Source organism: Bdellovibrio bacteriovorus (assembly GCF_001592735.1).
GTDB classification, from domain to species: Bacteria; Bdellovibrionota; Bdellovibrionia; order Bdellovibrionales; family Bdellovibrionaceae; genus Bdellovibrio; species Bdellovibrio bacteriovorus_D.
Map to the genome: position 1 here is coordinate 1,151,018 of NZ_LUKE01000001.1, position 57,671 is coordinate 1,208,688.

Here is a 57,671-nt window from a genome sequence, read left to right on the forward strand (position 1 = left end):
GTACTGAAACCCTACTCTTAGCCTCAATCATTTAAAGTGTTTGAGCTTAGGATTAATAGTGATATACGAGGCACGTATTTATTAAATTGGGTTACACTTACGCTAATGAGAACCCGAGGTGATGACGATGAGTTATGATATTGCGGCTGATATTCAGCGGTTGAAAAGAGAAAAAGATGCGGTGATCTTGGCTCACTATTATGAAGATGGTGATATTCAGGATATTGCTGATCATGTGGGTGATAGTTTCTTTTTGGCTAAAATGGGGCAAAAGGTAGAACAAAAAGTGATTTTGTTGGCGGGTGTGGTTTTCATGGCTGAAAGCGTGAAGATTCTTAATCCAACAAAAACAGTTCTGGTTCCTGATCTTGAAGCTTCTTGTTCCTTGGTGAAGGGTGCTCCTTACGAGCGTTATCTTGATTGGCGTCGCAAGCACCGCGATGGTATTGCGGTGACGTACATCAATTCAAGTGCGGAAGTGAAATCTATTTCAGACGTAATTATCACTTCTTCTAATGCCGAACAAATCGTTGGCGCTATTCCTAAAGATCGCAAAATTCTTTTTGGGCCTGATCAGCATTTAGGCCGTTGGCTTTCTAAAAAAATGCCAGATCGTCAGTTTGAATTTTGGCCAGGGGCTTGCGAAGTTCACGTGCTTTTCAACGCCAAAAGATTGTATGAACTGATATTGCAACATCCCGATGCTGTGGTGATTGCGCATCCCGAGTGTGACGATTCGGTTTTGCAACACGCGTCTGTGATTGGCTCGACTTCGCGATTATTAGAAGAAGTGCAAAAAAATCCAGCCAAAAAGTTCATCGTTGCCACTGAAACCGGCATCTTTCATCAAATGCAGAAACTGCGTCCTGATGTTGAATTGATTCAAGCTCCGGTTTTGGATGCGGGTTGTTCGTGCAACAACTGCCCGTACATGAAAATGAACAACATGGAAAAAATCAAACACGCCCTTGAAACCCTGCAACCACAAGTCGGCTTAGAGGAAGCTTTGCGCGTAAAAGCGCAAGTGTCTTTGGACCGCATGATGGATATCACCAGTGGCAAAGCGGTTCAGTGGCCTCAAGAGTTCAGTTTATAAAGCGGATGGATTTCAAAAATGAATGATCTAAACTCGTTTTTGGAATCCGCTAAAAAAATCCTTCAAGATGATTCGTTAAGCTTTATCGCTAAAGACATTTGGGGCAGTCAAAACTCCTCACATCGCGAACTGCTTCATAACGAAGTAGCTAAGATTAAAAATCTCAACCCCGGACTGCATACATCTATTTCACACAGTGAGGGCATGGGCGTGTTGGTTTATTCAAAACAGCCTGTCGGTGTCGATGTCGAGCTAACATCGAGAGTGCTTGAACGAATCGCAGCCCGCGTGTCCTCCAAAGAAGATGTCACTAACGCCCCTTCGCCCGCTTCTTTGTGGACGGCAAAAGAGGCCTGCTTTAAGGCGCTTAAAACCTTTAATCAGCCGTCGGTGATTTCACAGATTTCTATAGGGGATTGGGAAAAAATTGATTCTCAAACTGAGACGTGCCGTCTGATGAACCCTCAAAGCTTCGATTCTCCCTCTGAAAACCGGGGAGTTGTCATTCATACTAAACATCATACTTGTTCCTTTTTTATCTTTCGTACTTAACTTTGGTCGGGTCCTGCCGATCAGTTAAGTAACGACGTAGAACCTTGAAGAAGGTAGGTAAGAAATGGGAAGTTCAAAATACAATCGCAGAGTGGCTCCACGGAAAGAGGTCTCTCCCATCCATATCACGCATCTAACTTCATTGGATGATTTCGCTAAGATCGCGAAAAATTGCGAAATCATCGAGGCCTCCTCAACGGGCCTATTGTTACAAGTAAAGCGTGACGATTTGATCCCCACGGCGTTAAGAAAAAATCTTTCTTTAGATGTTTTAGTTGGCGATCGCGTTTTTATGCATCTTGAAGAAATGAATTTGGAAATTTCCGGCGTGATTACTCGCACGACTTTAAGTGGTAAAAAGGGTTTCCAAATCGCTGTCGACTATAGCGATGAGGCTCCGGAATACTGGCGCGAATGTTTAATGGATTTGCTGCCTCAACCAGGCGAGCTAGATTAAGGCAAAAGGGGCCAAATCAAGGTCCCTTTTTTATTTCTGCTTTATTTGCTTTCGAATTCAAAAACACCGTCCCAGCTTTGCGGCGGCTTTCTATTAAACGCGACACAACGATCCCTAAGAACCTGACAAGGACCGTCCTCGGGGCTTAACCTTAATGCCTGGTCAAACCCTTCCGCAGCGGCTTGGAAGCTTCCCGTGCGATACAATTCAAACGCCCTTTTATAGATCTCAAAGAAGTCGCCCGGCATATCACTCCGGACCTCATACACCGTATAAAGCTCGGTGACTTTTTCTCGGCCTTTGACCTTCACCCGATCAATCAAACGAAAATCTTTGATTTTTTCGGGGTCGCGGGAATCCTTGATGGGCTGCTGAATCAGCGACCTTGTCGAGCCAGAGATCATGCAATCCGTCCTATAATACTGATTTAGTCCCTCTAGGCGTGATGCTAAATTGATTTCATCACCCATGACCGTGTAGGAAAACCGATCTTTAGATCCAATATTTCCCACAATAGCGACCCCGGTATTTACCCCTACGCGCGTGCGGGTCCCCCCAGCCAAAAGCGGCATGGTCACTGATTTTTTTTGTAAAAATGTTTTTGAAAACTCCGCCATTTCTGCCGCACACTCCGCACAAAGTTTGGCGTGATCTCGAGTTTCGATAGGGGCATTCCAAAATGCCATCACCGCATCGCCGATAAATTTATCAATCGTGCCCCCGTAGCGGAAGATAATTTCGCTCACGCCGGTGAAGTATTCATTCATAAACTGCACTAATTGATCTGGATCCGTCTTTTCTGCAATGCCCGTAAAACCTTCAAGATCCGAAAACAAAATAGATATTTCCCGCTTCTCTCCTTGCAAGCCCAGCTTTTGCGGATGAGCGGCAATAGATTCTACGAGTTGAGGTGATACGTAGTGCTTAAAGGCGTTTAGCAAATATTCTCTCTGGTTTTTTTCAACCACGGCCTCAAAAAAGATCAAGCCCACAGCACTCCACAGAAATGAATTCGACAAAGCCGCTAAGGGCAAAGCCAAACCGAGCTGATGCAAACCGAAAACAGTCAGCATGCAAGAAAACCAGCTTAGCAAACTTCTTTCAATGGCTTTTCTTAATGGAAATTTAGAAAAAAGAGAAAAGTTAACATATCCCGCGAACAAGGAAAGGGGCAAAGACCACCAAAAAGATTCCGCCGATAAAGCGATATCCCATTGCTGTAAAAATCCGACCTTTTCAGTCGCAAAAAGCCCCAGCAGCGAACCAACCAGGGCGATAAAAAACCTTCTTGTACGGCTGCTCATCTAGCGAGAAAATTTAAACTCTTCAGCACCTTCCCGAGTTTGGTAGTCATAGTAACCACCTACGAGTTGGTTTTCATGGTTTTTTATTTTAAGAACATAGTTACTAATACAAGCTGTATGCTCATTAATCGGCGCTCCTAGTAATACGATCTGGCCCCCGGGTCTGAACAAACCTTTCAATTTTCCCTTACATGCGCCAACGGAGTGCTGATACAGCATTTCGCCTACGACCTGACCACCCTCTTCATGCAAAGTGATTTTCGCGGGAACATTATTAGCAAATTTGCCCTTCCAAGTACCCATTAAACCTTCATACGCACTTGGATTTATACGCTCCACACGCGATTTCCATTTAACCCCTGCATCATCTTCAGCACCCGCGCGGATGGTGCCATTGGCGTCGACGGTAAGAACAACTTTTCTAACATACCTTAGAACATCCGTAGAATTGTAATCATTGAACGCCTTAGACTTATCGGTTTCTTCTAAGTTCAAAGTGATCACCCCGTCTTGGACAATCGGGTCCGCTTTAAATACCGTGACCACATACAAGTTTTCCAAGTTCATAAAGACAACTTGAGCTTTCCACTTTCCAGGATCAATCGAGTCTGGTGCGGTTTTCCAAAAGCGGATGTCCATCGTATAATGATATTCTTGCGCATTGGCCTCGGCCATGACTTCACCACTTATGATGGCATTATCGGTTAACAACTTTTCATCTGTGACTGCTGGCGCCTGATGCGGCACCGTTTCGCCAACAAGGGCCGCGCTTTCAGAACGTTTTTCCTCGATTAACTTTTCCGCCTCTTGTTTTTTTAAAACCGCCGCAATTTCGGGGCGCGCGCGATAGGCCGCGGCCCTGGAAGACTCAAACGTCCCCAGCCAGGCAAAGCAATTTACAGCAACAGCGATAATTCCAAGAATTTTATGCATTCGAACTCTCCGCAACTTGAGTTGATCCGTCTAAAAATAAGTATTGTATTTGATTACTATAAACCATAAGTGCCACCACTTGACTGGGAAGCCCCGGAATCAAGCTTCGCGCCTTTTGGAATCCTTCAGGCACTTCTTCATTGGGTCGAAAATGCCTCATGATCTCTAAGCTTTCATTAAGCATGTGGCAGTCATTTCCCGATATCCAGCACTTTGAAATGATGCCGTAAAATCGGACTTCTGCCGCTTTTAAATCCGCGACCAGCTCTTTTGCTCTTTCGGTCTGCGCCGGGGTTAAAGCCTTGCCGCTAGATTCTGCACGCTTAATTTGAAAAAACATCCCCGCCAATTCTTTCATCGATTCATCAACGGATTTTGCAGGCTGACTGCGCGTACCCGCGGAAGATGATACCGACGACGATGAACTTCCAGTGGAAGTGCTCGTCTTTTTATCCTGACTGTGTTCAGGCGCCTTGGCTTTTTGTAAATCTTTTTTTGCGTCCATCTTAAACTACGTCAACATCTTCAAATAATCTTTGGCTTCATTGCTTGTAACACTGACCATCTCGCCTTTTTTAGAGGCCTGACGTTTGAAGTAATCATGATATTTTTGCAGCATGCGCACTCCTCCACCTGAATCAAGAGCTTGCTGTACTAAGATCAGCATGCCTTCGTCGTCATATTTAACAACGGCTTGATCGCGGTTTAGGAAATGTTGTCCCGCCGTTAATAAAGATTCCAAACTCCAGCTTGGCAGCTGCCAGTCAGCGAAATCTAAACGTGATGTCAGTTCTGTTCCGAGAACTTGTGAAAGCTCTTTTTCATTCAGACGGTTTTTTCCGCGAAGATCATGGAAAGTTCCCGCAAAGATCCAAAAGATAGGTTTATTTTGAAAGTTAGTAACAATCGATGTACGTAGTTTTTTCGCTTGTGATTCATCGACAATTCCAGACTTGGGATTAAAAAACTTATCGATTTCATCCAAGATAATAATACTTTTTGCTTGTGCTTCATTAGCTTCTTTAGCGATGTCGATTTGACCATCACAACAAGCGATGTATTTCACTTCCACTCCATCCAAGTTTAAACCAGGAATATTGAAGTCTTGTTTTAAACCCGCTAGGCGTTGGGCAAATTCAGTCTTACCGACCGAAGCATCGCCCCACACGACAACCCCTTTACTTTCACCTGGTTGTTTTCTTAAGAAATCGCCAATTTCATGCGACAGGTTCTGAATAAAGTTATCAAAGCCAACCAGACCTTCCAGGCTCATCGCGATCTGGGTTTCGATTTGATCATTCGTGATATTCATCGTTTTAGAAGAATTGAGGCTCGCACTGACCTTCGGTTTTGCCGAAGAGTTTTTTGCTGAACCCGAAGACTGCGACGATAAATATTGATTGATCTTATTTACCAAGCTTTGGTTTCCGACTTGCTTTGCATAATCTAAAGCCGTCTTATTGTGGCGATCTTTCCTAGTCCAATCATAGTCATCCATTAAAGCATCAACGTATTTAACCACACCCAACTCACAAGCTAGCATGACATGGTCTTTTTCGCGGTCGTTGGCTCTTAAATCATGGTTGCGTGAATAAAAGAACAGCGCCAAATCCGCATCTTTGAAAAGAACTGCAAGCATTGACGGAGAAAAACCTTGGGCCTCAACCACGTCCGCGCCTTCATTGCGAATAGCGAGATGGCAAATTGCGTTCGGATTTGCGCCTAAGTTTACTAACAATTCGATAATTTCAGAGTTGCGAGTTCCTAAAACGGCCAAATGCAACGGAGTCACACCATTTAAGATGGCCTGATTCACATTGGCTCTGGTCGCCAGCTGTTTCACTTTTTCTGTTTTTCCTTCATAAGCCGCAAAAAATAGCTCTGAAATACCCATAGAGTGAGCAATCTGACTGACTTGGGCGTCAGTTAATTTTTTTCTGATCAACTCATACGTCAGGTTGGAAGCTGAAAAAGCTGCTTCTGCCAGCGGAGAATTTCCCGTGGTCGTAAGCGCCATGACATCAGCACCCTGTTCCATTAAAAACTGCACCATCTTTGAGTTGCCATGATAAGCCGCCGCGCCTAACAAGGAATTGCCATTCGAAAAAAGAGTTTTTATGATCGCCTTGTCGGCCAAAACCGCTTTTTTAAATCCTTCGAAATCGTTCCTTTTTAGGGCAATGACTGCCTTATGGTTCATGGCCATATCCATTATTCGTTGAGAAACAACGTTTTCTTTAAACAAGGCAAAAGCAGAAGCACCCAGAACCACAAACTGAATCAGATGCAAAAGCGTCATCACGCCAGGCATTTGCACTTGATAAATATCCACCCAAGCTAATCCCCATACCAGGGCCGCCATTGCAAAGTTTGTAATCCAAAGTCCCTTTTTCCAATTTGCTTCTAACCAAATCGCATTAATCATCATCAGCCTCTACATGTTGTCTTCTTTAATTTTTTTAACTAAATCCGCCGTTACGATGAAAGCCCCTTTTTCAATATCCTTACTGAAAATCGCTTCATCTTTGATCATTCCTAGTAGACTCGGAATGATGCGCATGCCATAGCGGGGATCCTGCGCGGCTTGTGATAAAAAAAGGATCGCTTCGTCTTCGAAATCCACTGGATCAAATCCTTCTAATTTCATTTCGTCCATGAAGGTAATCAGTGATGGATGCTTGACCACCCGTTTGACAACATCTTCCACTGAAGGAATGTCGGTACTTGTATCGCGGGTGATACGTCCTAAAAGTTCGTTTTTAAAACCATATTTAAGAAGGTCGTTTTTTACCATCTTTGGAGGAATCTGTTTCATTTCATCCGAATAAGCGAAAGCCCCAAGGAATATCCAAAGGGAATTACGGGTATCAATCGCTCCCTCCTTTTTTCCTTGTACGTTTGTCAGAAGCTCGCCTTGGATGGAATGACTTTTATGGGTGTCACCGCCATTAGCTTTTTCAGAAATCTTATCAAATTCATCCATCACGATGATCGCCCGATCAGAGGCGCCCATATTGGTGGAATAGAATTCTGTAAGTGATTTAGTAAGCGTATTGCCCTCATAACCTGAAGGCACAAGCGAACTAGAATCAATGACTACATAAGGAAGCCCGAAGTCAGGCAAGGTTTGTTCTAAAAGATATGTTTTACCCGTGCCCGAAGGACCAAATACCAATAGATGATTTCTTTGCTTGGCTTCGCTGAGGTAACTAGAAAGACAACTTGCTAATACTTTTTTGTATCGCTCATTGCCAATGATTGCTTGATCCAGCCTTTCAAAAATTGCTGTCGCAGTCCACGTTTTCTTCTGATCTTGCTTAGATGCGCTGGCAAGGGCAGCGATCTTTTTGATTCGGCTTTCGTCAAAAACCACTTAATAACCTCCTGAACATCACTTAAAGCTAAGAATGATTCAGGAGGTGAGCAATTTAAAAAAAGTCGAGGCCAGCCATCAATTAAGATGCGCGCGACATGCCTTCAAGTTTTGAAGGCGCAGATGAATCTTCAAGAAATTCAGTTTTTATGGCCGATAAAGGTTTCTTAACCACGGTAGTTTTGAACCAGTTGTCATGCTTAAACAACGCTCCACTTTTGAAAATGGCGGTTGCACTTCCGACTGCCGCCGCCGTTGCTACTGCTCTTTGCGCGTCTTCAATTCTTTCCTCGGTACGGTTGCGTGCGGTCGAGGGTTGAAAGATCGCCATCAATAAAAGACCAAAATAAGCTACGTACATCCAGGCCATTGAAACCACCACAAAGTCGCGGAAGAACATCTTACCAAGACCAACGGGTTTTCCCGTTTCGGCGCTTACTACTTGCAACCCAAACAATGCTTTTGAAATGGATGTTCCCATTTTCCCGAAGTGATAATAACCATATACCAAGCCCGCCCCCATCGCCGCAAAGATAAAACCTTGGAAGGGTTGATGGCGCATGCTTGCGATTCCAGAGATTAGAATCATAACATTCACCCAAGGGTTGTCGGTAACAAAACCGACCAAACGTGCAAAAGATCTTTGTGTTTTCGAAGCTAACTCTACGGGGTGGGACACACCATTCTCCTTTATTATATTTTTAAACCAGTGACCTATGTTTATTTATTTTCGACAATCGTCCAATTCATCTGAAGTGAATTATGTTACGAATAAAATTAAATTTTTATTTCTCTTTAACTTGCTCAAGCGATGTTCAAATTGTTCAAGAAGATTTCTTAAGCGCATGGCTTAACAGTTCGTTCACCTGATCTTGTGAAAGTAGTGATTGCGAAAGATCTTTATTTGATACAAAAAAATCTTCGCGATGTTTGATTTGGTTCGGTGTCTTTTGTTTTAGCTTTAAATCCCATTCTTTCATTTTCTGCTGGTACTGCGCTTTGAAAACCGAAGACAAACTTTCGGGATTTTTTAGACCAACCATGGCTTTGAATTCCTCTTGGCGGGACATATTATAAACACTTTCACAAAGTAAAAGTTTTAGATGCGGTTCATGCTCGCCGATTTCCATCACTGATTTTTCAAATTCGACCTGGAGTTTAGATGGATCAACCGAAACAATGCTGACACTTTTTTCCATATAAAAATACGGCACCGTCATTATTTCTCGCGATGCCTCGTCTTGTTTCAAAACTCTCACTGTCCCTTCATGCCATTTCGACGGCCCGCCACTCTCACAAAGGAAAGGGGCCGACTTATTTTTTATCCAAAAAGTGGTTGGCAATGAGGGAAGAGACACGCCAGAAAAAACAAGCACTTTCACAATTCCGGATTTCCCATCGGCTGATGGTTCAATGCAGACATTCACAGCATCCACCTGATCATCATCGGTAGATCCCATTTTATGCTTCATAAAAGGTCGTAACCATTTCGTTAAATCAGAGCGAGTTTCTGAACCTAAAGTCAGTGGCTTTTCATCGGCTTTTTTTACATCAGCCTTATGGTCTCGCAACATTTCATCAAATTCGGCGATAAGATCTTTTTCGCTTTTCTTCCCACTGGACATAAACACCTCTGTAAGGACATTTATCGGAGAAAATGGAGCGCGAGTTGAAAACTCAGGATTCTCAAACCCCGAGTATCATTTTGATCTGAAAAACTGTTTTATAAATCTGAAAACTCTGGAAGACCGATTTCAGATACCAACAGCAACGAATAATGTGGTGGTAAGAACCAACTGATCGCTTCTGCAATGCCCTGATGCTCTTTGGTCGGCGGATTTCCCAGGGACTCTAAAGAGAATGCTAAATCGTAATTCTTACGATCTTGGCTCATCACCAAAATACGGGGACGCATAACATTTTGATCTAAGAAGAATTGCTTTAAGATATTGCGCACGTATTGTGGAAGATAATGGGGTGCCGGTGGACCCGCGTGCAGGCCTTGGCCTCTTTCAAGCTCCATTGTGCCTACCGGCGCTTCATCAGCCGTGCGATAAAACAATCCTGTTTCTTTGAAATGCCAAAGCATGCCGTAAGTAAAAACATAATCTGGATAGTCCTTGCGCGGGTTCACGGCTAGGCCCACACCTTTCATCGCCAACCATTGCATGATCTTATTTGCTGGTTCTGTGGCTTCAGCCGAAGTTTCGGCTAACAGGTAAGGCCAACCATCCGGGCCTTTTTGAGGAGCTTCATGAATCAGGTTTAAGTTTGATTGAGTGATCGCCATAAAGAAGTCGATCTCCCACTTGTGGTCACGTTGTTCGTCAGGAACTTTAACGAGTTCAAGTAAATTCATGGAGGACTCCTTTAATCTAAGGAGTCCGTTTTATTAGGATTTTGCCTTCCCGGTCAAGAGCTGGTTCAACTCAGAAACCAGATCCTGCATGCCGCCAGAAAGCTGGGCCATTTTATCGCTGTTATGAGCGACCTCTTGCGCCACTTGGGCATTCAATTGTGACGACTGGTCCACATTATTCATAGCCTGATTGATCTGCGAAATTCCTTGGGACTGTTCTTGGCTGGCTTGAGAGATATTCGAGTTGATTTCATCCACGGCGCTAGCGGCCGCTAAGAAACCTTCGATGATTTTTCCGCTTTCATGCGCAATCTGACCGCCTTCATTAATGCGTTCGACGCTTTCCTTGATCATGACCGAAATGTCTTTGGCTGAATCAGCACTTCGTTGCGCTAAAGTTCTGACAGCTTCAGCAACGACGGCAAAACCTTTTCCCATTTCTCCGGCACGCGCTGCTTCGACCGAAGCATTAAGCGCTAAAAGATTTGTCTGAAAAGCAATGTCGTCGATGACTTGGATAACTTCTTCCATTTTTTTTGAAGAATCCTTTAAGGCATTCATCGAAGCTGTGAGTTTTTTAGCAGACTCAGCCCCTTTGCGCGAGTTTTCCAAACTGTCTTTTGAAAGCGTCGAGGCTTTGTGTGCATTTTCTGAATTCAATTTCACCATGCTAGAAAGTTCTTCTAAAGAAGCGACAGTCTCTTCAAGTGAGGCTGCGGATTCCGTCGCCCCAGAAGCCAGACTTTGACTTGCGGCACTTAACTGCCCGCTTGCACTGGCCAAAGACTCCCCGGCACTTTGAATTCTTTCGGCGAAGCTCGTCATTTTTTTAATTAAGCTTAAACTTACGAAGGCCCCCACGATAAGACAGAACAGACCACCGACGATAGATATAATAACATTCAAACTACGATAAACTCCGCCCGCCGCGTGGGCTGAATCCGCGTCTTTTTCAATCAGCTCACCTAAGGTCTCCATTTTTCCTTCAAGAACTTTAAACATTTTATCGAATTCAGGCAGCTGCGACTTAGCAACTTGAAAGCCCTGCTCATTGGCTAAAGTGACGATCTGATGTGTTTGCGCGATGTACTTTTCCATTTCAGGTTTGGTTTCAGCGATGGCGGCTTTCGTAGCTGGATTCAAAGGAAGTTTTTCTAATTCTGTCAGATATTTCGTAAAGTCAGCGGCTTTTTCTTTGGTTTCTTCTTTGATGGCCTTGAGGCCTTCTTGATTATTTGCTTCAGCTGCCAATAAAGACGCTAGAACCACAGATCTTAATCCATCATGCATCATATCTGCCAAAGTCATGTTACGAACTGCCGGCAACTGCACGTCAGCGACGTTATCAAAATCGGCCATTAAGCTGGTAGAGTTGATAAAAGAAAAAACCGAAACAACGGTCAGCACCACTAAAAAACCACAAACTAGCAGACCCAATTGTTTTTTGATCGTGAACTTCATATGCTTCCTAAAAGTAGTTATTAGAACTCCTAATATTATCGGCAGAAGCTTTTTCAGATTATAGAGGTTCCGGCCCGCCGCGGGCTTCCTTACAGAAATTTAAATGAATAAGCCCGTTGGTCCGGGCTTATGACAGAGTTCAAGAAAGCTTGAGAACTTGGACCTAAATTATCTAACCAAAGTCCCAGGAGTTTTCCGCCAGCGGCAGAAAACGACAAACCCCAAAATGTCGAATATGGCGGGAAAATTCAGAAACCTACTCCGGCAGCGCCGGAGTGAAGGCAGAAATTAAAAAAGCCGCTCTATGGCGGCTTTTTAATTGGTAGGGAGTACAGGATTCGAACCTGCGACATCCACCTTGTAAGGGTGGCGCTCTACCAACTGAGCTAACTCCCTATGTCGTGTAGAAGGTCCATTTTTTAATTCTGAGTGGGGATAAAGGCAATCTCTTTTTTCGGATATTTTGTATTTTTGCCGTTTTTTTCAAATCGCCACCCCTTGCGCGGGCCGCCTAAGTCTCAAAAGACCCGCGCAAGTGTGACGCGCTTATCCACTTAGAAGCCTTTGAGGGTTCCAACGGTTCTGGTCCCTGGGTCTTCAAAGGGAATAAGCTCAGAAGCCAATGATTTCGCTGAATTCTTCGGTTTAAAGGTCTTCAGAGCTGGGGCTGCTGAAGACACTGATTTTACGTGTGGGATCGCTTCAGTTTCCGCAACCGGCTCGCTCACCCCGATAATAACGCTTAAAGAATGGACCGTGTTTTTAAGATTCGCCGATTGCGATGATAACTCCTCTGAAGCCGCCGCTGATTCTTCTGAAGCCGAGGCGTTTTCTTGAGTCACCTGATCAAGCTGGTTCATCGCTTTACCGATTTGCACGATCCCGTTAGATTGTTCCGCACTGGCTGTCGAAATCTCTCCGTTCAAATCCGAAACTTTTTTTGCCGAATGAACGATCTCTGCTAAAACTTCTCCGCTTTCCGATGCCTGGCGAGCCCCTTTCTCGATGCGCTCCACACTGCTAGAGATTAATGCGGAAATACTTTTTGCTGATTCGGCACTTCGCTGTGCCAAGTTGCGTACCGCTTCGGCCACAACCGCAAATCCTTTTCCTTGCTCACCAGCACGAGCCGCTTCCACTGAGGCATTGAGTGCTAAGAGATTTGTTTGAAAGGCAATGTCATCAATGACTGAAGTAATGTCGGCGATTTTTTTCGAGTCTTCTGAAATCGCTTCGATTGATTTAATTAAAGTTTGAATTTTTTGTTCCCCGGCGGTCGCTACGTCACGAGTTTGCGCTGAAAGACTGGCAGCCTGGCGAGCATTATCAGTATTTAGTTTTACCATGGCCGTTAGCTCTTCCATTGTGGCCACAGTCTCTTCTAATGAAGAAGCTTGCTGGGTCGAGCTTTGTGAAAGGATTTGCGCTGAGGTAGCAATTTGCGTTGATGCCTGGTTTACTTGATCCGCACCGTCAGCCAAAGTTTTCGTAATATTGGCGATAGATTTTGAAAGCTTCACGGCAAACCAAGAACCACAAGCAAGGCCCCCTATAGAGCCAAGAATTATGACCCATAAGATGATTTTATTTGTAGTGTCTGTTTCTGAGCGTGCTTCACCCACCCAAGTTTCACTATTATGGTGAATGAACTTTTGGAGAGCATCCATTTGTTTACCATAAACTTCTGCTTTTGCCGGGCACTCCACCAAGAAGATTTCCATGAGCTTAGCGCGGTCTTCCTGAGTTCCCGAGGCATAAAGCTTCAAGGCCACTCCCCCTGTATTTTTGAAGGCGTGCCAGGCTTCATCAACTTTTTTATAAAGCTCTTCTTCACCAGGAGCGAAAGGAAGGCTCGCATACTTTTCGTTGGCTACTTCATATTCTTCGATGGCTTCTCGAACACCTGCGACCGATTTATCAGCTTGTTCTTTTGAAAGCCCCGGCAAACCCAAAGTTCTTAATTCAATCCGCACTTTTCTATAAGACAAATACATTTGGTCGGCACTCGCTAGATTTGGAAGAGCGACATTGGCCACTTGCTCATAACTTTGAGCTACATCTTTTAAACCGAGAAAGGAAATCAAACCGACTATGACAGCGACCGAGTTTATAAATAAACAGAGTGCTATGAGCTTCGCTTTGAGACTTAGACGAACGTTCATAAAGGCTCCTTAGGTATACTTCGTTAACTTACCCAATATTTATCGGAGCCCGTTATAAATTCTTTAGATTGTTTAGACTTCTTTATAGAATTGTAATGGATTAGTGGTTTTAAGCACTTACGATGACTTGAGAATATATCCCTTGCCGTAAACTGAGGAAATCTGAAGATCTTGCCCCTTAAGCTTGTTTCGAATTGAGACAAGGTGAGCATCCATAATCCGGCTTGAAACCTCTTGGCCTGGCCACAGCGAGGAAATGAAAACCTCGCGAGGAATCACCGTTTCTGCCCCTTCCACCAAGATTTTCAAAATGCCAAACTCAACCTGACTAAAGTGAACGGGCTCATCATTTACAAAAGCTTTTAATTCGACAGCATCTAATCGCAGGGATTTGTATTTAAAAATTCCTCGACGAAGTAATTGCTCCTGAGACTTCGATGTGTTTTTTTCGCTTAAACGTTTTGCAATTCGATGTAACAGTTCTTTGGTTTCAAAAGGTTTAGAAATAAAATCATCGGCCCCAGCTTGAAGGGCGCGAACACGATCCTGATCAGAAACGAATCCCGAAACTACGATAATAGAAATGTCAGAAAATTCGGAATCGGCACGTAAAAGACGACATGTTTCAAATCCGTCCATATTAGGCATCTTAAGATCCATCAGGATTAGGTCTGGAGGATTTCTTAAGGCATTTTTTAATCCGTTAAGCCCATCCGTAGCACAAGACACGTCGTAGCTATCTTCTAGAAGAAGCCGCATGGTGTCTCTTAAGTCTGGATCATCTTCGACGATGAGAATTTTGAATCTATGCATAGATATTTGGGAAGGCGTGATCTGCGCCTTCCCGCAAAGTCTTACTTGCGAATATCTTCGAAGCAGAATTTTTGAGTTACAAAAGCAGAGATCTTCACAATTTGCATGTGATAAACTTCTGAAGAATCAATAGGACTCAAAGAAAGAACCATGGCTTCACGAGTTGGAATTCCTCCGCGAAGTGGTGGAATATCTTCTTTACGAAGATCTTCTTCACTAAAGGCCGTCAATTCGACACGATAGATGTTGCCACTTTTGCTAGTCATTTGCGCCAAGATCTTTTTATTGGTCTCGACACCGACACCGTTAGAAAGAACCTTACAAGAGTCCCCGTCAAATTGTTTTACTTGAAGCTGACGAATACCCGTTGATTTAAGCGTGACCACTTTAAATGAGAAATAAGAAATGAAGTCATCTTGCTCGACCTTCCACAAACCTTGGATATCAGACCAAGGAATCGGTTGGCGGCTTGACCACGGCCATGGAACCCAGCGATCATTTGCTGGCATCACATGCTCTTCATAGTCACCTTGAGAAATAGTTGAAGCCACCGAAGGACTTGAAGTCGCCAGTGCTCCCGCTGCCAAAGCTGCTGTTAATAATAAACGTAACATGAATCCCCCCACTAGTGCTCGAAATGGACTCGAGCAGCTTTATTCATGTAATAGCCATTTTTGGCTCTAAAAATATACTTCGGTTTCTCGTAATCCGGTTCAATTAACTTACGCAAACGTTTGATTGTCACGTAAATCTTGTTGTCATGAATAGCCGGATCATAAGGCTGCTTCCAAACGTTTTCGACCAGATATTCCTTAGAGTAAATCTGCCCTTGGTTCTGAACGAACAAGCGCAAAAGATCCAAAAGAATAAATTGGTTTTTAAAGTCTATGCGGCCTAATTTTTTCTCTACTACTGAATGATTTGATTCATCAAAGATCAAGTCAAAGTTTGATTGGGTCTCGCCACCAATCTTTTCCGTCAAGGCGCGCGCCATACGAGCCAAACGACGTTGGTTTTCACCATCAATCGATCTTTGAGCTAGGCTGATGTACGTGCGAGCCATGTCTTTATCGCCGATTTCAAAATACGCATCGGCCATAGAACCCATAAGATAATTTGACATCACCACGTTACGAGTCACTTTTATGGCATCATAGGCTTTCCACAAGACTTCGATCGCTTCGTCGTATTTCTTCATTTGTTTTAAAATATCCGCATTCAAGAATAGGCAAGAGGCTTGCAGATCCGGCATCTTATAAACTTGGAAGAACACTTCTAAATTGTAGATTTCCTTTAAAGCATCGGCCAAACGGCCCACCGAGGGATGAGAATAGCACATCGCTAATCCGAAGATCGCGTGACAGATATCTTCTTTATTATCGGAAGCTAAAGCAATGGCCAAAGCTTTTTGGCAATAGTCCATCGCGATCTCAACTTGACCCTTGTATGAAGCACAGACTGCGAGCGTGTAGTAAGTTTTGGAGTTCAGCTCGAAACCTTCGTTCAATACAAGATCTTGAAGTTTTTCTTTTGTTAGATTTATTTCTTCAAATTGTTCACGTTCTGCATAAATACGCAGCAAGAGATTTATACACTTGAGGTACTGAGAGAAATTCTTTTCGGCAAAAGACGTCTTCGACGCCTCCGTCAGTTGCTCGACGGCGAGACCGAATTCTCCTCGGTCTGCGTATAATTTGCCGAGTTCAAAAACTCGATCCAGTTGATTCATTTCAACTCCAAAACTTATTCATCTATCAGGTGAAGGACAGGTTTTTACAGATTGTCAGAGTTAGGTCAATGTAAGACGCGGACAGCTGCCCAGAATTCGGGCATTATGAGAATTGATTTCAGGAATTTAATGAGCTTTAACAGGGACTTGACGAGAGCTGGAACTCTAAAACAGAAAAGCCCCGGTTTGACCCGGGGCTTTTTAAGTTAATTTAAGATTTTACAATCTCAGTGATGATGAACGGCTTGGCCCGTGTATTGGGCTTTGATACCAAATTGTGGCTCTTTTTGCAGCTTGAACAACTCTTTTGGATTTTTGATGTCCAAAGCATTGATCAATACTTGATCCACATGATCTACCAAGATCACTTTAAGATCTTTCATGACGTCCTTAGGGATGTCCTTCAAATCTTTTTCGTTCTCTTTAGGGCAGATGATGATTTTGATACCACCACGGTGAGCCGCTAAGATTTTCTCTTTTAAGCCACCGATAGCCATCACACGTCCACGAAGTGAAATCTCACCCGTCATCGCGACAGTCCGTTTCACTGGCACCTTCATGATTGCCGAAACAATCGAAGTCGTCAGTGCGATACCTGCTGAAGGACCATCTTTAGGAACAGCACCTTCAGGCAAATGGATGTGAACATCGATATTAGAGAAATATTCTTTATCCAATCCAAACAATGGGCCACGCGATCTTACGTAACTCATCGCTGCCGAACATGATTCCTTCATAACGTCGCCAAGTTGACCTGTCACCGTGAACTTACCTTTTCCAGGCACTACGCTCACTTCGACTGACAACAAGTCACCGCCCACTTCAGTCCACGCCATACCATTCGTCATACCGATTTCGTTTTCCGTTTCGATAATACCGAATTTGTATTTATGAGGGCCCAGCAACTCTACAAGTTTTTGCGGTGTCACCACAAAGCCTTGAGTTTTTGAAGCCGCGGCTGTCTTGCCCGTAGACTTCGTTGCTTTTTTCGAAGATTTTTTGTCTGTCTTCGTATCTGCTTTGAAGGTTTCTACAGCTTCGCCCATCACGATTTCTTTGGCTACTTTACGTGCTACGTTCGCAAATTGTCTTTCCAAATTACGGACGCCCGCCTCTCGGGTATAGTAACGAATCACATCGCGAATAGTTTCATCCTTGATCGTCACTTTATAATCTTTCAAGCCATGGTTTTCCAATTGCTTAGGCACTAAATAGTTCTTAGCGATATGGAATTTTTCCTGCTCAATATAACCTTCTAAATTGATGATCTCCATACGATCCAACAATGGACGTGGAATGGTGTGCAACGAGTTCGCCGTTGCAATGAACATCACTTTAGAAAGATCGTACTCAAGCTCTAAATAGTGATCTTGGAAGTTCGAGTTTTGCTCTGGATCCAAGACTTCAAGCATCGCAGCGGAAGGGTCACCACGGAAATCATTGGCCATTTTATCGATTTCATCCAGAAGAACTAAAGGATTACCTTTATCCACTTTACGAAGAGCTTGCAGGATTTTACCTGGCATCGCACCGACGTATGTTTTTCTGTGACCACGAATCTCTGCTTCATCACGCACGCCACCTAAAGAGATGCGCGCAAACTGACGGTTCAAAGATTCTGCAATCGATCTTGCCAAAGACGTTTTACCAACTCCTGGAGGACCCGCTAGGCACAAGATAGGGCCTTTCATGTCTTTAGAGATTGAAAGAACGGCCAAGTATTCAAGGATACGATCTTTGACTTTTTCTAAGCCCCAGTGGTCATTATCCAAAATGCGTTGAGCATTCTTCACGTCATGTTTTTCTTCAGAGTAATCAGCCCAAGGAAGTGAAAGAACCCAGTCGATGTAATTACGTACGACAGTTGCTTCTGCCGACATAGGTGACATCATCTTAAGTTTTTTGATCTCTTTCATGACCTTGTCTTTGGCCTCTTGAGACATTTTTTTATTCTTAGTTTTGATCTCTAAGTCTTGCAATTCAGCTTGGTAGTCGTCTTTTTCACCAAGTTCTTTTTGAATCGCCTGCATTTGCTCATTGAGGTAGTATTCTTTTTGAGAACGCTCCATTTGTTTTTTCACGCGAGTACGGATCTTCTTTTCGACCTCTAGGATCTCAATTTCGCCCGTCATCAAGTTCAACAAATGTTCCAACCGCTTAGAAGCATCGATGATCTCTAAAACATTTTGTTTGTCTTCAAGTTTCAAATTCAATTGCGCAACGATAATATCGGCAAGTTCACCGGGATTTTCGATCGTCGACACCCGCATCAAAATCTCTGGTGGAATGCGTTTATTAAGCTTCACATATGTTTCAAAGGTGCTCTTAACCGAACGAACCAACGCTTGGGCTTCCACGATATTTGTGTTGTCTTCGTCTAGGTTTTCCACCGCGACCATAAAGAAGTTTTCGTTGTTCACGAAATTCTTAATCTTTACGCGACGTTTACCTTCAACCAAAACTTTTACAGTTCCATCTGGAAGTCTTAAAAGTTGGATGATGGTTCCGACAGTTCCGATGGCAAAAATATCTTTTGGCTCGGGGTTGTTGGTTTTCGCATCTTTTTGCGCAGCCAACACGATGTCAGTTTGTTTGCTCATAGCCTCTTCAAGAGCGTTGATGCTCTTTTCGCGACCTACAAACAACGGCATCATCATGTGTGGAAAAATGATGAGATCTCTTAGGGGCAAAAGTGGTAGTTGTGTAACTTTTCCCTCGCTCATATCCTCTCCCTCCCTGTGGGTTATCGAGCCCTTGCATCCATTAGACACAAGCGGTTTAAAGTCGGTTAAATTCCTTCTAACCTTTTAAAAACCTAGCTCTAGTCTAACTATGTGAACGATTACTGGGAAGTAAATATATACAGAAAAAAAACAGTTCTGGCCCCCGACAGGGACGCTTTTATGCCCAAAAAGAATGCATTATAATAACCGCTAATATTAGCCCAAAAATAGGCTGATCCAAGGAGACTTCGAGTTTCTTTCCTAATTGTAATTGCACACAGGGAGATTTTCATGCCCTTTCACAGGCTTTTGATCGATAAATAATACGGTGAAACAGTCAGAATCTAGAAGTTGGTTAAAACGAAATTCCCTCTCGTTAAAGCTCCTCATTGCCACTTGGGCTGTGAGTTCCTTTGCCACGCTTATTTTCACCGTTATTCAGCTGGCTATGGATTACCAGCGCGATTTCGATAAACTTCAGAACAATTATACGATCATTAAGAACTCGTACCTGGATTCCATGGCCGAGCACTTGTGGTCTTATGACACCAGACTGCTAGAAATTCAGCTGGACGGTTTAAGCCGGCTCCAGGGCGTCAGTCACTTGCGTCTAGTTGCCGACAACAACGTGATTTATGAATTTGGTCAGTCCAAACCCCAAGAACAGAGCTCACAGCGCTTTGACATCTATCACAAAAACACGGACGAGATTTTGGGGTCCTTAGATGTTGAACTAGACGTGGCGAGCCTCCGTAACAAGTATCTTCAAGAAGCCGTTTGGATTTTTGTGCGCCAAGCCGCCAAAACCATGATTGTAGTTTTGTGTTTATACTTCGTCTTTAATCAAATTCTTGTTGTGCATATTCAACATATTGCCAACTACTTACGAAAAAATCCTCGCAAAGAAAATAAGGACCTGATTTTAAATCGCCCTAGCCATGAAGGCGAAGACGAATTGGATGTCTTAGTTGAGTCGATCAATTTATTCCGCCGCGATCTTTTAACGGCTAACACCAAGCTGGAGACACTCAATCAAGCCCTTGAGCACAAGGTGCAAGAACGGACTCACCAACTTTCCACCAAAAACGAAAGCTTGGAAAAAGCCATGCTGCAAATTAAACGCATGCAAGCCACATTGGTAGCTCAAGAGCGAATGGCCTCTTTAGGAAGCCTTACCGCAAGTGTCGCGCATGAAATCCGCAATCCGTTAAACTTTGTTCTTAATTTCAGCGAATTGCTGACTGATTCAGAAGATATAGAAGAAGTGAAGGAAATCAGCCGTGTTGTCTTAAAACACAGTCAGCGCATTGATCAAATTGTTCGATCCATGCAGATCCTTTCAGGGTATGAAAGTGATGTGATTGAAGTCCTAGATGTAAATGAGCTTCTTAAAAAAGCCTATCACGAAACAATTGCAGCGCGATCCTTAGGATCTTCTTATGTCCCACCAAAGGTCAGCTATCGTCTTGAAAAATCAGCTATGGCTCCTGTTTATGCGACCTCTTTAACTCGGGCATTGTCGAACATTATCGACAATGCCATTTATGCTTTAGAGAAAAAGGATCTGGTAAATAGAGGCTTTGAGCCAGAACTTGTCCTGTCAACGGTCGTTCGGGCTGACTCGGTGGATATTGTTATTCGTGATAACGGCCTTGGTATCCCGCGGGTTTTAGGCGAAAAGATTTTTGATCCATTCCTGACAACAAAATCCGCCGGCGAGGGTGCGGGTCTAGGTCTAACTGTTGCATTTAATATTGCTCAGAAACACGGGGGCACTTTAAAATATACTAGTGAGTTTGGGCAGTGGTCCGAGTTTGTGGTATCTCTTCCGCTGTCTCACGAAAGACCAAATACATGATTCATATAGTGATCGTAGATGATGAGGCCGACACTCATCTTCTTTATAAATTGAAATTCAAGAAGCTGTTTGCCCAATTGGGTGAGCTGAATCTTGTTTCATTTTTAAATGCGCGCGATTGCCTGACTTACCTCGATAAATCCGAGCATCCCACCGTGGATATCATTCTTTCAGATATCAACATGCCTGAAATGGATGGCTTTGAGTTACTAAAACGCGTCCGCTCCGGCCACCCCGATATCCCGGTCTACATGGTCAGCGCCTATGAATCGCCGGAATATCGCACCAAAGCCGACACCCTCGGCGCTTTACGTTTTTTAAGTAAGCCTGTGGATTTTCATCTTTTAGGGGACTTGCTCGCTAAAGATCTTCAAATCGCCGGGTAAAGACTTTGCAATAGCGGCCCTTTGGTCTCTGCCAACACTTATCTGTGCCAACGCCTCAATTGAAAATATAAATGCAATCAATAGTGCGCAAGTTAGAAGTCCTGCAAAGATTTTCTCGTCCATGGAACACCCGCTTGATGTTACCTAAGATAAGAAAAATTCAGTCATCTTTGCAGCGGAATTTCTAGAGTCTGTAATCTTGCAGGTTTCATGTTTCAGGTCTAACCTTTAAACAGTCCTATAAATTGTGCAATTTATGGAGTGAAACCTAGGACGAGAGCTAATAAAGCAGTAAGTTGCTGCTTATGAAGCTCTTCCTGCCAATTTTTTTCTTCTTTTCTTCGTCATCTTTTGCCGCCGTTTACGGAACTGACACTCGCCAATTTACTCGCAACCGTTCGATTGCTATCATGATCTCAAATACGGCCATTGAGGCCTCAAAACAAGTTACGAACTTGGTAAATCTTAATACGGACACCATTCAGAATAACCAGTACATGTGTTCAAGTGAGCGCTTTGCCAATACTCAAAGTTTCTTCGTGTCCTGCACAGGTTTTTTAATTGCGCCCGATCTGCTGATGACTGCTGGACATTGTGCCATTAACTTCGGTGAGGAAAGAAATGTCGCTAATCCTTATTGCACAGACTTTTCTTGGTATTTTGATTTTGAAGCGGATTCTAGCGGTCGCGTGATCACTAAAAATATCCCGGCTGAAAATATCTATGCCTGCGACAAGATCATCCACACCGCTCACAAGAGCGAACCTATTAACGATCACGTGATCAGATTTGATGACGACTTTGCTATTATTAAATTAAAAAAGGCCGTTACCAACCGAAAGCCTTTAAGTCTGACCTCGGCACGCCCTTCACCGGGCCAAACTATTTCCATGGTGGGTCATCCTTTGGGAGGCCCGAAAATAAGCACTAAAGGCACGATCCTTTCTAATGAAGCCGCTTATGATCGCGCCGCAATCACCGGCTTTGAAGGCAACTCCGGTTCTCCGGTGTTTAACGATAAGGGTGAAGTGTTCGGTATTTTGGTTCGCGGATATCCGGCAGGCTTAGTGGATAATCCAAATGACAAGCAATGCCGGATTACGAATCACTGTACGGCTGATGGGAAGAGCTGCAAGGTTTCTGATCCCGACCAAATTTCCGGGGATCACATCATGCCCTTGGGATTAATTCCCGAACTTAAAGAGATGGGATTAGTTAAATAGATCCAAATAAAAAAGCCCGGTTTCCCGGGCTTTTTATTTCCACTAAGCGGAAGATTTCTTTTTTGCTTCTTCTTCTTCGGCCTTAATCTCTTCTTCTGTTTTATAAACTAAAAGAGGCTGGCCACCATCGTTGATCACGTTTTCGTCGATCACGACTTCTTTTACGTTCGCTTTAGATGGAATGTCGTACATGATATCAAGCATCGCCGTTTCAAGAACACCACGCAGACCGCGAGCTCCTGTTTTACGCTTCAATGCCATTTGCGCCACTGCACGCAAAGCTTTATCTGTGAATTTCAATTCAACACCTTCAAAACCAAACAAGCGTTGATATTGCTTAGTGATCGCATTTTTAGGGCGAACTAAGATATCCATCAAAGCTTCTTCGTCTAATTGACCAAGAACCGCGATCGCCGGAAGACGACCGATGAACTCTGGGATCAAACCGAACTTAGACAAATCGTCCGGCTCAACCTTGGCAAGCAAGTTTGAACTCTTCTCAATTTCTTGAGAAGTGCGAATGTCGGCCGCGATACCCATAGTTTTGTTCGATGTACGGTTGTCGATGATTTTATCCAAACCAACAAACGCACCGCCCACGATGAACAAGATATTCGTAGTGTCAACTTGGATGAATTCCTGTTGAGGATGTTTACGACCCCCTTTTGGCGGCAAGTTCGCTACAGTTCCTTCAAGGATTTTCAGAAGTGCTTGCTGAACACCTTCACCCGATACGTCACGAGTGATCGACGGATTTTCAGACTTACGAGAAATCTTATCGATCTCATCCACATAGATAACGCCGCGTTGGGCTTTTTCTACGTCATAGTCAGCAGCTTGAAGAAGGTTAAGAACGACGTTCTCGACGTCTTCACCGACGTAACCAGCCTCTGTCAATGTTGTCGCATCTGCCATGGCAAATGGAACGTTTAAAATTTTAGCAATAGTTTGCGCAAGCAACGTCTTACCGGATCCTGTGGGACCGATTAACAAGATGTTGGATTTTTGCATCTCAACGTCGTTGGTCTTTTTACCTTGGGTCATTGCATTCACACGTTTGTAGTGATTGTGAACCGCAACAGCCAAAGTTTTCTTAGCTTGAATTTGACCAATAACGTAGTCATCAAGGTAAGTTTTAATATCAGCTGGCTTTGGAACTTTGAACGTGCCTTTTACAGCCGTCTCTCTGTCCTTTTCCTCGTCGATGATATCGTTACAAAGATCGATACATTCGTCGCAGATATACACGCCCGGACCCGCGATTAATTTTTTAACTTCTTTTTGGCCTTTGCCACAGAAGCTGCATCTCAATGTGCCGTTAGTATCTTTAGTCGTCATCTGGGGTTACCCTTTTTTCAATTTGCGAGATTCTACCACGTGATCAATCAAACCGAACTCTTTGGCTTGCATCGCATCCATAAAGTTATCGCGCTCCATTTGATCTCTCAAGAACTCATAACCTTTACCGGTGTGCGTTTCGTAAATACGAGTTAGCTTTTCTTTTGTCTTAATCAATTCACGGGCATGAATTTCGATGTCAGTGACCTGACCAGATAAGCCCCCACCCGCAAGAAGTGGTTGATGGATCATGATGCGCGTGTTCGGAAGACTGTAACGCATGCCTTTGGTGCCCGCTGTCAATAACAACGAACCCATACTGGCAGCCATACCCATACAGTATGTTGCCACGTCACATTTAACGAATTGCATAATGTCATAAATCGCCAGGCCCGCAGACACACTGCCCCCCGGAGAATTGATGTACAAATGAATCGGTTTTTCTGGATTATCAACTTCCAAGAAAAGGAACTGAGCAATGATGGCATTCGCGACTTCGTCGGTTACCTGCGTACCCAGGATAACAATACGATCCTTAAGTAAGCGGGAGTAAATGTCATATGATCTTTCACCTTTGGAGGTTTGTTCGACGACGTATGGAATGAGTGCCACTGCTGTCTCCTGTGGTTGTACTGATTGAAGTGTCATTCTTTGCTACCTATCGGAATCCTTACGCAGGACTTTATCAAAAACCCTTGGTCCCGCCCATTGCTTGTGCTAGACATATGAGCATTGACAAAACTGAATCATTTTAAGGGGTTCCAATGGCTTTCAACTTATTAAATAAAGATATCGATACACTTACATGCCCGGCTTTGGTCGTGTTTTCTAAAGCGGCGGGGACCAGTTCTGCAAAAGACAAAAAACCAGCTCTCGCAAAAGTGACTCATTCTGAGTTAAACAAAACCTTAGTCGCAACTTTAGAAGAAAAAACCATCACGGGTCGCCACCAAGAATCCATCATCTTCCGTGAAATGAACTTCAAGGGTTTCCGCCACGTCATCGTGATCGGTCTAGGTAAAGAAGCTGACATCACTCATGAAACAATTCGCCAATCCATGGCTACGGCTTATGAAGCCGTTAAATCTTTGAATATCAAAGAAGCGGCGATCCACTTTGACGGCATCACGACGGCAAAACGTGATCAAGCAAGCTTCTTACAAGCTTCGGTCGAAGGCTTGATCATGACTTCATACGTATTTAACGAATTGATGTCCGCGAAAAAAGAAGACAAAGAAATCACTATCCACGTCGTAGCAAAATCAACAGACAAAGCCGCCAAAGACGCTTTCAACGAAGGCGTGATCTTAGCTTCGACGGTGAACTTCTCTCGTCGTTTGGGTGACATGCCAGGTAACTTGATGACACCAACGATCCTTGCTAATTCAGCGGCCGAAGGAGCCAAAGGTGTTGCGAACTTGAAAGTGACTATCTGGGATAAAGCACGCATCAAAAAAGAAAAAATGGGTGGCTTGCTAGGCGTGTCTATGGGTTCTGATCAAGAACCCAGATTCATCATCATGGAATACAAAGGGGCTGCGGCTTCTAAAAAACCCGTGTGCTTCGTTGGCAAAGGCTTAACATTCGATTGTGGTGGTATCAGCATTAAGCCGTCTGCGGGTATGGAAGAAATGAAATACGATATGTGCGGTGGCGCTAACGTGATCGGCACTTTGCTCGCCATTGCTAAGTTGAAACTTAAAATCAACGCTGTTGGTTTGGTCGCTTCCACTGAAAACTTGGTCAACGGTTCAGCCACTAAACCAGGTGACGTGCACACAGCTCGTAACGGTAAAACTTTTGAAATCAATAACACCGATGCCGAAGGTCGCTTGATCTTGGCAGATGCTCTGTCTTACGCGACGGAACTTGAGCCACAAATGATCGTCGATGCGGCGACTTTGACGGGCGCAATGGTGGTGGCGCTAGGTAACACTCATACAGGTTACTTCACTCGCAACGCGGGTCTTAAAACTAAGATCGAAAAAGCGGCTGGCGAGTCTGGGGAATGGGTATGGAACATGCCTTTAACTGACTTCCACGTCAAAGACATGAAAGGCACTTATGCAGATCTTTCAAATATGTCTTCAAGCAAGGGGGCGGGCGCTGCCACGGCAGCGGCGTTCCTAGAACAATTTGTGGGCGAAGGTATTCCTTGGGCGCACTTTGATATCGCAGGAACTGGTTGGGCGGTCGGAAATCGCTTGCCATACTGCCCTAAAAAAGGGGCTTCAGGCGTGATGATCAGAACATTTGTGGAAATTGCTAAGCTTCATGCTTAAAAGTTTTCAACATTTCGAAATAAAAAGGGGCATCATGTGCCCCTTTTTTATTTCCAGCTAAGAACGACCGGATGACCTAGGTATTTTGCGACTTCATCGCTTTCAATGACTAAAGCTTCAGAGCTTTGTTCGTTCACTAATTTCACTGATTTTAAAAGCCAAAGACGAGGCCACGCTTCTGGCAAATTCGCAAAACGAATTGTCACGCCTGAACCTTGATTGAATTGAAACTCTCCGTCCCCCGGACGCTCCCCCAAAATTTTTGCCACTGGAACAAAAAGAGGATTGATCGAAGCTAGGTCGCTGGAATGTTCGCAACGTCCCTCAACTTCCATTTGGGGTTTATCTCCGCCGACCGACACGCCTTCAGCTTCAAAGGTGATCGAGACTTTTCCGAAAGCCTGGCAGGCTGGCTTTTTTTGACCCGTTTCATCGACAAATACAAAGTGTCCGAAACTGAATCTAGCCCCGTCTGCATCTTTTTTAACTACCAGACCGGTCATCATTCTTTGTCTCACGGCTTCTTGCAGGCGTTCGCCTTTAAGATGCGAAAAATCGAAAACGTTTTTCACCGCGGCTGGATCACGATCAATAAAATATTCATCGGTATTGGCGCGCAAAACAGAAAAGCCCATCACAAAACACAATGTGAAGAAAGCAAACACGCTAAAGTATTTTTTCATAGTCCCTCTTGTTTCTTAAGAATACATGAGGTCTGGGATTTGTGCTTTTTTTCCCTGAAGGCCCAAGGCGAAACCTGGACCTTCATCGAGACTTTAGGAATGAGCCTGGCAAGCACTTTGAGGTTTATATCCGCGGAACTGGGCGTGCAGTTCTTCGGCCTCTTTCGCGATGGCAAGCATCCCGATTTTCGCTGTCCAACCATACACATTTTCTTGCGGGCATCCGGGGGTGTCGATAGCGAGATCCGATACGCAAAGACGTTTGTAAACCGCACCGGGGCTATTTAAACTTTCCGTCGAGCTTTTTTCGGCGTGAGTTCTTAAAAAACCACCCGCCAGTTCACAGCCAATCATATAAATCACCGGCTCTGCACTGGCACCATCGGCTTGAACGATCGAAGGAATACCTTCTTGGATAATCACTTCCTCGACGTCTCGACCACCTTTAGCCGCTTTCATTTTTTTGCGCGACTTATAAGACCACTCTTTAACTTCCGCACCCGAGCCCACACGAATCACGGCTAAGCCGTAAGTTCCTGCATTGTTTTTTACAAATACAAAAGGCTCTTGTTCAATACCGCGTTTTTTATATTCTTCGCGAAGTTTATTTAACATCGCATCCACCCGAGCGGCCAAGGCCTCCCGGCTTTTTTCGTCACCGATATCAAAATGCTCAAACAACTCAGTTTCCACACGCAAAAGAAACGGGTCAATTTTAGTAATGGCTGCAAATTCGTCGGCCAGTTCATTGTAGTATTTAAAGTACGTGCTTTTTTTACGTTGAAACCATCCCAATTCGTGGGCCGGATTCATTGGCAAATCCATCACAGATTGAGCCCACTCTTCATAGGCTTCTGAAAAGTCATTGTTGCTGACGATAAGATCCGGCGTGAATGTTGAAAGCAACGACCCGTTTCTGAGTGCTGAGTGAACAATCACTTGGTTCCCAGCGGAACTTGTCATCGTCAAAGGCTCTGGCAATTCACGAGGAATTGCCACCTTAACCGTTCTTCCGGTGGCTTCAATTAAGTTTCTGATGGTGTGGACGTTTTCCCAATAAAACGCGTTGTTAGTGTGCTCTTCCGTCACTAGCAAAATGTTTTTCACGTTCTCGTAATGACCAGAAAGATATCTGTTCATTAAGGCAACGGCTGACTCTTTGTCAGTGGGGCAAATGTTATTAAATCCTGCCGGAAAGATATTCGCGTCTACGTTCGTGATTTTGTAACCAGAATCACGGATGTCGTAACTTGAATATATCGGATAGGATAAAGTCGAAGTTTTCTGCGAAAACCAGGCGCAAATATCTTTCATATTTGCCAAGGTTTGTTGATGCAGAGTTAATTTAGCCATGGCATCTCCTTAGAACGAACTATATTACAGGTTTGGATCCTGCGAGGGAACTATTTTAGGAGGAAGAGGTATTGGTTTCGCCTTTTCCCCGGGTAAAAGCTTATCGGCCTTTACGCGTCCAGCGCGGCGTAAACCATTAAGCTTTTGTGACTCCACCGTCAATCCCGTAGTTTCTTTGGCCGTATATAGAATTTTATCGGATTGGGAGCGAATATCCGTCAGCGTCGCAAAAAAATCTTTTTCATAACCCTCAATTTTTTCACCCGTTATAGGCTTAAAAAGTTCCGCTTGATCCATCAAGTCGTAAAGATCTCCGCCCATTTGAACTTGCTGCGCCAATTCTGCTTCGGACTCAAAAAGAGAAAATAGACTGCGGTAAGTTTCGATAAGTTTTTTTTGCGCCCGCGGTGACCACGTCAGATCATCTAACTTCATGGCCTTGATTAAATAACTTTGCACCCACATCTGCCCTTGAGCAAAAGAGCCGAAATTCTCGCGACTGAGCTGATTCGTAGAAATACTTCCCATCTGAAAATAAGTTTGGGCAAGCCATGATCTTTCTAACGTAGAGCCTCGTTCCTGCATTACTTTAGCTAAACCTTTTTCCGCTTCATTCAAATAGGCTAAGGCTTCCTTTTCACGATCTTGACGCGCATAGATTGCAGAGAGTTTTGCCGGGATTTCGGCTAAAGCAATCTCGGGTGGGAGGTGTTGTCCCAGATTTTTCGCGTCTAATAACGCGGCCAGGGCCTTTTGGTCATCACCCATAGCCTCATAACAAAACGCCGAACGGTACAAAGCCTTTGCTGCAATTTCTGGCTGTAAGCGAAGAGTATTCAGATAAATTTCGCGGTTTAACTCCACCGCTTCATTAAATCGGCCCTGTCCTTCGAACGATTGAGCCAATCCTAACCGTGATGCTTGGTAAAATGTCGACTGAGGATATTTAGTTTGAAAAGTGACGTAGGCTTTTTCACTCTCCTCAAAACGGCCTTTATTTAAAAGGTCTTCTGCTTCGTGAAGATCTTGAGCCTGAGCATTTCTTTGGACTTCTTCAATATTGGCTTCCTTGGCTCGCTCTGCGAAGTGAGCACAACCTACCGACAACACCAAAATAGAAGACCAAAGCCACTTCATTATTTCTTTTCTCCCTCAACCAAAAGTTTTCCTATTTCTTTTAGACCCTCGATATCGGAAATATCGTGAGGCAAATCAGGAATACGGAACACGCGAACGTCTTTGCCTATTGTAGACTCAAAGGATTTATACAGACGATCTTTTTTTAAATAATAGGACCTCATCTCTTCATAGATCTTTTTGATCCCCTGAAAAGACGACTGCGATTCAGACGAATCCACATTTAACCAATAAGGAAACACCCGATTCAGAACCACCGCGCTTAAATGATAGCCGCCTTTACGAATCTCTTTTGAGAAGAACTCGGCCTCTTTTAATTTGGCCTGATCAAAAGAGGTCACCAGTGTAAATTGCGTGAGCGGCGAGGTCATCATGCGATGGACATCGACGGTGCGCTTTAAAAGCTGTTCTTGCCATTGTTCAATGTTGATAAAAAAATCACCCAATTCATGAATGAAGTTTGAGCCGGTCAGAGTCTCTAAAACTTTTAGAACTTGCCTTGTGCCCGTCTGTAACACTTTACCTAAAAAGCCACTTTTTTTGCTGGCAGGATCCCGGAACCACTTCGCCACCCCTTCGGTAAAAAGGGCTGACAGTCTTTGCGGCGCTTGCAAGAAATCCAGAGCGTGCTTTGTCGGCGGAGTGTCTAAAATAATCAAATCAAATTGCTTAGATTCATAAACGGAATAAAGCTTTTCTAGCGCCGTGAATTCTTGTGAACCACTTAAATTCGTTGAAAGCTGTTGATACAATTTATTGTTGTAAATCTTTTTAACGGCTTCACTTTTTTTAGCGGCACGGGCGACAAAATCATCAAATACTTTTTTATGATCAATCACCGAAGCATACAGCTCGCCCTTAAAGTTTTGATTGGGAACTTTGGTGATATCTTTGGTACCTTCAATCCCCAGGGTTTGGGCTAAGCGTTTTGCGGGATCAATGGTCAGCACCAGAACACGTTTACCATCTTGAGCGGCAAGCACCCCTAAAGAGGCCGCCACCGTGGTTTTACCCACTCCCCCGCTGCCCACACAGACAAGGATTTCTGTCTTTTCAATCATGACAACATCCCCGCTAGTTTTTCCACTAAGGCCCAAGGTTGATCTTCTAAAATCAGTGGAAGTTTTTGAACTTTTCCCATACGTGGCGGAATTTTGTTAAGAATCTCTTCCTGATGAGTTTTCTGCGTATACAGATAGCTCGCAAAGCGCCCCACGTCCGAATTTTCTTTTGCCGCTTCGTTCAGCTCTGCCGCAGCCACAGGAACTTGGATGATCTTGTTCATGATAAGTTCCGGGTGAACACCGAATTCTTGGTTTAATCTTTCACTTAACTCTAAAGATTCTTTTAGTGGCAGTTCTTCTGCAAGACTGACGATGTGATAACGACTTAACTCTTCATTTCGCAAACACGCATCGATGCTGCGGCTTTGTTCCCCCATCGGGCCAAACTGCACGGCCTGCGCCATCCCTTTGGGTGCTTCCATCAAAGCAATGAAGTGCCCGGTCGCAAAAGCATCCACCACCAGGCAATCAAAAGGCAAAGGCGGTCCATGTTTCCGAGGGCCACTAGTAACTTTACCTAAGATCGCAAGTTCCGGAAGCCCGGGAGCAACATTGATAAAGGCTCGCATAATGGCGTTTTCAAAAAACAACTTAGCCAAAGTTTCCACCTTGATAAGATGCCGCGCATATTCTTGCAGACACTGCTCCCCGGTCCACAAAGCGATTGAAAGCTGGGGGCGCAACTGTACTGGTTGATATCCAACTTGAGCTAAACCAAAGAAATCCTTATAGAAACTTTGATCTCCAAGTTCGACCAAAAGGACTTTTTTGCCCTCTTGGCTTTTTTTTAGGGCGAGGGCCGCGGCTACCACCGACTTCCCAACGCCTCCTTTTCCAGTCACAAAGTGAATCTCTTGCTTCATAGGTGTTTAGAGTGTCGCTGAGAGCGGAAATATAGGCATTACGCGCTGCGATGAGATTGCGTAAAGTCAGCTCCTCATCTAGTATCCACGGGCTTTAATCAGGAGAAAAAAGAATGAAATCAAATGTTGAGAAGGTCTCAAACCTTTCCCGTAAATTGAACGTTGAAGTTCCTGCAGCCTCTGTTCAATCAGCTTTCCAAAAAATCTTCAGCGGTATCCAACGTGATGTAACTATTAAAGGTTTCCGCAAAGGAAAAGCGCCTATTGCAACCATCAAAAGCATGTACGGCGATCGCGTAAAACAAGACGTTGTCCAAGATCTTATCCAAAAACACTATGTTGAAGCTTTGTCTGAACACAAACTTGAACCCATCAGTTATCCAGAGTTTGAATTCGCTGATGCTGTTGAAGGCAAAGACTTTTCTTTCTCTGCAAATTTTGACATCCGCCCTGAAATCAACTTGAAAAAGTATGAAGGCATGGAAGTAGAAAAAGAAAAATACGAAGTTGACGCTAAAAAAGTAGATCAAGTTCTTGAAAACATCCGCGCTTCTCGCGCTACTTTTGAAACTGTTACCGAAGCCCGCGCAGCTAAAAATGGCGACACGGCAGTCATCGACTTTGAAGGCTTCATGGGCGGAGCTCCTCTTGAAAACGGTTCAGGGAAAGACCACCACCTTGAACTTGGCGCTAAACAATTCATCGACGGTTTCGAAGAAGGCGTTGTGGGAATGAAAGTGGGCGAATCAAAAACAATCTCTTTGAAATTCCCAGATCCATACCACTCTGCAGAGTTGGCTGGTAAACCAGTTGAATTCAAAGTTACCTTGAAAGAAATCAAAGCAAAAGTATTGCCAGAACTAAACGAAGAATTCATTAAATCTTTGGGTGGCCCGGCAGATCTTGAAGCTTTGAAAAAAACAATCACGGAAGATCTAGAGCAAACTGAAAAGAAACGTGTGGAAGATGGCTTTAAAAACCGTCTTCTTAAAAAACTAGTTTCTGAAAACCCCGTGGAAGTGCCGCCTTCATTATTGAAAGAACAAAAAGCATCTTTGATCGAAGACTTCAAAAAACGTATGTCTGATCAAGGCATGACTGAAAACGATTTCGCTTCTTACGTGGAAAAATGGGATGCAGACTTCACTAAATCAGCAACCGAAATGATCCAATCTTCATTCCTTGTGGATGCGATTGCTAAAAAACACGATCTATTTGCGAAAAAAGAAGATCTTGATGCGAAATTCAAAGAATACTCTGCACAAACAGGTATCGATGAAGCGCGCATCCGTGAGTTCTATGGCAAATCTGAACAAGCAAGCCGTTTAACTTACCAAATCACTGAAGAGAAAGTGATCAACTTCCTGAACCAATCAGTGAAAGTTAAAGAAGTTCCAGCAGGAACTTTCAAAGACGAACAAAACTAGTTCGCCTTTTTAATTGAAACTAAAAGGGCTTTTTAAGAAGTCCACCGAAGACCCACTGGAATTTAATCTCCAGTGGGTCTTTTGCATTTTGAGAAGCTAGCTTTAATTTAAAGTGAAAGAAGACGCTCTATACAGGCTTTCTTTGTCTCTCTTTTTCCGTCGATCAACAAACGATTCGCCTTCACTTTGCAATATTCTGCCGCCTCTTTCTTGGTGGGCTTATTTGCAGCTTGCACTGAAATGCTTAACATCATTAGAACTGCCGCAAGGAATATTTTTTTCATAAAGTCTCCTTCGTCTACTTCATCAAAGAATCTAAGAATTCTCTTTTGTATTTTGCGATTTCAAGTTTACGACGATATTGCTTTGGCCATAAACGTGTTTCTTTCGCCAACATCATTTGAGCATCCAGATCCGCCAAACGGCAATTTTTTATATCTTCCGCATTCGCACAATCTTGAATCGCCTTAACCACCAGCTCGCGAGCGGAATTCAGCGCCGTGGTTTGGCGTTTCACGTATTCCTGATAGCGTTCACAGGTCATAAGTGTTCTTTTGTCCTCTTCGTTAAGATCACAAAGTTTTTGAAACTCCGCCACGTAATCATGAGTGACATAACTTCTCATACGGCTAAGATCGAAATCAATTTGGCGGAAAGCGGCGAATAGATCTTTCAGACTTTGGCGTCGGGCCTCGCCCAGCGCCCCCGTATAAGGCTGATCCTTGATCGGATATGCAGCCGTAAGATAATCCGTCACGACCGCGTTCTTTTTTTCAACCTCTTCGATCATGGCCGAGATGGTTTCAAGAATTTTTTCTACATCTTTTTCGGTCTTAATAATACGCGAAGTGGTTTGCAATCCTTCTAAACCATAAGCGTTAATTTGAACCTCTAATGAGCTATAATTAAGCAACTTACTAGCGACACTCATGAATGCCGCCTGGACCGAAGCTGAAAAACCACCCGACCCACCGGAAGCACTCATACCCATGTCCACTTTTTCATAGCTGTAACTGCTGTAATCCAAAGTGCGTAAGACAATATTAATGCCCTGTCCAAGTTTATAACCTGATACAAACTCTTTCCCGCAGCGCTTATAAAATTCTTTGATATTGGTTTGGGCTAAGCGAGCAAATTCAGGTTTCAAAACAGGATTCTTAATATACCAGCGACCATAGTTAGCGATCGCCTTAATACCAACCGTGATTGTATCGCTGCTGATCTTGGTCTGTGCTTCCCGATTGTAGTAAGCTGAGCCAGAATACGCCATATACTGAACACTCGCGGAAAAGCTGGTGTTCGTATATTCATCTAAAGTTTCATAGCTACGGATCACTTCAGATTTTACTTCTACACTTTTTGCACTTTCCGGAACTGGCGTTGAGGCCAGCGTGTCTTCAGAAATCATTTCTTTCCGATCAAAACTTTGCAGGCAAGTGGGAAACAACTGTTCTGTTTCCACGCGAATTCCGGATCCCAGTTGAGCTTCGTTTTTTTCGGTATTTTGCAAAATCGCGGCATTGCCAACCTGGGAAACAAAGACCAAGGCGCCTACGACTGTTTTATTAATTGATATCATTTAAATACTCCTTTTTTGATAAAAGCTTAAATAGCTCATACCAGGCAGAAAAATCATTCGGGCTAATTGATAGCTGACGAACTAGTTTTAAAAATTCTGGATTTTCTAATACGCGGTCTTTCCCACGCAACGGCCAAAAGTTCGTTTCTGGATCCTTGTAGTGACCGCCGCAATAATAATTTTTGAATTTGCCGTCGTAAAAATCCTTCACACGATCAATAGTTCCATCCACACGACGACTTTGCTTGGCAAAGCTTAATGTCCGACGGGATTGTGACATTTGAGAATAGATTACCATCTTAATTCTTTTCAAATACCCGTCCTTTTTATCTTCGCTGATATTGGGATTTTCAAAAAAATCAATCGAACGCCCCACCGATTCAAGTGATCTTTTCAGCTCCGTGCGATCGCACGAAAAGAAAGTTTTTAAAACTTCATAGTCTTTTGAGTAATCCGAAGAGACATTTGCGAAAGCCCCGAGGTCCAGATTAATTTCGTAGTACCCGCCTACTCCTCGCGCCGCCATGTCCTGGATAAATTTGTATGGAAAGAGGTAGTATCCCGGAAGTATTTTTTTGCTAATCTTTCTGCGAAACTTTGCTAAATCGCCCCTCTCGGCATCGCTAAGATTGCCTTCATCAACCACCACCGCTCTTAGTGCATGAGCACCATTCCACGTATTACGAACAATTACTCCACCCAGGTCGTCATCAAATCCCACCACAGCAATGGAATGATTCGAAGTTTTTAATAATGATTCGTCTGTTTGGTAAGGAGCTGCTAGCAACCCTGTAACTGGGCTAAATTTATACATGAATGCCGAGTCAAACGACAGGGTCACCATTCTTCCAGATCTTACGACATTAAAAAAATCATTCACTGAACGGGTGTTTGAATGACCTGGTTTGAAAGACCAAAATGAACTTGAATAGCGAAAGTTTTGAACTGGGACCCGGTCGTCATAAATACCCATATCCTCAATTTTAGGTCGCAACCCCTTACCGCTCCCTCCTTGAGTAGATAAAGAGGATTCAACGACTCCCTCGAGATCCTCAGGTAAGAGGTATTCTGGGATAACGCCGCTATATCTATTCACTAAAGCCATCGAGGTCGCCGTCATATCAAGGCCCGCATCGACTTTTTTTGCGTCCTCACGATCTTTCCAAATAAAGGCATGCAAATGCTGTAAAGATGCACGGAAAAAAAGTCCATGGTTCGCCAGCTGATGTTCAATGGCTGTAACAAAGGATTCTGCCTGACAAGATCCAACATCTTGATTTGAACCAAACGTGCGGGCCGGGATATTTTTAGGATAACGGGAATCCGCGAAAGCAGGTTGCATGGCTCCTAAAACCAACAACGACATAATTATCTTTTTCATTTTTGATCCTCACATTTTACAAAATTCGCAAAGCCGATGGCTCTGCCACATAGATCTTTTTTTGATTCATCATCTAACTTTTCCAAGACCGAAGACACATAGGCCCTGCGCTCTGTGATTTCTGCTTCTAGCAACGTTAGGAACTGCTCTTTTTGATCGGCATGTTTCTGTTGGAATTCAGAAATTTGCTGAATATAGCGTTGACACCGATCATTTGAAACCTTCGTACAGCCTTCCGTCGCCACAGCATTATTTAAACGAAAAAGACGGAATACATCGGAACTAACGGCCCTTAACTGACTGGTAACCTCGGATTCTTTTTTACTGAATCTTTCATACATTTCTGTCATGGCCTGATTTATGTCAGAGGGGCACTCCTTATTTTGGCTTACCTGAAAGCTCACACTTGTAGGGTAATTCAAATTAATGGTTAAAAGTGTCAGCTGAGGGGTGCGCAACTCAGCGAAACCTTGATGCCTTTCAGTAAGTGTGCTGAATTCCTCTTCGATTCCGCGATACAGTGGTAACTCAAATGTCGTCGCATCAATTTCGCCCATCGCTCGGCTCATATCAGCCATGCACGACTTAGAAATAAATTCAGGCTCATAACTTACATCGATTTTCTTGTATTGCATGTGGTGTCGGATCTCGTGCGGTAAGGTTCCCGGTTCAGAAAGAACACTTAAACCGATCATGCGATAATAGTTGAAGTAAACTCCCGATACATTCGCTGCAGATCTTGAAGATAAGAAGCCGATACGTAATCCACTTTTTTGGGCCGCTGCCACTTCCTGCCAGAATTTTTTGGTCAAGATCGCCATAGAATAGCGACCCGGCATCAATACTTGATCCAACTCTTGAAGCACTTTCGGCGGAATGGGCTTTAGTTCATAAATCACATACTGCTCATAAACCGACCTAGCCGCCTTCAATCCTTTACCTGGCGTAAACCAACCATGAATTTGCGGTAAAATAACTTCCGCCGTCCATACTGGATCGTGGTCACTTTTATCTGTGGCCTTAATCAAGTTTTTTTCATAGCTCACTTGAAGGGTTTTAAGTTCTTCAGTGGTGATAGCTTTTGACTCTTTGGCCTTGGTATTTGAAACGCCGTCAGAGTTTGGAGTACATGCTGTCAACAGTATCGCACATAAATAAGGGGCTAGGTTCATCATAAAAAATCCTTATTGTCCAAGAACGAAAGTTTGAATCCAGTCAGAATACTTTTTCGTTTTACGGAATTTATTAGAGTTATCTACGATAATGAGATTACCGCCACTAACTGCGGCCGCTCCAACAAGAACACTGGGAACATCGCCACCGCCACCACCACCTGCTCTAACAAGAACTGAAGGCACTTCAGTCGCACCGGCCTCTACACCGTTCACCGAGATGTCGTCTTCTAAAGGCGCAATACGTGAACTTACTTTTTCGATGTATTGAGGTTCGGTACAAGAATTTAAAGAGTTAAAATATTGATATTCGTTAGATGCAAAGCTCGCAAAGTTAAGATCACCCGGGACAGTCACCATCTGTGAAGCTTCACGGTATTCCTTAATCACACTTTCAACCGCCGAGGGAAGATCCTTACGAGTCGCGATGACAATGCGGAATGAGCGATTTAAGCTGTCGCGTACGTTGGCAAACTCTTTCATTGATTCTGGTTCACGCGCGTCTGGAGAGTTTTCGATGCTTTGATAAACTCTGTCACCCCATTGCATAAAAAGCGAAGCGGCACAGATAAAAGAAATATCAGCCCCCCCTTCGATATCTAAAGGCATGCGCATTCCGGCGTCTTTGTGACGGTCAATTAGAATACGTAACGCTGATTTGGCTTGGGTACGAATCGGAGCTTCTGCTGAGGCGGCTTGGCCTGTAGCGATTAAAATGCTTAATAGGACGGAAAATTTTTTCATGGATTTCTCCTGTTTTAGTTATTGCTGCGCAGGCAATAGAGCAAAACAGGGTCCGGCCTTAGGACACGCCGGAACACGTTTAATTCAATATGGAAGCGGAAATTCCAGGTTTTAAGATTTCGGTCTAAGACATAGTAGAGGCTTACCTACAGAACTGGCGTTCAGCAAAAAAGCGTTGGCAGATCGAATATTGCGAGCTGCAATCGTTGATGTCGGTGGACTCATAACTGCCGGCTTGGCATTGACGAGTGGGTGCGCGGTTGACGACCGCTTTGAAAGATCCGCTGATAAGCGAATCGCGGGTGTTGTCAGCCGTATAAAGTTTGTATTTGATTTCGTTAGTTCCTAAAGCAAGTAAACCTTTTTGGAAGATCGTGGAAATCCAAAGATTCAAAGCTTCAGTGGTGCGACCGCTAGCTCCGTCATAAGCAGAGGTCTTTACTCGCGTGGTTCCGTCCTGGCGAACTGCGATGATGTCGACCCATCTTAACTTTTCATCACGAGGACCCACAAAGTAATCATATGCTTGCGGTTCTAAAACCACATCACGGCAATTGTATATGGCATTCGCTTCACCATTAAAACCGCTGCATGTCACCTGAACTTGGCCTTGAATAGGGAATGCTGTTAGCACATTGCCTTGAGAAAAACCGGCCGAGTTTGATTGCGCAAACACCGGTAATACTAAGAATGTAAACAGCAGGTTTAACATGAAAAAAGGCCCCCTCTTGCCTCAAAACGGGGCTAGAGTAGGGCCTCTAAAATCCAATATCAATAACTAGCGCGTCAAAGCTTTCAGGGTATTCCAGGCCTTTAAATAACTGAATGCTTGGTAGGCCTGATAATCTGATTTAAACAGTTTTTCCTGTGGCGTCAGATTCGCCTCTTTTTTAGATCCGACGTCCTTCCACCATGCCAAAGCACCTTCTTCTGTGCCCTGTTTGGTATCAAGCTTCTCTAATGCTTTTTCACGGTCTCCCTTAAGATGACCCGCAATGTCACCTTCGCGAGTCGTTGTCGATTTTACGACCGCCTTGGCAAATGCTTCTGGGTCTACTTCTTCGATTTCAACGTCTGGATGAATACCTTCGGCCTGGATCGATACACCACTTGGAGTATAATAACGCGCAACCGTCAGCTTCAAACCACTGCCATCACCCAGTTTAATAACGGACTGAACAGAGCCTTTACCAAATGTTCTTTGTCCTACGATCAAAGCGCGTTTGTTATCCTGCAAAGCGCCCGAAACGATTTCGCTGGCACTTGCACTGTATTCATTTACTAACACCACAAGAGGGAAGTTTGTGTATTGACCTTTTTTTGTCGCTACGGCCACTTCTTTATCGGCTTTGTTACGTCCAATCGTACTTACGATAGTTCCTTCTTTCAGGAACATATCACTGACTTTGACTGCTTGATCTAAAAGACCACCGGGATTGCGGCGCAAATCAATCAATAGGCCGGCCATAGTGCCGTTGTTTTCTTTCATATGTTTTTCGATCGTTTTTTGTAAATCCTTGGCGGTATTTTCAATGAAGCTTGTGATTTTAATGTAAGCAAAACCATCTCCCAAGTTTGTGTATTTCACCGATCTGATTTTCACCGATCCACGGGTGATCGTAATATCGCGAGGTTTGTCTTCATTTTCACGCACAACCTTCAGAATGATTTTGGTTCCGCGTTTACCTTTCATCAGTTGTGAAGCTTCCACTAAACTCATGCCCTTAGTGCTTTGACCATCCACCGCAACGACTTTATCTCCGGCTTTGATTCCCGCAACCCAAGCGGGCGCATCTTCGATGGGCGAAATGATCGTTAGAATTCCGTTTTGAATGGCGATCTCGATTCCCAATCCCCCGAACTCTCCACTGGTTTCAGATTCGAAATCTTTAAAGATATCTGGCGGCATAAAGTTCGTATGTGGATCTAGCTCACGCAACATGCCTTTGATCGCGCCGTAAATAAGTTTTTTAGTATCGACTTCTTCAACATAGTATTGCTGGATAAGATTCAAAACCTTACTAAAGTTTTGTAAATCCGCATAACGTTCTTGGGCGAAAGCGCGAACTTGAAAACCTGTTTCAGCCATAACAAATAATACAAGGAGCAGAATGCCTCCAAGTATATAGGTTTTCCAGTATCGTTTAAGTGATTGCATAGTGTTAGAGTCCTTTCATCCACTGTTGCGGGTCGTAGGGTTCTGAAAAATGACGAATTTCAAAATAAAGCCCGGGGGCTTTGTCGATCGGAGGATTCCCGATCTGCGCCAGGATCTGTTCCTGTTCGATGTCTTGACCGACGTTCACAGTCACATCCTGCATATGGGAATATACGCTGTAATAATGATCGCCATGATCGACAATCAATGTTGTACCAAAACCGGCGACATCTCCGACATAAGATACTTTTCCACTAAAGACCGACTTAACGGGCGTTCCTTGAGCGACAGAGATATACACGCCTTTATTCGAGATCGTGTACGATTGCTCATCACTTTTTACTAATCCAAATTTTTGCACTAAAGAGCCCGCCACCGGTAACGGCAAGAGTCCTTTTTGATCCGCAAAAGAAGGCTTAAACAAAAGGTCAAAAACTCCGGCGTCTTCTAAGTTATACTGTAAAGATTTTTCGCGCAGGCCATTGATTTTATTCATCGCAAACATCTTATTTCGACGGATGCCATCAAGAAGTCTGTTTTTAAGATCTTGTTCTTTGCGCATCTCTTTTTCTTGCGCGACGATACGGCTTTCAACTGATTTTAAGTTTTCAAGCTTCGTTGCCAAGGTTTTCTTTTTCTTATGAAGATCCTCTAAATCGCGATTGTAGTTTTTAATAAGATCTAGGTCTCTTGAAGCAACCACACCCAAAATTTTTAAATTTCGCTCTAGGTCCGCGGAGCTTCCGGATGAAAATAGGAATCTTGCAACTGAAGGTCCGCCCAGCTTATAAATCGCTCTAAGTCTTTCGGCTAACAAAGTCTTTTGCGATCCGGATCTCTGTGTCAGTTCTTCTACTTTGCCCGTCAGATGGCGGACATTCACTTCAAGAAATGCTCGCTGCTGCCCCAGCTCTCCACGTTCAGTGACCAATTTTTTGATCTTTTTATTTAGCTGATACAGGGCCGACAGAACTTGGCGCTGTTTTAATTCTGCATCTTCCACTTTTTTCTTTGCGGCTTCAAAATCTTTGGTCAATACATCGACTTCCGTGGCCGCTTGCGCGGCCATGGCAAAAGAAAGAACGAAAAGTAGAAAGACCTTATTTAGTTTCAATAGCCCGCCTGACTTCCGGCGAAACCATCATTGATTCTGCGAACACAAAGATATGAAGCCAAGGCACCTAAACTCGTACCCACGATCACAAAAGCGATCCAGGCAATAGGAGTTAAGAACTGAATGTGCTGGCTTAATTGTAAAAAGCTAAGTTTTTCGATCAATACATTTTTTATCCCTAAATAGATAGCAAAGCACAAGCCCACGGCTAAAACCGACGACGTTAAACCCAAAATTGCGCCTTCCACTAAGAAAGGCTTACGGATCATCGAGGGTGTTGCACCGATCATTTCTAAGACCACGATTTCTTCTTTACGACTCGCAATGGAAGCGCGAATAGCATTTGAAATCACAAACAATGCCGCGCCTAAAATGACGATGCCTAAAAATCTTAAAGTAATTTCCACGGTCGAAATAAGGGCTGCGTATTTTGCAATCCAATCTTGCCCATAGCTGACCTCTTCAACGCCTTCTAAAGGACGAATTTGGGACGCTAGGTTTTGCAATAAGGTCATTTGATTTTCGGCGGAAGAGTCTGCGAGTTTCACTTGAAAGCTTCCGGGAATCAGTTTCAAAAGCTCTTCATCTTGAGAGATATCGGGCGCATAACTGGCCATTTGAGTGCGAAAGTCACCCAAGGCTTTTTCTTGATTCACAAAAGAGATCTTTTCGATATCAGCAGATGATTTGATTTTATTTTCAATGAATTCGCGTCCTTGATCTGAAAGATCTTGCGCTAAATACACTGTCATCTGCACATCTTCACCCCACAGGGTTAAGATATTGCGAAAATTCTGCGTTAATACCAAAGCACCACTGATAACGACAAAACATGCCGTCACAACAACTAAAGTCGAAAAGCGCAAAGCCCAGTTTTTTCGTGGATTTTTCACTTACTGTCCCCCACGATCATGCCGTCTTTTAGCTGCAGCGTTCTTTTGTTTCTTCTTTTGACCATCTCATGGTCATGAGTTGCGACAAATACCGTAGTTCCTTGAGCACAAACACGTTCTAATAAGTCCATGATTTCTTCGCTGAGTCTTGGATCTAAATTTCCCGTCGGCTCATCGGCGATCAAAACGCCTGGTTGGTGAATAATCGCGCGCGCAATGGCAGTTCTTTGCTGCTCCCCGCCCGAAATAAATTCAGGATATTGATCGTGCTTATGAGCTAGTCCCACTTGTTCTAAAACTTCGTGCACACGACGCTGGATCGCTGGCGGCTTATCGCCGCGAATTTGCAGCGGTAAAGCGACGTTTTCAAACACCGTGCGATCTTTTAAAAGTTTAAAATCTTGAAAGATAACGCCAATTTTTCTTCTAAAAAAAGGTATTTGAGAATCTTTTATGGAAAGAAGGTCGTGACCGGCCACGCTGACATCACCAGAAGTCGCAACATCATAGGCTGAAATCATTTTGAATAACGTTGTTTTACCAGCGCCACTGGGGCCTGTTAAAAATACGAATTCACCTTTTCCGATATGCAAATCTACATTTTTCAAAGCATGAACCGGACCGGGATAAGTCTTATAGACGTGAGAGAAATCAATCATCCCTTTATAGTAAGGAACTGACGCGAAGTTTGATACTCGCCTGAAGTCGAGTTTTAGACGGCTCCGTCAGCCATCAAAGCATCAATTATTGTTGAATGCTGACGACGCAGAGCCAATTTGATTGCTTCTTGAGTTTGGCTTGAACCCAATCTCAAGACACTTTCATAGGGAGTCTTAATTGTTTTAAGGACAGCGCCGTTGCAAAAAATTCGGCTGACCAAAAAAGGGTTTTGCATTCCCCAATCTTCGGTTTGGATATGGTAGCTTTTGCCACGCACAGTAATGTCTGAGTTAAAACCCTTTTGCATATTCATCAACAATATTTCCCGAAAACAAATTAGCAGAGAACGCGTCAAAGCTCATCAAAATTTTCTTGGACTCAGTGGATTTTGAAACTACAGTGTTGAGCCCTAACGACAGAAGGAGAAAATATGAAGCTGTTGAACATCCTAGGTCTTTCTACTCTACTTTTTGCCATGCCGGTGCTTGCCCAACAAGCCACTGATGCCGCACCACCACCTCCGCCTCCGCCACCGTGGTTCAGCGAAGCCGAAGCGGGTGCCATTGTTGTCAGCGGCAATAATGACTCTGAAAGCTATAACGCCAAAGCAAAATCCACTTACGTTTGGGACAAGAACTCACTCATTGGATCAGGCCGCTATCTTAAAACAGACTCTTTGGGTGTGGAGAGTGCGCGCAATTGGGAAGCCGGACTTCGTTACGAACGTGAATTAAATGATTACTTTAGCCTTTTCGTTGGGCAAAAAGCAGAAAGTGACGTGTACAACGGCTATGTGCAAAGGGATTCAACCGACGCCGGTCTTAAATATTTCCTTACTAAAACGGACAACATTACTTGGACTACAGAAGCCGGTTATCGTTATCAAGTCACGAACTCTACGACGGGAGAGATCGCTCGCGACAGCATGGGCCGCGCTTACACTGAGTACAACCAAAAAGTCCGCCAAGATTTGACCTTCAAATACTGGTTGGAGTATTTGCCAAACTTCACAAACGCCGATGCTTACCTGGTGAACACAGAGGCCTCTTTGAATGTTATGTTAAACTCAAGACTTTCATTTAAAGTTGCTTACTTGCTGCAATATCAAAACGAATTGCCAGCTGGGGCCAAGTACTCAACAACGACGACAACAATGAACCTTGTTGCCAAGTTCTAAGACGATCCCTAAGCTATTGCTGGATCCATTTTCCAATCTCTAAAAGGGGGCTTTATGTGGAAAGAGTTTAAAACATTTGTGATGCGCGGAAACGTGCTCGATCTTGCCGTCGGTATCATTATCGGCGCGGCATTTGGAAAAATCGTTTCTTCATTCGTTTCTGACATTTTGACCCCCGTTTTGAGTTTGGCTTTGGGCAAGGTGGATTTTTCAAATCTATTCTTTGCCTTAAACGGTGAATCCTACGCAACGCTAGAGGAAGCCAAGAAGGCCGGAGTTGCCACCGTGAACTACGGCCTTTTTATGAATATCGTCCTCGACTTTTTGATTGTGGCTTTTGCAGTCTTTATGATCGTAAGAGCGGCCAACAAAGTTAAGGGGGAACCTGCTCCGGTCACTCCAAACACTAAGGAGTGTCCTGAATGCCTTTCAGTGATCCCTTTAAAAGCACGCAAATGTGCTCAGTGCGGATCTCCTCAACCATAATTCAATCCAAAGTGAGTTTCTCACTTTGATACGTAAACCTTTTGGGCTCCTCTGCCGATAATTGGTACTGCATTTGCACCAATTGAATACATCGGGGAGGAACTCAAATGAATAAGATTTCAGACACAAGCAATCCTACAGCTGTCAAAATCTTTATCAACACTCTCACTGTCATGATCTTCATGACGGCACCTTTATTATCCCAAGCACAAACAGCACCCACAGGCTCTACCACCACGATGTTTGGTGGCGACAGTGTCGAGGTGACTAATATTAAAAGATGTGACAACATCGCAACCCAGCTTAGCCGAGCCGAAGAAAAAATCTCCACGGCCTGCCGCAAGGCCGGCATGGGCGGAGGTAAAGAGTGTGTATCAAAAGTCAAAGACTGTGATGAAGTCACCGGCGAGGAATCTTTCAATACGATGGGAGCATTCACTCAAGCCGTGGGCGCTTACACCGGTAACAGTCAAATTTCTGCTATTGGAAACGGCGATACGAATTCAAGCTGCCCACAAATGAGCGGTAAAGACTATTTCGAAGAAAAATCTAGTATTGAAAAAGATCTTAAGACCGCAGAAAAAGAACTTGCTGACTTGGATAAAGAAAAAGCGGAAGCGCAAAAAGAATATGACGACGCTTTAAAAGAAATTAATGACAACTTAGCTAAAGCCCAAGAAGAAGCTAAGGAAAAAGCGCATGAAATTGACGAAGAAACCCAAAAACAAGTGGCCGAGTTTCAGACGGCCCAAGCACAAGCTGCGAAAGACATGCGAGCTAAAAAAACAGATATTCTCACTTTACAAGGCCAGCTGATCAATCTAGATCGTCAAAAAGCAACGGCTTTGATTGATCTTACAAACTATACGGCCGAAAGTGATTGCAAAAAAAAGATGTATGAAGCTTATGCCACTTACAAAAAGGCAGTTTCATCTGGCACATCCTCGGGACACATTACTCGCGCTAAAGAAAAGAAGAACGAACTTATTATGGTCTATACGAAGTGTATGGAAGGTTTTTCTCAAAAGCGCATGGCTGTGAACGAAAACTACAAACAACAACGTGATAAGTTAGAAAAACAGATTACGGATTCAAATGCGGATGTCGCCGCGATCGAAGACGGTTTGAAGCAATCGCAAGAAGCCTTAGACAAAATGAAATCGACTGCCGAAACGAAGAAAGCGGAAGCTTTGCAGAGCGTGATTTCTTTAGGTACTCGGGCTCAACAAGAAATGGAAGCGGCTTATAAAAATCTTCAAGCAAAAAGCTCAGGGATCGGCAAAAAAGAAACTGCTTTAAATAAACAATTGAATCAATTAAATAACAACCTGATGACCTTGGGTCCTGCTCCAAAACGGGGTACCGATTATGCGCCTTCTGATGCGATGTCTGATATCGAAGCCGGAATGGGAGAGATCAACGACATCAATGCTATGGCGGCCTCATGCCCTCAGTACATCAAAGATGCCGCAGCCGCAAAGCTGAAAAAATACGGTGGCAGCTCGAAGTCTCAAAAAGGTGACCGATAAAGCGAGCCTTCAGTCTAGTACGCCTAGACCCTCACAATTCGCACTGATACCATAAGGGCTCTTTAAAGGAGCCCTTTTTCGTGCTTAAAAAAATCATTCTCGCTATTGTGGCCCTCGGCTTATTGGGTATCGTCGCTGTCGTTTTGATTGTGAAATCAATTCAATCATCTCTTCCGCAAATTATCACAGTGCAAGACTACAAACCACTTTTAGTGAGTGAAGTCTTTGATCGCAATGGTAAAACCATCGGCGAATTTTACCGCGAACGTCGCACACTTTTGGAATACAAAGATATTCCAAAAAATCTGGTCAATGCCTTCTTAGCGGCGGAAGACGATCAGTTTTTCCAACATAAGGGGATCAATCCCCAAGCCATCTTTCGTGCGGCCCTAGCCAATCTTCGTGCAGGTCGTTCCGTTCAAGGGGGATCTACGATCACCCAACAGGTGGCCAAGACTTTACTGTTAACCGATGAAAAAACTTTGACGCGTAAGTTGTCAGATATTTTGCTGGCGATGGAGATGGAAAGAAATTTAAGCAAAGAAGACATCTTGTATCTTTACCTAAATCAAATCTATTTCGGGCAAAGTGCTTATGGAGTTGAACAAGCAGCCCAAACATATTTCCGTAAGCCCGCAAAAAATTTGCGGATCGCCGAAATGGCAATCTTAGCCGGGCTTCCGCAAGCCCCAAGCCGCTATAGTCCCGTGCGAAACCCACTGCGGGCAAAAGAACGTCAAGCTTACACTCTTCGTCGGATGGCTGACGTCGGTTACATTACCAAACAAGAAGCCGAAGCAGCGATCAAAGAACCCGTTAAAGTTTATGTTCGCGAAAACTATGAAGAGTTCGCTCCGTTTTACCTAGAAACCATTCGTCAGCTTTTGGTGAGCGCTTTAGGCGAAGATATGGTTTTAGATAAAGGTCTTCGTATTCACACAGGGCTTGATCTTGAGAAGCAACGAGCCGCCCAAGACTCTGTCCTTGCGGGCTTAAAAGCTTTAGATAAACGTCAGGGCTATCGTGGTCCGCTCAAAAATCTTTCAGATGCTCAAGCGATCACCGATTTTTTGACCGAAAATCAGAAGAAGATGATTTTAGACTTCACTCCTGAACGCATCATCATGCCGGATGGAAAATTCGCCGACATCGTTCCGATCAAAAGTGATAAGGATAAAAAAGATCACCCGTTACTGCCCCCGTACATTAAAATCAACGACACAGTTCAAGGTGTCGTGGAAGATGTCGATGACGCCAATGGCTTAGTCTATGTTCAGTTGCCAGAATCTAAAGGTCTTATCGATATAGACACCATGACCTGGGCACGTAAACCCGATGCCGAAATTCGTTATGACCTGGCGACAATTAAAAAGCCCTCACTTGCCCTAAAAAAAGGGGATGTGATCTTAGTTAAGGTGGCCGCGGATAAATTTTCTTCTTCTCGCCTTGCAAATCTGACGGCGAAAAAGAAGCCCAATACACCGAACACGATTCTTCCGGATTTTGATCAGTGCCTCGCATTGGAACTGGATCAAGAGCCGCAAGTTGAGGGCGCGTTGATTTCATTTGATCAACAGACACAAGATATTCTTGCCATGGTCGGCGGATCTAGCTTTGCAAAAAGTGAATTTAACCGCGCAATCCAAGCCCCTCGCCAAACAGGTTCTTCGTTCAAAGCATTGGTGTACGCCGCGGCTTTAGATCGTGGATACACTCCAGCCACACCCATCATGGATGCCCCGATTGTTTATGAAGAGGGGGGAAGTGCGGGTGATGAAGAAGGACAGGGTGATCCAAAAGTTTGGAAACCATCAAATCACTCAAAAAGTTTTGGTGGAGATATTCTTTTCCGCAATGCTTTAGTTAAATCCCTTAATATTCCGAGCGTAAAAATCATCGAAGACTTAGGCGTTCCCTACGCCATGGAGTATGCGAAGCGTTTAGGTATTTACAGCCCCCTGAATCCTGACTTTACCTTGGTTCTTGGTTCAAGCTCGGTCACTTTGTACGAGATGACCAAAGCATTTGCTGAATTCGGTCGCCTGGGAAAGAGAATTGCCCCGCAATTGGTACACAAAGTGACCGATGCCAACGGACAAGTTCTTTTACAAACCGTGAGCTTAGACAAACGCTTCGAAAAAGAAATTTCTGCTATCGACAATGACTTTGAACAAAAGCGTAAGGACTATTTAGAGCTTGCCGCTGATCCAGCAAAGTACGAAGAGTGGAAAACAAAAGAACCAAAAACGGCGAAATTAAACGAAAGCATTTACTTCAAAGATCCCGATCAATTGATTAAACCAACAACCGCCTATGTGATGACGACACTTTTAAAAGGTGTCGTTGAAGATCCTAATGGAACTGGAGGCCGCGCTCGAGCTCTTGGTCGAGAAGTCGCGGGAAAAACAGGTTCTACTAATAACTATTATGACGCGTGGTTTATTGGTTACACACCGCAAGTAGCAACTGGTGTTTGGGTGGGCTTTGACAAAGAAAAGTCCATTGGTAAAGGTGAGGTCGGTGGACGTGCGGCGTTACCTATTTGGGTGGATTACATGAAAGTGGCTCACGAAGGTCTTCCGCAAATGACTTTCCCGGTGCCGGATGGGATCGTTTTTGCTAATATCGACAGCGAGACCGGAAAACTGGCCTCCGCTTCGACGAAGAAGATTCTTCGCCAAGCTTTTGTTGAAGGAACCGAGCCAAGTGTTTCTGCCAACAAAGCTGAAGAAGCGACTGACTTCTACAAACAGGATCTCAACGAATGAAAGACATTCACCTCTGGGGCGTAAAACAGAATAACCTTAAAGATATTGAGGTTAAAATTCCCGTCGGCTCCATGACCGTGATTTGCGGTCCCAGTGGTTCAGGAAAATCTTCTTTGGCCTTTGAAACTCTGTTTGCTGAAGGCCAAAGACGTTTTATTGAGAGCATGTCGAACTATGCACGACAATTTCTGAATAAAGCGCCTAAGCCAGATATCGAAGGTATCAGCAACATTCCGCCTGCGATTTCAATTGAACAAAAAAACACGGTAAAAAGCTCTCGCTCTACCGTAGGTACGACAACGGAAATCATTGATTATCTGCGCCTGCTTTTTGAAAAAGTCGGAAAGTCTTATTGCCCTACTCATCACTGCCCGACAGAAAAAGAAAGTGTCACCGAGGCTACGGATAAAGTGATCAAAAGCTTTGCCGGGAAACGTGGATACGTTTTAGTTGAAATCAACGAAACAGGCCGCGTGGCCCAAGCAAAGAAATTGCACTCACTTTTACTTCAAGATGGCTATTTAAGAATTTATATTCCCAAGGTCACCGAGGCTCCGGTTAAGGCAGCTACCAAAAAAACAGCTGGTAAAAAAAGTTCTAAGAAAACTCAAGAGCCGGTGGTTGAAGTAGCCCCTATTGCCGCCACGCGATTAACTCGTGAAGAAATGGGCACCGTGGTTGAAATTGGTGATCCGGCGGCCATTAAAAAAGGGCTTCCCAAAGAGACATTCTATCTTGTTATTGATCGCATGAGCTTTAACGAAGATGAACGTGGACGTATTGCCGATTCGATGACTCAAGCTTACGAGGCGAGCGTTAAGTACAATACGCACTTTGTTTCCAGAAAAGCGACCGTATTAACAACAGAAGGTGAGCGCCTGCAAGTCAGCGAAGAAGCCTCTTGCCCAATTTGCGGCTACACTCCCCCACCACTAACTTCGCGTCTTTTCAGTTTTAATTCTCCGATTGGAGCTTGTCCTACGTGCAAAGGCTTTGGAAATATTTTAACCGTGGATGAGGAAAAGGTGATTCCAAATCCAAACTTAAGCTTGGCTCAAGGGGCGCTCACCCCTTTCTGGATGCCCAGCGCCGCTCATGAAAAAAAGCAACTTCTTAGTTACTGTAAAAAAGCGAAGATCGACGTACACACTCCATGGAAAGATCTGCCTAAAGAACATCGCGAGGTGATCTGGAATGGGAATAAAGATTTTTTCGGGGTTAAGGGACTTTTTGAATATCTAGATCAAATTAAATATAAAATGCATGTGCGCGTTTTTATTTCGCGCTTTCGTAGTCCATTTCAATGCCCGGAATGTCATGGCTCGCGCTTGCGTTCAGAAGCTAATCACGTTTTTGTAGCGGGCGCGAATATCACGCATCTTTCTAATATGACGATTGAAGAGCTGAATAATTTCTTTTTGAAATTAGAGCTGACCGCTCATCAAGAGGAAGTCGCGGGCGAAGTTCTAAAACAGGTTCGTTCACGTTTAAACTTCCTTATGCGCGTAGGGGTTCATTATCTTTCATTAGGTCGTGAAACCCGCACCCTTTCAGGTGGAGAATACCAACGTTTGATCTTAGCAAACCAGTTGGGTATGGGTTTATCTCAAGCTTTGTATGTTCTAGATGAACCCACTGTCGGACTTCATCCCCGCGATAATGATCGTTTGATTTCAATTTTAAAAGATCTGAAGGAACTAGGAAACACGCTTGTCATCGTGGAACACGATCACGACGTCATTAAGTCCAGCGAAAATATTATCGAGATGGGGCCGGGATCAGGCTATCTTGGTGGAGAGGTCGTCTATTCTGGCGCCACGAAAGATTTTTATAATGACCCGAAATCTATCACCGCACCTTTTTTAAAACCCGATGCGGCTTTAAAAAATCCACGCACAATTCGCCCGGTAGACATTAAAAGTTATAAAGTCAAAATCGAGCTTACGGGTGCTAAGGGTCATAATCTAAAAAATCTTGATGTGACTATTCCGCTCAATCGCCTGGTGTCTGTGACCGGCGTCAGCGGTTCGGGAAAATCGACCTTAGTAACAAAAACTTTGTATCCGGCTTTAGCACGCGCTTTGGATATAGAATACCTACCAGCACAGGAATACGCGGGCCTTGAAGGACATGATAATATTAAAAATGTGCTTTTGATTGACCAATCACCGATCGGAAAATCAGCGCGCAGTTCACCGGTCACTTACCTTAAAGCCTTTGATGCCATCCGTACCATTATGGCAAGCACGCCAGAAGCCCAATCCCGCGGTTACACTCCTGGCACTTTCAGTTTGAATGTGGATGGGGGGCGTTGCCCTGCTTGTAAAGGAACAGGATACGAAGAAATCGACATGATGTTCATGGATAATGTCGTTATCCCTTGTGACGTCTGCGATAGCAAAAAATATCGTCCCGAGATCTTGGAAGTTCAATACAAAGGCAAAAATATTTCGGAAATTCTTTCCATGACCGTGAATGACGCCATGAACTTTTTCGTGGCGCACCCCAACATCCGTAAGCCGCTCAGCGTTCTTAAGGAAGTGGGTTTGGACTATGTCCAGCTCGGCCAACCCGCCACCTCTTTAAGCGGTGGCGAATCTCAGCGCCTAAAAATAGCTAAAGAACTGGCTCAGGTCCAACAGAAAGCCACCTTATACATCCTGGATGAACCCACCACGGGTTTACACTTTAGAGAGGTGGATCTGCTTATGAAAGTCCTTCACAAGCTGATCGAATCCGGAGGCAGTGTTGTCGTCGTAGAACACAATTTGGATGTTATCCGGGGTTCTGATTATGTGATTGACCTGGGACCTGAAGCGGGTCACAAAGGCGGAAATATAGTCGCCCAAGGTTCTCCAGAAGATATTATGGCTGTTAAAAAAAGCCTCACCGGCCAATATCTAAAGCGCTACGTAAGTGGCCAAAGCGACTCGGAAAAACGGAAGTAGAATGTTAGTTGAAATTAAGAAGCTTACGGCAGAATTAAAACCCTACAAAAAGTCGATCATCATCATCGCTATCACCGGGGTTATTTACGCTGTCGCATCCGCGCGTATTGCGCTGATGACCAAATCTCTTTTTGATTCTTTGTCGGCAAATAAGCACGACGAAATCATCCGCCTGGTTCCTATCGCCTTGGGTTTAGCTTTTTTGACAGGTATCAGTCGTTATTTTCATATTTACCTTATGAACTACATCGCTGAATGTGTCGTGCAAAGCATTCGCCAAAAGCTACAGCAAAAGTTTATGCGCTTAAATTTAAGCTTTCATAATACTTATGCTGCGGGCTCTGGTGGTTTGATCAGCCGTATCTTAAATGACATGCGTGTGATTCAAGATGGTTTACGCGTTGTTGCCGATGTGTTCCTGCACCCTTTGCTTTTTGTTTTTCTTTTGGGAAATTTGTTTTACATCGATTGGAAACTCACACTGGCCACTTTTGTCATGATTCCGGTCATTGGTGGAATCTTGAAATCGGTTTCTCGCAGCATGCGTAAGTATATCCCGCAAGAACGCGATGCCATGGAATACATGACCTCCACCATCAAAGAGAGCTTAGACGGCGTTCGCATCATCCAGTCCTTTAATCTTGAAAAAGATATGGCGGATCGTCTTATCAAAGACTCTGATAAATATTTATCTATTCGTAAAACGGTCTATAAACGTCAAGAAGCCGCGGGGCCAGCGACAGAATTTATTGCCACAGCTATTGTTCTTTGCGTTTTACTTTACACTAGTTACGAAGTCGCCGCCGGCCGCGCAACCCCGGGAACATTTATTGGGTTTATCACTTCCCTTTTGATGTTGAACCAGCCTATCAAACGCTTTCAAGAGGCGTATGTTCGCATCCAGGAAGTCATCATCTCAGTACAGCGAATTTTTTCTATCATTGATGACCCGTCTGAGGTTCCTGAAAAACCTGATAACAAACCTTTCCCAAGTGATTGGAAAAAGATCGTCTATCGCAACGTCAGCTTTACTTACGGTAAGGAGATGATCTTAAAAAACGTCAACCTAGAGATCAATCGCGGTGAAGTCGTGGCTTTAGTGGGGGCCAGCGGCAGTGGCAAATCCACAATCGTAAATCTTTTAGAGCGTTTCTTTGATGCGACTTCCGGCGAAATTCTGATTGATGATATTAACATTCAAGATCTGAACCTAAAAGATCTTCGCCGTAATGTCGCGCTAGTGACTCAGGACGTATTTCTTTTCAGTGACACTATTGAAAAGAACATCTGGGCTGGTGATTATTCGCGCGACGTAAAAGATGTCATATCTATGGCGAAGCTTGCCAACGCCAACGACTTCATCATGAAAATGCCTCATGGTTATCAAAGCCGTGTTGGGGATCGTGGAAATCTGCTTTCAGGTGGTGAAAAACAGCGTATCAGCATTGCGCGTGCAATGTTTAAAGATGCCCCGTTATTAATCCTAGATGAAGCCACGAGTGCCCTAGATACCGCGAGTGAAATCGAAGTTCAGAAGGGCTTAGATCACCTGATGGAGGGTCGCACCGCCCTGGTGATCGCCCATCGTCTGTCGACCATTCAAAAAGCCGATAAAATTGTAGTGCTTCGCCAGGGTGAAATTGTCGAAGTCGGCAGTCATCAGGATTTACTAGCTAATAAGAATGAATATTTCCGTTTTCACTCTCTGCAACACACGTAACATTATGAGACATGCGGACCAGACCATGGTCCCAACCTGCAAGTTTTTTAGACAGTCCCATTAAGTTCGTCTACTTTCTTGACGATAAAAGAATTGACACTTTTTTTCGTTACTTTGAAAGGACTAAAAGATGATCAATTGGGATGAGTTTGAACATATACATGTCATTAATAAACTCAAACAGATTCTTGGCGCATGGTGGAACATCGACGTCGTATTCACTGATGAGCGTGGTGTATTGCGCGGCTATGATTCTGAAAAAGTTGTTTTCAACAACCCCGCCGTCACTGCTTTAGTAAAAAAAGAAGCTGGCCAGCAAAGCATTGCTGAGCTTGTAACTAAATCTTTAGACGATTTACGTACTTCGCAAAATCGTTTCTCGTTACGCAAATGGGACATCGTTGGTTTTGACGTGGGTGTATTCCCTATCATGATCGACAATGACTGTGTAGGTACGGTAGTCGCAATGGGTTTTTTCCGCGAAGCAAACTTCACTGCAAGAATGAGCGAAATCCGCGAGCGCTTAGCGGCGTTCGGTTTATCCGGCGAAGTGATCGAAAAATCTTTGGGTAAATTGAAATTCTTGGATGACCAAGAACGCACTCACTTCTGCGAGATTTGTGAACTTGTTGCCCAAGAAATCGTAACTCTTCATTTAGAGATCACTTCTCGTGAAGATCGTATTAAAGAACTTAACAAAGAGCTTGGGAACCGTTTCCGTTATGACAATATGATTGGTAAATCTAAACCAATGCAATCTTTGTATGCCCTTTTGGATAAAATCAAAGGTGCCGATTCTACGGTTCTAGTACAAGGGGAAAACGGTACGGGTAAAGAGTTGATCGCAAAATCAATTCACTATAACTCTCACCGTAAAGATAAGCCTTTTATTATCCAAAACTGCTCTGCATTCAATGACAACCTTTTAGAGTCTGAGTTATTCGGTCACGTAAAAGGATCGTTCACCGGCGCGCTTAAAGATAAAAAAGGTCTTTTTGAAATGGCCGACAAAGGAACATTCTTCCTAGATGAAATTGGGGACACTTCACCACAAATGCAAGTAAAGCTTCTTCGCGTGTTGCAAGAAGGTACTTTCATGCCGGTAGGTGCGACTGAATCAAGAAAAGTTGATGTTCGCATCGTGGCGGCAACAAATCGCAATCTTAAGGAAATGGTTGAGCAAGGTACATTCCGTGAGGACTTGTACTATCGCCTAAACGTTATCAACATCCGCGTTCCACCTTTACGTGAAAGAAAAGAAGACATTCCATTCCTAGTGGATTTCTTTTTGAACAAAATCCACGACCAACAAGGTGGACCTAAACGTCAGATCACGAAACGCGCTTTGGAAAAGCTTTATGACTATCCATGGCCAGGTAACGTGCGTGAATTGCAAAATGAAATCGAAAGATTGTGCGTTTTGTCTGGCGACGAAACGAAGCTTATGGCGGAACTTCTTTCACCAAAAGTTTTGGAAGCGGGCGAAAAGAACAAGGTTCAAGGTTCCCGTTTACAAGGTAAGTTGAAAGACGCCCTGGAGGATCTAGAACGCGAAATGATTCGCGAAGGTCTTCGTCGCACAGGTTGGAACAAATCCAAGCTTGCTAAAGAATTGGGTATAAGCCGTGCCGGTCTTATCATGAAAGTTGAAAAATACGGTCTTGATAAGCGCAAGCTAGCTAGGTAAGTAGCTGATAACCCAGGGCTTTGGTCCCGGGAAGAATTTACTTAATTGATCGAAACTTAGAGGGCTTTGAGGAATAAACTCAAAGCCCTTTTTGCATTCTAAGCTATTGAAATCATTGAGCCGCCCCGCTGTGACCAATCTTGGCACTTAACTTGTATTACCCGTTAGACAGAACGTATTTTAAGGGGTGAGTGCTTAATGCAGACAACACTTGATAGCACATTTGTGAATCGACTTCGGCAGATGATCGCCGAACGTTATGGGAAGGGTCTTCAAATCCGTCAGTTGATGGATTTGACGGGAGTTGCTTTGGAAAAAGAAAGCTTCACGCGCGGCCGTGATCTTCATATTCCGATCAAAGTGAATGGAGCCATATTAGGAACTGCCGTCGTTCCTTCGGCTGATGACTTAAGCGAAAAAGGTCGCCAAGGGATCACCCAGCTAGTACGCATGGTTTTAGAGCCTGCGATGTACAAATGGTACCTTGATCAAAAAGAAGCGAACTTGGTAGAGCTTAATAAAGCACAAATCGAACTAGATAATGTGCGTTTGTTTGGCGAGGATCAGCTTCCTTCAATTGACGACATCATCGCTGAAAATCCCGAGGTCCTGAACGAAGGTCCAGAAATGGAACTCGTTTCTCACCTTATTCATCTTCAAGGAATGTCGCCAACGACTAATAAAAAAGTCGCCTTACTTTTACACGAGCTGACGAGCCGCTGGGCATTTGTTCCTTTTAACGACATCAAAAATCAACTTCATTCATCCCAAGACATTGCGAAAATGGGGGCGATGACAATCTTTATCGAAAAGATTGAAGACCTCAATGAGCCCGAACAAGAGCTTATTTTGGACTATATCGCCGAAGAGCATTTTGCGGATGAGCCCCTGATTATCACCAGCACAGATTTAAGCTTGGATATGCTTGCAGACTCAATTTCATCTAAGCTAAATGACGAAATCTCTGTCAATTGCTTCGAAGTGGATAAAGCTCCTTTGACGACCCAAGGTCTGAAAGAAGTCCTAGAGCTCTTTTTCATGAAAGACTCCCCGCTTGACGCTTAGGCCTTGAAAATCATCTGAGTGTCTGTAGAATTTTTGGTATGGTCACTCATGATGAATTTTTAATTCCATTTTTAAGTCGCTCGTTACAATCGGACTCTTACAAAGTACTTTCTTTGGCGGGGGACGCTTCGAATCGCCGTTATTACCGCGTCGTTTTAGATCACAGCTCGTGGGTCTTGATGCGCTGGGATCCGTTTGTTCCTGACAACTATCCTTTTTTAAGCGTCCTGAATCATTTTGCTAAAAACGGCGTCCACGTTCCAAAAGTGATCGCCATGTCCCCTGATGAAGGGTTGGTGTTACTTGAAGACCTGGGCGATCTAACCTTAGAAAGAAAATTCTGGGAAAGCCAAAATCAAGATGCTGCCATGGAGTTTTACCAACTGGCCGTGGATGAGATCGTAAAGATCCATCATCCGGCGACTTTAGATAAATCTGAATGCACCGCTTTTAAAATTCAGTTTGATACCGAAAAATTTCTTTGGGAAATGAACTACGGAAAAGACAATCTGCTTTCCGGCGTTTTGAAATTTAACTTCAGCGAAAATCTAAATAAAGAAATATCCGACATCTTTTTAGATATCTGCACACGATTGCACAAAGAACCTAAACGCATTGCTCATCGCGATTATCACTCGCGCAATCTGATGATAAAATTAGATCAAATGAACGTCATCGACTTCCAAGATGCGCGTCTAGGCCCTATTCAATATGACCTTGTCAGCTTAATGCGCGACTCTTACGTCGACATGAGCGACGTCATGGCTAAAAGTTTAATTGATTACTATCTTGAACGTTCGAAAGAATACTTGCCGAAGGATTTTTCACGCGAACATTTTGATCATATTTATGAACTTCAATCTATACAACGATGCTTTAAAGCTTGCGGCAGTTTTGCCAGTTTCTTTCACCAGCGCGAAGATCGCCGCTATCTTAAATACCTTCCTGGAACACTTCGTCGAGTGCTGAAGGCCATTAACGAGTTTCCCGAGTACAAAGTATTTGCCGATGTCCTTATCGACTCTGGCGCGTTAGAAAGAAAGTACGAATCATTATGAATGTAATGCTGTTAGCAGCCGGCGAAGGGACCCGCTTGCGACCCTATACTTTGACAACGCCAAAGCCAGCGATTCCTTTTTTGACGGTGCCGTTAGCAGCACACTCTTTAAATTTTATAAAAGGTCATAGTATTAACAAGCTTGTAGTTAATACTTTTCATCTGCCCCAGAAAATCCACGAACTTTTCCACAGCCTTCCTCATGGCGCCAAAGAACTTCACTTTTCTGATGAAAAGGGAGAAATCCTAGGAAATGGGGGCGGATTAAGAAACGCCCAAAAACACTTCCGCGGTGGCGGCGACTTTATCATGATGAATTCTGATGAGGTGATCTTACCAGAACGAGCTGATTTTTTAGATCAAGCTATTGAAGCTCATAAAAAGAATAAGGCCTTAGCGACTTTGCTAGTGATGGATTATCCAGGCATCGGCACGAAGTTTGGTGGCGTGTGGTGCACAACAGAGGGTCAGGTCTTAGGATTTGGTAAATCTCCAATTTCGGGATCCCAACGCGCTTGGCATTTTATCGGTGTACAAATTCTTTCCGAGGAGATTTTCTCTCTGATTCCTCCACAAGGCGCTTCGAATATTTTGTACGATGCTGTGGCTAAAGGAATTGAACAGGGAGAGCGCGTTCAGGTCATTCCGATTCAATGCAGCTGGTTTGAAACTGGAAACCCCCCTGATTTTTTTGAAGCCTCGGCACAGTGTTTTAGCTATCTAAATTCCATGCAAGAATCATTTCAAAAGCTCGCTTTGCTTTCAACCATAGAACGCTTTGCTCCGGAGGGAGTTGAAGTACAGAACCTTGGGTCGTCGCAACAAATCATTTCGCGCAAGGCACATAAGCCGACGGAGTCGAAATTGGAAGGTATGATTGTGATGAGTGCCGGATCAAAAATTGAGCGTGGAAGTAAACTTAAGAACGTCGTTGTCGGCCACGGAGCTTCCGTTCCG

Annotated in this window: 50 protein-coding genes, 1 tRNA gene and 1 pseudogene (1 of these 52 cut by a window edge); 18 read left to right on the plus strand and 34 right to left on the minus strand. The window is 43.9% G+C overall.

The genetic code is table 11. The features are described from left to right. Positions 1–127 precede the first annotated feature (127 nt). From nadA to AZI86_RS05645, 3 genes are all read left to right on the plus strand, one after another. Positions 128–1,096, plus strand: a complete 969-nt coding sequence (gene nadA, locus AZI86_RS05635) for a quinolinate synthase NadA (protein ID WP_061835074.1) — start codon at positions 128–130, stop codon at positions 1,094–1,096. An 18-nt stretch (positions 1,097–1,114) separates the two neighbouring features. Beyond that, positions 1,115–1,648: a 4'-phosphopantetheinyl transferase family protein gene (locus AZI86_RS05640; RefSeq protein WP_061834091.1), complete on the plus strand. Its 534-nt coding sequence runs from the start codon at positions 1,115–1,117 to the stop codon at positions 1,646–1,648. Between the two features lie 91 nt (positions 1,649–1,739). Next, positions 1,740–2,105 carry a hypothetical protein gene (locus AZI86_RS05645; RefSeq protein WP_253715776.1) on the plus strand — a complete coding sequence of 122 codons (366 nt, stop codon included), beginning with the start codon at positions 1,740–1,742 and terminating at the stop codon, positions 2,103–2,105. Positions 2,106–2,146: 41 nt separating this feature from the next. Here AZI86_RS05645 and AZI86_RS05650 read toward each other — a convergent pair whose 3' ends face one another. The 16 genes and pseudogenes from AZI86_RS05650 to lon form a co-directional block, all read right to left on the minus strand. Then, positions 2,147–3,409: an adenylate/guanylate cyclase domain-containing protein gene (locus AZI86_RS05650; protein ID WP_061834093.1), complete on the minus strand. Its 1,263-nt coding sequence runs from the start codon at positions 3,407–3,409 to the stop codon at positions 2,147–2,149. After that, positions 3,410–4,342: a hypothetical protein gene (locus AZI86_RS05655; protein ID WP_061834094.1), complete on the minus strand. Its 933-nt coding sequence runs from the start codon at positions 4,340–4,342 to the stop codon at positions 3,410–3,412. Next, on the minus strand, positions 4,335–4,847 hold the full coding sequence (locus AZI86_RS05660; RefSeq protein WP_061834095.1) for a hypothetical protein: 513 nt from the start codon (positions 4,845–4,847) through the stop codon (positions 4,335–4,337). Before AZI86_RS05660 ends, AZI86_RS05655 begins: the two co-directional genes overlap by 8 nt. Positions 4,848–4,853: 6 nt before the next feature. Continuing rightward, on the minus strand, positions 4,854–6,770 hold the full coding sequence (locus AZI86_RS05665) for an ankyrin repeat domain-containing protein (protein ID WP_061834096.1): 1,917 nt from the start codon (positions 6,768–6,770) through the stop codon (positions 4,854–4,856). A 6-nt stretch (positions 6,771–6,776) separates the two neighbouring features. After that, positions 6,777–7,715, minus strand: a complete 939-nt coding sequence (locus AZI86_RS05670) for an AAA family ATPase (protein ID WP_061834097.1) — start codon at positions 7,713–7,715, stop codon at positions 6,777–6,779. Positions 7,716–7,797: 82 nt separating this feature from the next. Beyond that, complete coding sequence (locus tag AZI86_RS05675) at positions 7,798–8,394, minus strand: RDD family protein (RefSeq protein ID WP_061834098.1); 597 nt, start codon at positions 8,392–8,394, stop codon at positions 7,798–7,800. Positions 8,395–8,539: 145 nt separating this feature from the next. Continuing rightward, entirely contained in the window at positions 8,540–9,340 is an 801-nt protein-coding gene (locus AZI86_RS05680; protein ID WP_061834099.1) for a hypothetical protein, read from the minus strand. A 98-nt stretch (positions 9,341–9,438) separates the two neighbouring features. Further along, the gene (locus tag AZI86_RS05685; protein ID WP_061834100.1) at positions 9,439–10,074 is read right to left on the minus strand and encodes a hypothetical protein; all 636 of its coding nucleotides are present in this window, start codon (positions 10,072–10,074) and stop codon (positions 9,439–9,441) included. Positions 10,075–10,107: 33 nt separating this feature from the next. Beyond that, positions 10,108–10,899: a methyl-accepting chemotaxis protein gene (locus tag AZI86_RS19520; RefSeq protein ID WP_437340123.1), complete on the minus strand. Its 792-nt coding sequence runs from the start codon at positions 10,897–10,899 to the stop codon at positions 10,108–10,110. A gap of 114 nt (positions 10,900–11,013) precedes the next feature. Next, positions 11,014–11,535, minus strand: a pseudogene (locus AZI86_RS19525) (MCP four helix bundle domain-containing protein); the annotation flags it as partial. A 320-nt stretch (positions 11,536–11,855) separates the two neighbouring features. After that, positions 11,856–11,931: transfer RNA gene (locus AZI86_RS05695), tRNA-Val, on the minus strand. Between the two features lie 158 nt (positions 11,932–12,089). After that, positions 12,090–13,697 carry a methyl-accepting chemotaxis protein gene (locus tag AZI86_RS05700; RefSeq protein WP_061834102.1) on the minus strand — a complete coding sequence of 536 codons (1,608 nt, stop codon included), beginning with the start codon at positions 13,695–13,697 and terminating at the stop codon, positions 12,090–12,092. Between the two features lie 117 nt (positions 13,698–13,814). Further along, positions 13,815–14,510, minus strand: coding sequence for a response regulator transcription factor (locus tag AZI86_RS05705; protein ID WP_081111797.1), 696 nt, complete (start codon positions 14,508–14,510; stop codon positions 13,815–13,817). 41 nt (positions 14,511–14,551) lie between these two features. Then, positions 14,552–15,124, minus strand: coding sequence for a hypothetical protein (locus AZI86_RS05710; protein WP_061834104.1), 573 nt, complete (start codon positions 15,122–15,124; stop codon positions 14,552–14,554). Between the two features lie 11 nt (positions 15,125–15,135). Beyond that, positions 15,136–16,239, minus strand: coding sequence for a winged helix-turn-helix domain-containing protein (locus AZI86_RS05715; protein ID WP_061834105.1), 1,104 nt, complete (start codon positions 16,237–16,239; stop codon positions 15,136–15,138). Positions 16,240–16,466: 227 nt separating this feature from the next. Beyond that, complete coding sequence (gene lon / locus AZI86_RS05720) at positions 16,467–18,962, minus strand: endopeptidase La (protein WP_061834106.1); 2,496 nt, start codon at positions 18,960–18,962, stop codon at positions 16,467–16,469. Positions 18,963–19,365: 403 nt separating this feature from the next. On the opposite strand from lon, the gene AZI86_RS05725 reads away from it, so the two are divergent. The 3 genes from AZI86_RS05725 to AZI86_RS05735 all read left to right on the plus strand — a co-directional run bounded on the left by AZI86_RS05725 (position 19,366) and on the right by AZI86_RS05735 (position 22,429). Continuing rightward, on the plus strand, positions 19,366–20,820 hold the full coding sequence (locus tag AZI86_RS05725; protein ID WP_253715779.1) for a sensor histidine kinase: 1,455 nt from the start codon (positions 19,366–19,368) through the stop codon (positions 20,818–20,820). Continuing rightward, positions 20,817–21,206, plus strand: a complete 390-nt coding sequence (locus tag AZI86_RS05730; protein WP_061834107.1) for a response regulator — start codon at positions 20,817–20,819, stop codon at positions 21,204–21,206. The genes AZI86_RS05725 and AZI86_RS05730 overlap by 4 nt, the downstream gene beginning before the upstream one ends. A 305-nt stretch (positions 21,207–21,511) precedes the next feature. Continuing rightward, complete coding sequence (locus tag AZI86_RS05735) at positions 21,512–22,429, plus strand: trypsin-like serine peptidase (protein ID WP_061834108.1); 918 nt, start codon at positions 21,512–21,514, stop codon at positions 22,427–22,429. Between the two features lie 42 nt (positions 22,430–22,471). Here the strand turns inward: AZI86_RS05735 and clpX are convergent, their stop codons facing one another. After that, positions 22,472–23,767 carry an ATP-dependent Clp protease ATP-binding subunit ClpX gene (clpX, locus tag AZI86_RS05740; protein WP_061834109.1) on the minus strand — a complete coding sequence of 432 codons (1,296 nt, stop codon included), beginning with the start codon at positions 23,765–23,767 and terminating at the stop codon, positions 22,472–22,474. Positions 23,768–23,773: 6 nt separating this feature from the next. Continuing rightward, positions 23,774–24,415: an ATP-dependent Clp protease proteolytic subunit gene (locus AZI86_RS05745; protein WP_061834110.1), complete on the minus strand. Its 642-nt coding sequence runs from the start codon at positions 24,413–24,415 to the stop codon at positions 23,774–23,776. A 116-nt stretch (positions 24,416–24,531) separates the two neighbouring features. Here AZI86_RS05745 and AZI86_RS05750 point away from each other — a divergent pair, with 116 nt between their 5' ends. After that, on the plus strand, positions 24,532–26,049 hold the full coding sequence (locus AZI86_RS05750) for a leucyl aminopeptidase (RefSeq protein WP_061834111.1): 1,518 nt from the start codon (positions 24,532–24,534) through the stop codon (positions 26,047–26,049). 47 nt (positions 26,050–26,096) lie between these two features. On the opposite strand, the gene AZI86_RS05755 is transcribed toward AZI86_RS05750, so the two are convergent. From AZI86_RS05755 to AZI86_RS05775, 5 genes are all read right to left on the minus strand, one after another. Then, complete coding sequence (locus AZI86_RS05755) at positions 26,097–26,732, minus strand: hypothetical protein (RefSeq protein ID WP_061834112.1); 636 nt, start codon at positions 26,730–26,732, stop codon at positions 26,097–26,099. Between the two features lie 93 nt (positions 26,733–26,825). After that, complete coding sequence (gene gshA / locus AZI86_RS05760; protein ID WP_061834113.1) at positions 26,826–28,085, minus strand: glutamate--cysteine ligase; 1,260 nt, start codon at positions 28,083–28,085, stop codon at positions 26,826–26,828. 24 nt (positions 28,086–28,109) lie between these two features. Beyond that, positions 28,110–29,222 (minus strand): tetratricopeptide repeat protein, encoded by a 1,113-nt coding sequence (locus AZI86_RS05765; protein WP_061834114.1) that lies wholly within the window; start codon positions 29,220–29,222, stop codon positions 28,110–28,112. Next, positions 29,222–30,283 carry an ArsA family ATPase gene (locus AZI86_RS05770; RefSeq protein WP_061834115.1) on the minus strand — a complete coding sequence of 354 codons (1,062 nt, stop codon included), beginning with the start codon at positions 30,281–30,283 and terminating at the stop codon, positions 29,222–29,224. Before AZI86_RS05770 ends, AZI86_RS05765 begins: the two co-directional genes overlap by 1 nt. Continuing rightward, on the minus strand, positions 30,280–31,149 hold the full coding sequence (locus AZI86_RS05775; protein WP_061834116.1) for an ArsA family ATPase: 870 nt from the start codon (positions 31,147–31,149) through the stop codon (positions 30,280–30,282). Before AZI86_RS05775 ends, AZI86_RS05770 begins: the two co-directional genes overlap by 4 nt. A 113-nt stretch (positions 31,150–31,262) precedes the next feature. Between AZI86_RS05775 and tig the strand changes: the two genes are divergently transcribed. Continuing rightward, entirely contained in the window at positions 31,263–32,576 is a 1,314-nt protein-coding gene (gene tig, locus AZI86_RS05780; protein ID WP_061834117.1) for a trigger factor, read from the plus strand. A 107-nt stretch (positions 32,577–32,683) separates the two neighbouring features. Here tig and AZI86_RS19180 read toward each other — a convergent pair whose 3' ends face one another. The 11 genes from AZI86_RS19180 to AZI86_RS05830 all read right to left on the minus strand — a co-directional run bounded on the left by AZI86_RS19180 (position 32,684) and on the right by AZI86_RS05830 (position 42,590). After that, positions 32,684–32,860 carry a hypothetical protein gene (locus tag AZI86_RS19180; RefSeq protein WP_157684639.1) on the minus strand — a complete coding sequence of 59 codons (177 nt, stop codon included), beginning with the start codon at positions 32,858–32,860 and terminating at the stop codon, positions 32,684–32,686. A gap of 14 nt (positions 32,861–32,874) precedes the next feature. Continuing rightward, on the minus strand, positions 32,875–34,155 hold the full coding sequence (locus AZI86_RS05785) for a hypothetical protein (protein ID WP_061834118.1): 1,281 nt from the start codon (positions 34,153–34,155) through the stop codon (positions 32,875–32,877). Beyond that, positions 34,142–35,536: a hypothetical protein gene (locus AZI86_RS05790; protein WP_061834119.1), complete on the minus strand. Its 1,395-nt coding sequence runs from the start codon at positions 35,534–35,536 to the stop codon at positions 34,142–34,144. The genes AZI86_RS05785 and AZI86_RS05790 overlap by 14 nt, the downstream gene beginning before the upstream one ends. Beyond that, positions 35,533–36,711 (minus strand): hypothetical protein, encoded by a 1,179-nt coding sequence (locus tag AZI86_RS05795; protein ID WP_061834120.1) that lies wholly within the window; start codon positions 36,709–36,711, stop codon positions 35,533–35,535. Before AZI86_RS05795 ends, AZI86_RS05790 begins: the two co-directional genes overlap by 4 nt. A 9-nt stretch (positions 36,712–36,720) precedes the next feature. Next, positions 36,721–37,452 (minus strand): hypothetical protein, encoded by a 732-nt coding sequence (locus AZI86_RS05800; protein WP_061834121.1) that lies wholly within the window; start codon positions 37,450–37,452, stop codon positions 36,721–36,723. A 142-nt stretch (positions 37,453–37,594) separates the two neighbouring features. Further along, positions 37,595–38,164: a hypothetical protein gene (locus AZI86_RS05805; RefSeq protein WP_061834122.1), complete on the minus strand. Its 570-nt coding sequence runs from the start codon at positions 38,162–38,164 to the stop codon at positions 37,595–37,597. Between the two features lie 66 nt (positions 38,165–38,230). After that, positions 38,231–39,610: a S41 family peptidase gene (locus tag AZI86_RS05810; RefSeq protein ID WP_061834123.1), complete on the minus strand. Its 1,380-nt coding sequence runs from the start codon at positions 39,608–39,610 to the stop codon at positions 38,231–38,233. A 4-nt stretch (positions 39,611–39,614) separates the two neighbouring features. Continuing rightward, positions 39,615–40,724, minus strand: coding sequence for a murein hydrolase activator EnvC family protein (locus tag AZI86_RS05815; RefSeq protein ID WP_061834124.1), 1,110 nt, complete (start codon positions 40,722–40,724; stop codon positions 39,615–39,617). Further along, complete coding sequence (locus AZI86_RS05820; protein ID WP_061834125.1) at positions 40,721–41,617, minus strand: cell division protein FtsX; 897 nt, start codon at positions 41,615–41,617, stop codon at positions 40,721–40,723. Before AZI86_RS05820 ends, AZI86_RS05815 begins: the two co-directional genes overlap by 4 nt. Continuing rightward, complete coding sequence (gene ftsE / locus AZI86_RS05825) at positions 41,614–42,276, minus strand: cell division ATP-binding protein FtsE (RefSeq protein ID WP_061834126.1); 663 nt, start codon at positions 42,274–42,276, stop codon at positions 41,614–41,616. Before ftsE ends, AZI86_RS05820 begins: the two co-directional genes overlap by 4 nt. A gap of 53 nt (positions 42,277–42,329) precedes the next feature. Next, positions 42,330–42,590 (minus strand): hypothetical protein, encoded by a 261-nt coding sequence (locus tag AZI86_RS05830; protein ID WP_061834127.1) that lies wholly within the window; start codon positions 42,588–42,590, stop codon positions 42,330–42,332. 117 nt (positions 42,591–42,707) lie between these two features. Between AZI86_RS05830 and AZI86_RS05835 the strand changes: the two genes are divergently transcribed. From AZI86_RS05835 to AZI86_RS05880, 10 genes are all read left to right on the plus strand, one after another. Continuing rightward, on the plus strand, positions 42,708–43,454 hold the full coding sequence (locus AZI86_RS05835) for a DUF481 domain-containing protein (RefSeq protein ID WP_061834128.1): 747 nt from the start codon (positions 42,708–42,710) through the stop codon (positions 43,452–43,454). Positions 43,455–43,508: 54 nt separating this feature from the next. Further along, positions 43,509–43,940, plus strand: coding sequence for a large conductance mechanosensitive channel protein MscL (gene mscL, locus AZI86_RS05840; RefSeq protein WP_061834129.1), 432 nt, complete (start codon positions 43,509–43,511; stop codon positions 43,938–43,940). 107 nt (positions 43,941–44,047) lie between these two features. Next, positions 44,048–45,469 (plus strand): hypothetical protein, encoded by a 1,422-nt coding sequence (locus AZI86_RS05845; protein ID WP_061834130.1) that lies wholly within the window; start codon positions 44,048–44,050, stop codon positions 45,467–45,469. 80 nt (positions 45,470–45,549) lie between these two features. Then, positions 45,550–48,237, plus strand: coding sequence for a penicillin-binding protein 1A (locus tag AZI86_RS05850; protein WP_061834131.1), 2,688 nt, complete (start codon positions 45,550–45,552; stop codon positions 48,235–48,237). Continuing rightward, the gene (gene uvrA, locus AZI86_RS05855) at positions 48,234–51,185 is read left to right on the plus strand and encodes an excinuclease ABC subunit UvrA (protein ID WP_061834132.1); all 2,952 of its coding nucleotides are present in this window, start codon (positions 48,234–48,236) and stop codon (positions 51,183–51,185) included. The genes AZI86_RS05850 and uvrA overlap by 4 nt, the downstream gene beginning before the upstream one ends. Before the next feature lies 1 nt (position 51,186). Further along, positions 51,187–52,905, plus strand: coding sequence for an ABC transporter ATP-binding protein (locus tag AZI86_RS05860; RefSeq protein WP_061834133.1), 1,719 nt, complete (start codon positions 51,187–51,189; stop codon positions 52,903–52,905). A gap of 130 nt (positions 52,906–53,035) precedes the next feature. After that, positions 53,036–54,592, plus strand: coding sequence for a sigma 54-interacting transcriptional regulator (locus AZI86_RS05865; RefSeq protein WP_061834134.1), 1,557 nt, complete (start codon positions 53,036–53,038; stop codon positions 54,590–54,592). 198 nt (positions 54,593–54,790) lie between these two features. Continuing rightward, positions 54,791–55,657 (plus strand): hypothetical protein, encoded by an 867-nt coding sequence (locus tag AZI86_RS05870; protein WP_061834135.1) that lies wholly within the window; start codon positions 54,791–54,793, stop codon positions 55,655–55,657. Between the two features lie 38 nt (positions 55,658–55,695). Then, the gene (locus AZI86_RS05875) at positions 55,696–56,715 is read left to right on the plus strand and encodes an aminoglycoside phosphotransferase family protein (protein WP_061834136.1); all 1,020 of its coding nucleotides are present in this window, start codon (positions 55,696–55,698) and stop codon (positions 56,713–56,715) included. Continuing rightward, positions 56,712–57,671: the 5' portion of a sugar phosphate nucleotidyltransferase gene (locus tag AZI86_RS05880; protein WP_061834137.1), read on the plus strand. It continues 36 nt past the right edge of the window; only the first 960 of its 996 coding nucleotides appear in the window; its start codon is at positions 56,712–56,714; its stop codon lies beyond the right edge, outside the window. The genes AZI86_RS05875 and AZI86_RS05880 overlap by 4 nt, the downstream gene beginning before the upstream one ends.

Excerpts from the sequence above, each read along its gene's own strand:
- AZI86_RS05800 (WP_061834121.1), bottom strand. The coding sequence starts at position 37,452 with ATGAAAAAATTTTCCGTCCTATTAAGCATTTTAATCGCTACAGGCCAA.
- AZI86_RS05795 (WP_061834120.1), bottom strand. The coding sequence starts at position 36,711 with ATGATGAACCTAGCCCCTTATTTATGTGCGATACTGTTGACAGCATGT.
- AZI86_RS19520 (WP_437340123.1), bottom strand. The coding sequence starts at position 10,899 with ATGACGAGCTTCGCCGAAAGAATTCAAAGTGCCGGGGAGTCTTTGGCC.
- AZI86_RS05730 (WP_061834107.1), top strand. The coding sequence starts at position 20,817 with ATGATTCATATAGTGATCGTAGATGATGAGGCCGACACTCATCTTCTT.
- AZI86_RS05640 (WP_061834091.1), top strand. The coding sequence starts at position 1,115 with ATGAATGATCTAAACTCGTTTTTGGAATCCGCTAAAAAAATCCTTCAA.
- AZI86_RS05765 (WP_061834114.1), bottom strand. The coding sequence starts at position 29,222 with ATGAAGTGGCTTTGGTCTTCTATTTTGGTGTTGTCGGTAGGTTGTGCT.
- AZI86_RS05680 (WP_061834099.1), bottom strand. The coding sequence starts at position 9,340 with ATGTCCAGTGGGAAGAAAAGCGAAAAAGATCTTATCGCCGAATTTGAT.
- AZI86_RS05870 (WP_061834135.1), top strand. The coding sequence starts at position 54,791 with ATGCAGACAACACTTGATAGCACATTTGTGAATCGACTTCGGCAGATG.
- AZI86_RS05705 (WP_081111797.1), bottom strand. The coding sequence starts at position 14,510 with ATGCATAGATTCAAAATTCTCATCGTCGAAGATGATCCAGACTTAAGA.
- AZI86_RS05830 (WP_061834127.1), bottom strand. The coding sequence starts at position 42,590 with ATGAATATGCAAAAGGGTTTTAACTCAGACATTACTGTGCGTGGCAAA.
- AZI86_RS05715 (WP_061834105.1), bottom strand. The coding sequence starts at position 16,239 with ATGAATCAACTGGATCGAGTTTTTGAACTCGGCAAATTATACGCAGAC.
- AZI86_RS05860 (WP_061834133.1), top strand. The coding sequence starts at position 51,187 with ATGTTAGTTGAAATTAAGAAGCTTACGGCAGAATTAAAACCCTACAAA.
- AZI86_RS05845 (WP_061834130.1), top strand. The coding sequence starts at position 44,048 with ATGAATAAGATTTCAGACACAAGCAATCCTACAGCTGTCAAAATCTTT.
- gshA (WP_061834113.1), bottom strand. The coding sequence starts at position 28,085 with ATGGCTAAATTAACTCTGCATCAACAAACCTTGGCAAATATGAAAGAT.
- AZI86_RS05660 (WP_061834095.1), bottom strand. The coding sequence starts at position 4,847 with ATGGACGCAAAAAAAGATTTACAAAAAGCCAAGGCGCCTGAACACAGT.
- nadA (WP_061835074.1), top strand. The coding sequence starts at position 128 with ATGAGTTATGATATTGCGGCTGATATTCAGCGGTTGAAAAGAGAAAAA.
- AZI86_RS05735 (WP_061834108.1), top strand. The coding sequence starts at position 21,512 with ATGAAGCTCTTCCTGCCAATTTTTTTCTTCTTTTCTTCGTCATCTTTT.
- AZI86_RS05655 (WP_061834094.1), bottom strand. The coding sequence starts at position 4,342 with ATGCATAAAATTCTTGGAATTATCGCTGTTGCTGTAAATTGCTTTGCC.
- AZI86_RS05865 (WP_061834134.1), top strand. The coding sequence starts at position 53,036 with ATGATCAATTGGGATGAGTTTGAACATATACATGTCATTAATAAACTC.
- AZI86_RS05835 (WP_061834128.1), top strand. The coding sequence starts at position 42,708 with ATGAAGCTGTTGAACATCCTAGGTCTTTCTACTCTACTTTTTGCCATG.
- AZI86_RS05745 (WP_061834110.1), bottom strand. The coding sequence starts at position 24,415 with ATGACACTTCAATCAGTACAACCACAGGAGACAGCAGTGGCACTCATT.
- tig (WP_061834117.1), top strand. The coding sequence starts at position 31,263 with ATGAAATCAAATGTTGAGAAGGTCTCAAACCTTTCCCGTAAATTGAAC.
- AZI86_RS19180 (WP_157684639.1), bottom strand. The coding sequence starts at position 32,860 with ATGAAAAAAATATTCCTTGCGGCAGTTCTAATGATGTTAAGCATTTCA.
- uvrA (WP_061834132.1), top strand. The coding sequence starts at position 48,234 with ATGAAAGACATTCACCTCTGGGGCGTAAAACAGAATAACCTTAAAGAT.
- AZI86_RS05805 (WP_061834122.1), bottom strand. The coding sequence starts at position 38,164 with ATGTTAAACCTGCTGTTTACATTCTTAGTATTACCGGTGTTTGCGCAA.
- AZI86_RS05785 (WP_061834118.1), bottom strand. The coding sequence starts at position 34,155 with ATGATATCAATTAATAAAACAGTCGTAGGCGCCTTGGTCTTTGTTTCC.
- AZI86_RS05650 (WP_061834093.1), bottom strand. The coding sequence starts at position 3,409 with ATGAGCAGCCGTACAAGAAGGTTTTTTATCGCCCTGGTTGGTTCGCTG.
- ftsE (WP_061834126.1), bottom strand. The coding sequence starts at position 42,276 with ATGATTGATTTCTCTCACGTCTATAAGACTTATCCCGGTCCGGTTCAT.
- AZI86_RS05750 (WP_061834111.1), top strand. The coding sequence starts at position 24,532 with ATGGCTTTCAACTTATTAAATAAAGATATCGATACACTTACATGCCCG.
- AZI86_RS05665 (WP_061834096.1), bottom strand. The coding sequence starts at position 6,770 with ATGATGATTAATGCGATTTGGTTAGAAGCAAATTGGAAAAAGGGACTT.
- AZI86_RS05685 (WP_061834100.1), bottom strand. The coding sequence starts at position 10,074 with ATGAATTTACTTGAACTCGTTAAAGTTCCTGACGAACAACGTGACCAC.
- lon (WP_061834106.1), bottom strand. The coding sequence starts at position 18,962 with ATGAGCGAGGGAAAAGTTACACAACTACCACTTTTGCCCCTAAGAGAT.
- AZI86_RS05700 (WP_061834102.1), bottom strand. The coding sequence starts at position 13,697 with ATGAACGTTCGTCTAAGTCTCAAAGCGAAGCTCATAGCACTCTGTTTA.
- AZI86_RS05770 (WP_061834115.1), bottom strand. The coding sequence starts at position 30,283 with ATGATTGAAAAGACAGAAATCCTTGTCTGTGTGGGCAGCGGGGGAGTG.
- AZI86_RS05775 (WP_061834116.1), bottom strand. The coding sequence starts at position 31,149 with ATGAAGCAAGAGATTCACTTTGTGACTGGAAAAGGAGGCGTTGGGAAG.
- AZI86_RS05790 (WP_061834119.1), bottom strand. The coding sequence starts at position 35,536 with ATGAAAAAGATAATTATGTCGTTGTTGGTTTTAGGAGCCATGCAACCT.
- clpX (WP_061834109.1), bottom strand. The coding sequence starts at position 23,767 with ATGACGACTAAAGATACTAACGGCACATTGAGATGCAGCTTCTGTGGC.
- AZI86_RS05810 (WP_061834123.1), bottom strand. The coding sequence starts at position 39,610 with ATGCAATCACTTAAACGATACTGGAAAACCTATATACTTGGAGGCATT.
- mscL (WP_061834129.1), top strand. The coding sequence starts at position 43,509 with ATGTGGAAAGAGTTTAAAACATTTGTGATGCGCGGAAACGTGCTCGAT.
- AZI86_RS05710 (WP_061834104.1), bottom strand. The coding sequence starts at position 15,124 with ATGTTACGTTTATTATTAACAGCAGCTTTGGCAGCGGGAGCACTGGCG.
- AZI86_RS05875 (WP_061834136.1), top strand. The coding sequence starts at position 55,696 with ATGGTCACTCATGATGAATTTTTAATTCCATTTTTAAGTCGCTCGTTA.
- AZI86_RS05755 (WP_061834112.1), bottom strand. The coding sequence starts at position 26,732 with ATGAAAAAATACTTTAGCGTGTTTGCTTTCTTCACATTGTGTTTTGTG.